Below are 57,671 nucleotides of genomic sequence, written 5' to 3'. Positions count from 1 at the left end.
AGCCCTCCGCGCAGCAGGTCCCCGCTCATCTCAACCACCGGCCTGCGGGTCGAAGGTGCTGCCGGCGTCCTGCCGGTACGGCGTGGCCTGCCACTGCCTGGAGTTGAGCTTCCCGTCCGTGTTGGCCGCGACGAAGCTCCACGGTCCGCGGTAGACGTTGTCGTGCCAGCGGTTGCGCTGCTTGTGGGTGATCGCGTCCGACACCCGCTTGCCCTTGTACGGCGACCACTTGGGGTAGGTGCCGTAGTTGGCGAGGACCGCCATGCGGCCGCACTCCACCGCGCACTTGACGACGGACTTCTTCAGGACGAAGCGGTTGTCGTGGATGTCCACCCGCTGGGTCTTCCACCGGCAGTCGGAGTACAGCGGCGCCTTGGCGATCGCGGGCCGCTCGCAGCGGTCGATGTCCTTCACCAGCAGGGTGCAGTAGCCGGTCGAGGTGTTGGCCGGGCTGTTGCAGAACCGGTCGGAGTTCTCCCACAGGGTGATCCCGGACCAGTTGTTCTCCAGCAGGTTCCGGGAGATCTCGATCTTGTCGGTGCGGGCCCGGATCCGTGGTTCGCCGCCGGACTCGGACACATAGATGGTCGCGTACGGGAAGTTGTCGCCGCGGTCGGCGGTCCTGCGGCCCTCGACCCAGTTGTTGCGCCGGATCGTGTTGTTCCGGATGACCGCGTTGTAGCTGGTCTCGTACATCAGCGCGGCGCCGTCGTTGGCTTCGAGGACGTTGTTCTCGATGCGGAAGTCATTGTTGTTGTTGTCCGCCCACAACCCGGCTCCGCGGTTGTCGTGCACCCAGTTGCCGCGGATGTCGGCACCGTCGACGGCCCAGAACTTGATGCCGCCGGTGCAGCCGCAGCCCGGCTTGCGCTTCTCCCAGTTGTCGGTGTTGTTGCCCACGACCTCGTTGCCCTCGACGACCAGGCCCTTGATGGAGTCGCCGGTCTTGTACGCGTTCATTCCGTACTGCCCGTTGGCGCGCAGGCAGCTGGCGCGGACCTGCTGGCGGGCACCGGCCATCAGCCCGGCGCCGGAGTTGTACTGGATCTTCGAGTGCTCGATCACCCAGCCGTCGGCCATGTCGTGGTTGACCACGCCCTCGTTGTTCGGCGCGACGAAACGCTGCACGGTCAGATGGCGGATGGTGACGTCACGGGCGCTGCCGCTGAACGCGTACTGGTTGAGCTTCCGGCCGTCGAGCACCGCGCCCGGAGCGCCGAGATAGCGGTTCCCCTTCTTGGCGATGACCTGGGAGAAGCGGTCGGGGTCGAGCCGGTGCTTGCCCGGCCGCAGCCAGAACGTGGTGTCCGGGGGGTTGCTCTTGGTCTTCGCGGCCAGGTCACCGACCACCGCGGGGTCGACCGTCACCGCGCCCGCCGGAGCCTTCTCGGGCCCGGCCGGGGGCTTGGCGCACACCCGGGCCACGGACGTCGAGTGCGCCCCGGACGTGGAGGGCCTGCCGGTCGGCTTCTGAGGGGCGTCCGACGAGCTCGTACAGCCGGTCGCCGCGAGCAGGACCAACGCCAGCGGTGCCGCGGGCAACGCCCAGTGCCGCCACTTCATCACCACGTGCCCCCTAGCCGCAGAACCTGAGCACGGTGGTGAACTCCGCCGACTGCGCGGCGCCGTCGGCGACACCGGTGCCGACCAGCGTGGTCGCGGGCTCCTTGCGGCCGAAGCCGGGGGAGTACCAGCCCAGCGGCGGATCGCTCTCGCCGCGATGCGCCCGCCAGCTCAGCTGTCCCGGCAGGTCGAGCACCGCGGAGCGGACCTCGCCGTCCCGGGACCAGGTGAGGACCGCCCAGTTCCCCACCAGGTCCACGGCGACCGCCGGTCCGAGGTGGAACGCGAGGCGCACGTCCCGGCGCGGACCCTGGCGGCCGAGGACCTCGTCGACCACCCGTAACTCCTTGGTCTCGGCGGTCAGTTCCACCCGGCGGCGGTGCACGGAGCGCCCGTAGCCGTCGTGTTCGGCGGACCAGAGAGCCACACCCCCCTCGGACGCGCCGGTCGTGTCCGCGACCAGGACGCGGCTGCGGGCATGCCGGACCCACAGGAACGGGCCCCCCGAGACGGACTGGTCGGTGCCGTCCAGCTCCAGGGTGTTGTGGCCGAGGGTCGACCGGAAGTACCGCCGCCACGCGGGCTGCCCGTGGTAGCAGTACGTCCCCGGGTCGGCGAGCACGTCGACCCCGTCGTGCCGGACCTCCAGGGACAGCGCGTCCGCGTGGCCGTGCGCGGCGATGGAGAGGAACCCGTGCGGACCACCGTCGCAGCGGCACCAGATCTCCTCGGGGCCGCGCAGGATCGTGAGCCCCGCGTCGGCGAAGTGACCCGGTCGGCGCACCGGGCGGGTCACGGCAGGCGTGGTCCCCTTCTTCCCGTACGGCCGGATGAGCGCGGCGAGCAGCGGGGTGCGCACATCGGTGCCGGTCACCGCCGGCCACCAGTCGAGCCGCCCGAACACGGCGTCCCCGGTGGCGAGGAGCGAGCCCCAGCGGTCGGTGCCCGCGCCGTCCACCACCAGACCGTGCCCGTCGTCCGCGTCGCCCTGGCGCGGCGGCCGTAACCGGCCGTCCACGACGGCCGCGAGCGCGTCGGTCATCCGCAGCAGCACGAGCCGGACGGTCGCGGGGACCGGCACCCCGGCCGCGTCCGCCTCGGCCAGCGCGGCCAGGCCGAGTTCTAGGACCAGCCCGTGATACTCGGTGGCCAGCTCGCGGTTGAGACCGGAGGGAAAGGTGTTGCCGCGCAAGTGCCGCTCGAGGGACCGCAGCGCGCCGTCGCGCCAGCGCGCCGAGGAGGGGAACCACCCGAACGCGCAGGCCGCGGCGAACTGCCCGGCGGCCTCGGCGATGACGTGGTTGTTCGCCGACGACCCCCGGCTGGGGAACGCGGCCAGCCAGCGCTGGTGGTGCCAGATCTGGTTGCGCGCCACCGGGTTGCCCTCGAACAGGTCGGCCGCGCCCGGCCAGCCGTCGAGCAGGCGGCGGACCCACACCCAGGACAGCAAGCGGATGCCCAGCTCGATGCCGCTGATCCAGTGCACGCCGCGCAGCGGCGGGTTCGCCGCCCACCACGACCGCAGGTGCTCGGCCACGCGCTCGGCGTACCGCTCGTCCCCGGTGACCGCGTAGGCGGCGGCGAGCACGGTCAGGTACTGATGCCGGGACAGCTCCCAGATCTGCTTGATGTCCCCGACCGCGTCCTCGTTGCGGTACGGCACGTCGAAGGCGTAGCCCCACGGCGCCCGGCGCCCGGTCTTCGGGTCGCACCACCAGTCCGGGTCGACCAGGTCGTCGCGGACCACCCCGAAGTACTCGACGTGCCCGGCGAGCAGCCGGTCCGCCTCGGTGATGAGCCGCTTCGCGGCGTCCGGGGGCACCGCGGCGATCGTCCCGGCGGGCAGCACCGCGGTGAACCGGGCGCCGGTCACGCTCGGGCAGTCGGGCCGCGCCGACCGCCACCGCCGCCTGCGCACGGTGTCGCTCACCCGGCCGCCGATCTCGCGCGGCCCCATCCGGGACAAACGCCGCAGGTACCAGCCCGCGCTCATGCTCATCGCGGCCTCGCCAACGTCACCGGCGCGCCCCCGACCAGGCTCGTCTGCACGGCGAGGGTGGCCGCCGTGGTGGCGACGAGGGACTGCAGCGGCACCGGCATCGGCCCGCCGGTCCGCACGGCCTTGACGAACGCGGCCAGTTCGGCGTTCTGGCCCTTGTCCCGGGCCTTGGGCAGTCGCGAACTGACCCACTTGTCGGGTCCGTGCACGGAGGCACGGACGAAGTCGTCGAGCTTCAGGACCTTGCCGTCCGCGACGAGGTCCAGCGTCTCCTTGGGGAAACCGGGCGCGCCGGTGGTGACGTAGCTGATGGTGGCGGTGGACCCGTCCGGGTAGCGCAGCACGATCTGCAGGTCCTCGTTGCCGGCCGGAGCGACGGCGTACACCGAGACCGGGTCGGCCCCGAGCAGCCAGCTCGCCGTGTCGATGAAGTGCCCGCCCTCACCCGCGAACCGCGAACCCTCGCTGCCCTGCTGGAGGTACCAACTGCCGTGCTGCAGGCGGCCCGCGTTGACCAGGTAGCGCAGGCTCGCCGGACCGGTCCGGGCACCGAACCGGTTGTTCGCCTCCCGCAGCAGCGGCGCGAACCGGCGGTTGAAGCCCACCTGCAGCCGGTCGTTGCCGGACTCCTCCACCGTCGCGAGCACACCGGCCAGCTCGTCCTCGGTGAGCGCCAGGGGCTTCTCCACGAACACGGCCTTGCCCGCCAGGAGCGCCTTGCGGGTCAGTTCGGCGTGCGAGCTGTGGCGGGTGACCACGAACACCGCGTCGATGGACTTGTCGCCGAGCACGGCGTCGAGATCGGTGGTCGCCTCGGCGAAGCCGAACTTCCGCTTGGCGTTGGCGGCGGACAGCGCCGTCGTGGTGACGACGGTCGACAGCGTGACACCGTCGCGCTCCGCGAGGTGCGGCAGCAGCATGGACGTCGCGTAGTTCCCCGCCCCGACGAACGCGAGGCGCACCGGCCCCGCGGCGGACCGGGCCGGGACGGAAACCCGGCCGTCGCTCCGCACGTTCACCGACGGCACGGCCACCTCCGGGGCCGGTGCCTCCGCCGCCTGACGGCTCTGGCCCGGGTACCGGAACAGCACCGCCACGGCCTTCAGCTCACCGTCCTTCAGGCGCTGGTACGTTTCCACGGCGTCGTCGAAGTCGGCGATGTGCGAGACCAGGGGCTCCACGTCGACGCGGCCGCGGGCCACGAGATCGAGGAAGCACGCCAGGTTGCGGCGCTCGGTCCAGCGCACGTAGCCGATCGGGTAGTCGCGCCCCTCCAGTTCGTACTCCGGGTCGTAGCGCCCGGGGCCGTAGCTGCGGGAGAACCGGACGTCGAGCTCCTTCTCGTAGTAAGCGTTCCAGGGCAGGTCCAGACGGCACTTGCCGATGTCGACGACCCGGCCGCGGTCCCGGCACAGCTTGGCGGCCAGCTCGACGGGCTCGTTGCTGCCGCCGCCCGCGGCCAGGTACACCTGGTCCACGCCGTGACCGCCGGTGAGTTCGGCGACGGCGGCCTCCACGGCCGCGGACGCCGGATCGCCGCAGGCCGCCGCGCCCAGGCGCTCGGCGAGTTCGCAGCGCGCCGGGTCGGGGTCGACCCCGACGACACGGGCGCCCGAGGCGGCGAGGAGCTGCACCACCAGCTGCCCGATGAGGCCGAGGCCGATGACAAGGGCCACGTCGCCCAGTTGGGGCTCGCCGCGGCGGACGCCCTGCATCGCGATCGACCCGACGGTGCCGAAGGCCGCGTGCCGCGGGGCGAGGCCGTCCGGCACCGGGGCGTACAGGTTCTTCGGCACCCAGTTCAGCTCGGCGTGCAGCGCGTGCTCATTGCCCGCGCAGGCCACCAGGTCACCGACCGCCACATCGTCGATCCCGGCGCCGACCTGCTCGACCACCCCGCACAGCGAGTAGCCGAGCGGTGTGTAGGAGTCCAGCTTGCCCATCACCTTGCGGTACGTGGCGGGCAGCCCGTTGGTGGCCACGCTCTGCATGACCTTGGCCACCTGGTCAGGACGGGAGCGGGCCTTGCCGAGCATCGACATGCCGGCCTCGGACACCTTCATGAGCTCGGTCCCGGTGGATATCAGCGAGTAGGCGCTGCGGACCAGCACACCGCCCGGCTTGCACCCCGGTACCGGCACGTCGAGCACCGCGAGCTCGCCGCTCTTGTAGTTCTGTACAACCTGTTTCACCGGAGCTCCTATTTTTCTTCCACGCCGTCAGGCCGCTTGGCTCTGGCCGGAGCCAGAGGTCGCGCCGCGGTACCAGTACTCGAGGGTCAGCACATGCCACAGATGCTTGGAGAAGTCCCGCTGCCCGGCGGCGTCCTCGGCGACCATGCGCGCGAGGGCGTCACGGCGCAGCAGCCCGGAGTTGACGAGCACGCCGTCGTTGACCACCTCGCGCACCAGCGGCGCCAGGTCCCGGCTCATCCAGGCCCGCAGCGGGGCGCTGAACAGGCCCTTGGGCCGGTACACGATCTCCCGGGGCAGGATCGAGGTGGCCGCCTCCTTGAGGACGGCCTTGCCCTGCCGTCCGACGATCTTCCGGTCGCCGGGCACCGCGAACGCCGCCTTGACCACCTCGACGTCCACGTACGGCACCCGCACCTCGGTCGACGCGGCCATGCTGGAGCGGTCCGTGTAGGTGAGGTTCAGGCCCGGCAGGAACATCCGGGCGTCGCCCAGGCACATGCGGTTGACGAAGTCGGCAGGGTCGTCGAGGTCGTTGTCCGCGTAGACGTCCGCGTGCTCGGCCAGTACGTCCTCGACCGTCCCGGCCAGGTCCGGATCGACCAGGGCGAGCAGTTCCTCCTGGTCGTACATGGTGTAGCTGCGCCGGAACGCGGTCTCCTCCGGCAACTCGGCGAAGGACAGGAACCGCTTCGCGAACCGCACCGACCGGTACCCCCGGCGGGCCGAGGCCACCGGCAGCCGGTCCACGACCCCGGACACCCCGCGCCGCAGGGGCCGCGGGACCCGCTGATAGCGCAGCGCGAGCACGTTGGCCAGGTGCTTGCGGTACCCGGCGAACAACTCGTCGGCGCCCATCCCCGAGAGCATCACCTTGACCCCGGCCTCCCGGGCGGCCGAGCAGATCAGGAACGTGTTGATCGCGGCCGGGTCGCCGATCGGCTCGTCCAGGTGGTACGTCATCTGCGGCAGCAGGTCGAGCACGTTCGGAGCGATCTCGATCTCGTGCAGATCGACGCCGAACTGCTCGGCCACCTTCCGGGCGTAGCGCAGATCGTCCGGCATCGCCTCGAACTTGGCGTCCTCGGCGCGGAACCCGATGGTGTACGCGGAGATCCCGGGCTGGTGGCGGGCCGCGAGGGCGGTCAGATAGCTGGAGTCGAGACCGCCGGAGAGGAACGTCGCCACGGGCACGTCGGACAGCAGATGCTGCCGGGTCGACTCCTCGACGATGGCCGCCAGGTCCGGCTGCTCACCGCTCAGGTACCGCTCCCGGCCCTCGGCGGCGACGTCCTTCAGATGCCAGTACCGGCCGCGCTCCACCCGGCCGTCGGCCCGGCACCTCAGCCAGCTCCCCGGCGGCAGCTTCTCCGCCTCGCGGAACGCGCACCGCGAGTCCGGCACCCAGTAGTAGAGGAGCGAGGCCACCAACGCCCCGTGGTCCACCTCCAACGACCCGCCGGTCACGGCGGCGAGCGCCTTCAGCTCGGAGGCGAACACCAGGCCCGGGCCCCGCCGGAGCAGGAACAGCGGCTTGATGCCGAGCTGGTCGCGGGCGAGCACCAGGTCCCCCGTGCGCTCGTCGAAGATCCCGAACGCGAACATCCCGCGCAGCCGGGCCAGGCAGTCCGTGCCCCAGCGCCGCCACGCCTCGAGCACCACTTCGGTGTCGGAGGTCCCGCGGAAGCGCACCCCGGAGGCCGCCAACTCGGCGCGCAGCTCGGGGGCGTTGTACAGCTCGCCGTTGTACGTCAGGGCGAGGCCGCCCGAGACCATCGGCTGGGCGCCGGTCTCGGACAGGTCGATGATGGCGAGACGACGGTGCCCGAGCTCCACCGCTCCGTCACCGACGGGGTGGCTGTACCGGCCAGCCCCGTCCGGACCGCGGTGCGCGAGGGTCTCGGTGAGGCGGTCGGTCACGGCCTTGCCGTCCGGCCATCGGTAAGTGCCTGCGATACCACACATGTTCTACCGCGCCTCCTGGTCGCTGTTCGGGACCCGCGCGGCAGGCACCGGCGGCCGCTCGGTGCGCAGGTGACCCTCCCCCACTGCCTGAACGGCGTGGGAGGTACCCCCACCGTTCGGCCGGGTCATCCGCCTAAAAGGGCCGCGCAGCGCGGTGTGCGACCCGTCCCACAGGGTGCCGTCGGTCCGGTCCCGCGGATCGGGGTCGATCAGCACCACACCGGTCACCGGAATGTCCAGGTCCGCGAGCTGGCGTGCCACGGTGTGCAGCCATGCGGCGCTGCCGTGGCCGGCCCGCACGACGAGCACGGTCCGGCCGCCGAGGAACCGGAGGTCGGTCCACGCCGTGCCGGGCGCGACCGAGCCGACGCCGAGCCGCCGCGTCTGCTGCGGCACGGCCGCGGCGTCCTCGCCGCTCACCACGTCCGGGTCTCCCGGCTCCTGGCGGCGGCCCGAGAGCTCCGCGCCGGGCAGGCCGTCGACGACGACCACAGGACCCTCGGTCGCCAGCGCCCTCGCGACGTCCAGAGCGATGACGCTCGCGGTGCGCGCACAGCCCAGTTCCAGGAGCGACACCGGTTCCGCGGAGCCGCGCACGGTGCGGGCCAGGCTCGTGGTGAGCCGTGACCGCGCCGCCCGGGTCCGGCGGAGCTGCCACAACCGGGCCGACCGGCGCGGCAGCCGGGGCAGCTCCGCGATGACGGAGGCGCCCAGGTTCGCCGCGATCTGACGGCGCAGCACGGGACGGTCCGCCACCACCGTGCCGACCGCGGCCACCGCGAGCCCGAGGACGAGCCCGAGGACGAGCCCGATCCCGGCGCTGGTGGCGGCGGCCATGGGCAGGGAGTGCGGCACCGCGCGCGGCGCGTCCACGATCTGCGTACCGGCGATGAGCCGGGGCGTGCCGACGCGGGCCTCCTCGGCGCGCTGCGCGAAATCGGCGATCCGCGAGTTCAGCTCGGCCCGGCGGGCGAAGAGCGACTCGATGCTCGCCGACTCCTTCGAGTCGCTCTCCGGAGACCGCCCTCCGATCGCCTCGTTGACCTTGGCGAGCTCGTCCTGCATGCGCTCACGCTGGTCGAGCAGGGCCTTGGCCTCGGCCTTCGCGGTCTCCCGCATCCGCCGCACATGGTCGGCGACGAACGCCTCGGCCAGCGCCTCGGCCCGGGCCACCGCCTTCTGCTCGGTGTCGGCCGTCACATCGATCCGCATCAGGTTGTTGGTCACGCCCGTGCCCCGGTAGTCCTGCATGAAGTCCTCAGGCTTTTCGGGGGACTTGAGAGACCGCAGGGCCCTGCTCGCGATCCGTGTGGTCTTGAGCAGCTCGACGTCGGTACGGATCAGCGTGCCGGTGTCGTTCGGCTGGTCCTCCTGATGGGCGACAAGGACCTTGGTCGCCGCGGTCGGCGGCGGCGGCCGCAGGACGGCGAACGCCGCGCCGAGGAACAGCCCGAGGGCCGCGAGGGAGCACCAGAGGCGACGGCGCCTGCGCACCGCCACGACCAGCGCCTGCAGGTCGAGCAGCGGAGTGGAAGCCGACGACTCCGAAGTCGTACTCGTTGTCATCCGGAACCTCCCGTCGCGTGACCGCGCGCCGCGAGCGCCGGGGCGGCGTTCTCCGCGGGACGGCCGGCAGAGCGCGCCGGACGGTCCTGGACCGTACCGGCGACGACGATGCCGACGACCTCGTGCCTGCCGTCCGCACACGCCTCGGCGATGCCGCCGAGCTCTCCCGCGGTCCAACTGCCCGCGCTGAGCACGACCAGGGCACCGGACTCGGTGTCGCGGTCCGGCACCGTCGGCCGGTCCACGGAAACGTCCACCACCCGCAGCATCGGATCACCGTTGGCCTCGGCGACGAGCTGATCGGCGGCCCGGCGGGCGATCCGGTCGCCGTCCGGTACGACGACGAGCAGCCGCCGGGGCGCAAGGAGCTTCTCCCGGAGGCGGGCGCACACCCGCCGGTATCTGATCTGTCTGCTGGCCTCGTCGCCGGAGCGGCGGGGGGCGGGCAGGTCCCACCGGGTGTCGAGGTCGAGCAGCCGACGGAGCCGGGCCCGGGCGCCACCGCCCTCGGGCCGGTGCGCGGACCGTTCCCCCGGCACGTCGACGGCACCGAGGACCGCGCAGCTCAGCGCCGCGGCGATCTCCGGTTCGGTGCGCAGCCGGCGGTTTCCCCGTGCGGCGGCGAGATGGCCGATGACCGCGACCAGGAAGAACAGCAGCGCCCCGGCGACGACGAACTGCGTTCTCGTCGGCGGTGCCTCACTGGTCGGCCGGGCCGCCGGGCCCATGACGACCATGCCGGCCTTGTTGGTCGCGCGGTCGGACTCGTCCAGTTTCTTCATGGCTTCCTGCAGCGCGGTGCGCAGCTTCTCCAGTTCGGTGCGGGCCTGCACGCTCTCCACGGTCTGCCCCGGATCGGCCGCGTTGGCCAGCTCGGTGATGCGGCGGTTGGTCTCGGTCACCTTCTGCCGCAGGGACTCGGGTCCCGTGGGCCTGTCGGAGTCGGGGTCGTCGCTGGCGATCCGCGCGGCGAAGCCGACGAACTGCTCCGCCATCCGGTCGGAGAGCTGTTGCGCGCGCTGCGGGCTGTCGGCCGTACCCGAGATCTTGATGATGTTCCCGTCGGAGGCCTTGGCGCTCACTTGATCCCGCAGCTCGCCGCCGCTGACGCCTTTCCAGCGCAACGCGGCGGCCGCGCGGTCGACCACTGCCGAACTCGACGCGATCTCCGCTTGAGTCAGCAGCTCGCGCTCCTCCCACTGCCCCGGCAGCAGTACCGATGCCGAAGCCGTGTACCGCGGCGGGAACAGCACCGAGATGCCGTAGCCGAAGAGCGCGCCCAGCACCGCGACGATGACGAGCAGCCGCCACCGCCGACGGAAGATCCGCCCGATCGTGACCAGGCGTATTGCTTCTTCACTCAACTGCGCTGCCTCTTCCCTGTGCTGATCGGGGCGGCCGCCGGCACCGGAGTGCGGTCACGGCAGGCAGCGGCGTAAGCAGCGAGCAGCGACGTTTGCGAGTTCCGCCAGGACAGCTGTCCGCCGATCCGCTCCTGGCCGATCTTGCCCATGCGGGCCCGCTGCTCCGGATCGTCGAGGAGCAGCGCGACGAGCCCGGCGAACTCGGCCTCGTCGTTGGCGGGCGCGTAGACGGCGGCGTCCCCGGCGGAGACGCGTGCCTCCCGGAGGTCGAACGAGACGATCGGCCGGCCCATCGCCATGTACTCCAGGACCTTGTTCATGGTCGAGACGTCGTTGAGCGGATTGCGCGGGTCGGGGGAGAGGCACACGTCCGCGGTGGACAGGTAGCGCACCAGGTCGGCGTCAGGGACGCGCCCGGTGAACTGCACCTGGTCGGAGAGCCCGAGCCGCCGGGACAGCTCCACCATCGAGTCGAAGGCGTCGCCCGCGCCGACGAACACCGCGTGCCAGTCGGTCCGCCCGAGTTCGTCGCGCAGCTTCGCGAGGGCCCGCAAGGCGTAGTCGACGCCGTCCTGCGGTCCCATCACGCCGAGATAGCACAGCAGATGGGGCTTGCCGCGCTTCAACTCCGGCTCGGGCGGCACCGGTTGGAACCGTTCGACCGCGGGCGCGCTGCGCACCACGAAGACGTCCTCCGGTCTCTTGCCGCCACGGCTCACGGCGACGTCCCGGTAGCTCTCGTTCGTGGCGATCACGATGTCCGCGGCCCGGTAGGTCAGCCGTTCCAGGGCGCACACGGCGCGGTAGAGCAGGTCCTTGCCGCGGTCGAACCGGGACAGGTACAGCTCGGGCACCAGGTCGTGCTGGTCGAAGACGAACCGCGCGCCGCGCCGCGTCAGCCACCGCGCCGGCAGGAACAACAGGTCCGGCGGGTTGCAGGCGTGGACCACGTGGACCGGGCCGACCTTGCGAGCGAGCCGGTACGTGTGCCACAGCGCGGAGCCGTACTCCCGCAGGTACCCGGCCGGACCTCCGGTGGCCGCGCGCAACGGGTAGCGGTGGATCCGCACCCCGTCGATCACCGCCTCCGCCTCCGTGTCCCGCTTCTCGCCGCGCGGGCAGATGACGTCGACCGTCCAGCCCGCGTCGCGCAGTGTCGTGCACTCCTGCCACACCCGCCGGTCGAAAGGCACCGACAGGTTCTCCACCAAGATCAGCGCGCGCCGGTTCGGCCGGTCGCCGCGTGTCGTGTCACCAAGCAAGGCCCACGTACCCAGGTTCGGCCCGGCGCGCGTCGGCGTCGGGAAGGTGGATGAGGTCGACGATCACCGGCTCATCGCCATGGGGCAACGCCGCGAGGACGGCCGGATCCTTGGTCCCGACCAGGCACACCTCGGCGTGCTCGAGCACCTCGTCGACGGAGTCCGCGAGCAACTGCCCGAGGTGCGGAAGCCGGGTCTCGATGTACTCGCGGTTCGCGCCGAGGAGCCGCGAGAGACTCACGTTGGCGTCGTAGATCCGCAGGTCGTATCCCTTGCCGAAGAGCCGCTCGGCCAGCTCGACGAGCGGGCTTTCGCGGAGGTCGTCGGTGCCGGGCTTGAAGGAAAGACCGAACAGGCCGACCCGGCGCTTGCCGGTGCGCTCGACCAGGTCCACCGCACGCTGCAGATGGTCGGCGTTGGAGGGCAGCACATGGGCGAGGATCGGCACCGAGACGTCGGCCCGCTGCGCCGCGTGCACCAGGCTGCGCAGGTCCTTGGGCAGGCAGGAGCCACCGAAGGCGAAGCCGGGCCGCAGATAGGCGGGGCTGATGTTCAGTTTGCGGTCGGCCAGGAAGACGTCCATCACCTGGTGCGAGTCCACGCCGAGCGCCTGGCACACCGCGCCCAGCTCGTTCGCGAAGCCGATCTTGAGCCCGTGGAACGCGTTGTCCGCGTACTTGATCGCCTCCGCCGCCTGGACCGGCACCCGGAACACCTCGCCGGGCAGCCCGCCGTACAGCGCCGCCACCACGTCGCCGCTCGCCGCGTCGAGCTCACCGATGACGGTCTTCGGCGGGTCGAAGAAGTCCCGCACGCTCGTGCCCTCGCGCAGGAACTCCGGGTTGACCGCCACCCCGATGTCCACCCCGGCCGTGCCGCCGAGGAACTTCTCCAGAATCGGCACCAGCAGGTTCAGGCAGGTGCCCGGGAGCATGGTGCTGCGGAACACGACGGTGTGCCGCCCGCCCCGCTCCGCCACCGCGGCACCGATCTGCTCGGTGACCCGCTCCAAGTACGTGGTGCACAGGCTGCCGTTGGGTTCCGACGGCGTGCCCACACAGACGAGGGACACCTCGGTGCCCATGATCGCCTCGCGGACGTCGGCGGTGGCGCGCAGCTTGCCCGCCCCCACGACCTCGGCGACGAGCTCGCCGATCCGCTCCTCGACCACCGGCGCCTTGCCGTCGTTCACCATGTCGACCTTGACCTGGTTCACATCGACGCCGATGACGTCATGACCCAGGCTGGCCAGGCACGCGGCCGACACGCAGCCCACGTAGCCGAGCCCTAAAACGCTGACTCTCATAACCCGTTCCTCCCCCCAGGCACGCCCTTCCGGCCTGCCTTCCGTTCGCCGGTCGGACGATGCCCCCCGGGTATCAATAGGCCCCCTGCCCCTGGAGCACGGCACGCAGCGTCTTCCACAAGATCACCGTGTCCAGGGCGAGTGACCAGTCCTCCACGTACCGCAGGTCGAGCCGGACGGCCTCCTCCCACGGCAGGTCGCTGCGTCCGCTGATCTGCCACAGGCCGGTGAGGCCGGGCTTGACCAGGAGCCGCCGCCGGATGTCCGGGCCGTACGCGGCGGACTCCTCCGGCAGCGGAGGCCGCGGACCGACGAGTGACATCGATCCGGTGAGTACGTTGAAAAGCTGCGGGAGTTCGTCGATCGAGTACCGCCGGAGGACCGCCCCCACCCGGGTCACCCGCGGGTCCCTGCGGAGCTTGAACAGCAGCCCCGCGCCCTCGTTGAGGTCGGCGAGGGCGGCACGGGCCCCGTCGGCCCCGGCGACCATGGTGCGGAACTTGTAGATGGTGAACTCGCGTCCGTCCTTGCCGACCCTGCGCTGGCGGTAGAACGCCCCGCCCCGGCTGTCCGCGAGGACGAGCAGCCCGACGAGCGCCATCAGCGGCGAGAACAGGATCAGCAGGATCACCGCGCTCATCCGGTCGACGACCGCCTTGACCGCCCGGCGACCCCCGGTGAAGGTCGGCATGCTCACCCGGAGCAGCGGGATCCCGAGCACCGCGTCGACGTGCAGCCGGGGTCCGGCCACCTCCATCAGCACGGGTGCCACGACCATGTCGGCATCGCTGCCTTCGAGGTTCCAGGCGAGGCGCTGCAGCCGGTCCGGTGACCAGTGCGGGTCCGGTGTGACCGCGACGACGCGGTAGCCGTCGCGGCGGACGTGGCCCGCGACGTCCGACAGCTCGCCGACGACCGGCACTCCGTCCAACTGATCACCGTCGAGCCCGTGACCGTCCGTCGTGCACACCGCCTCCACCCGCCAGCCGAGGTGCGGGAACTTGCGGGCCCGGTTGATCAGATCGCGCACGGTGGCCGGGCTTCCGGCAGCGAGTACCGGTCTCAAGCACCGGCCCTCCTTGCGCTGTTTGTGCAGCCAGAGGCGCAGCAGATAGCGCGCGGTCATGGTGACGAGCGCGATCGCGGGGATCGCGACGAAGATCCAGAGTTTGATGTTGCGCGAGGTGAGCGCGATTCCACCGAGCGCCAGCACGACGGCCGCCGTGAACAGCGAGCGTCCGAGCCGGCGGAATTCCTCGGCTCCCTGGCCGAGTACGGCCGGAGCCCACGCTCGGCTCACCCCGAGTGATCCCAGGATCAGCAGCTCGGTGCCGAAGGCCAGAAAGGCCCAGTTCTCATGCCAGTTGGCGGCGTCCCTGACTCCGAAGAAGCCTCCGATCGCCGCCACCACGAAGGCGGTGGCCACGGTGTCGCTGGTGATCACGGCACGCCGGTATCGCTGTTCCCAATCGCTCGCGGGCTGGCTGTTCGTCCCGTTCGTCAGACGCCCGCGCGTCGACGGAAACGGGTTGACTAATTCCCCCTGCTGCACAGAACCCCCCAGGTTGCGCCAGTGGTTCGACGTCTTGCCTGCTCCCCTGTTCATCCCCCCGGGAGGTCTCACCCCCGGCGTCGCGCTGTTCCTCTCAAGCGGAGGCCCCCGCCTCCCGCGCATGGCATAGCGACTGCTTCAGCGCTGCTTGATCAACTCACCCCGGCGGCAGCGGACTTGGAGCCCTGCCGCACTTCTGACGCGTGTCGGAACCCGTCGAAACCCCTGGGTGCTCCCCGCACCCAGGCCCCCCTGCCGGGCCCCACGATGTGATCATCCCCAAGCCTGGCGCCGGGGACGCTACTGCTGGCTGTGCGTGGTGCTGGAATCCATAGATCATTAAGGGTTGCTTCGTCTCCGAACAGCCGAAGCACGGTCAATTTAGACCATGGGGGTCAGGTTGTAGAGGGGGTGTGTGCAATTCGTGCCCAAGCTTTGAGAATGGATTCACCAACCGGTGCCCGCCCAGGGGGGCTTGTGTGGCGAAGACGTGTTGTTTGACCTGCGTCGATGCGGTTCTGTGGGCTGCTGGCACCGGCGACTTCAAGCCGTACCGGCGCGGATAACTTGACCGATCTCAGGGCCTATTGGGGGCCTTGACGGGGGAATCGGGGTGAGTGTGCGGAGGCTTGCGTCGAACAGGAGCGCGACTTCACGCGCTGGTCGAACTCAATTGCTATATGGGCGTGTTGTGCGGCGCCGGTCGTCCGCAAAGCCCGCTCAGCGGCTGTTGAGCGGCTTGCCGTACTTCTGTGCCGTGGAGAGGTACGGGAGGCCGAGCGTGCGAGGGGAGAAGGCCGCCGAGCCGTCGGCCGAGCCTCGGGGGAGGAGCCAGGCGGCGCCCAGGGAGGCGTTCTCGCCCGGGGATCCGGCCGTGACGTCCGGTGCCCCGTCGCCGTTGTAGTCGCCCGTGGCGACCGCCGCACCGAAGGCGTCGCCCGCCTCGGCGACGCCCGGGACACCCGGCGTGTCCTGGTTCCAGGCGACGGACGCGGCGGCGCCGCCCGCGTCGAGCAGCCCCCGCGCTCCGCCGCGGAGCAGCCAGGCGGCGCCCGCCCGCGCTGCGCTTCCGATGCCCTCACCGGGCGCGCCCGCGATCAGGTCGTCGCGGCCGTCGCGGTTGACGTCGGCGACGGCGAGGGCGGCACCGAAGCGGTCGCCGTTCTCGGCCACGCCCGGGACGCCCGCGGTGTCCTGGTTGAAGGTCTGGGCGCGGGTACCGAACGAGCCGCTCGCGGGGCTTCCGTAGTGGACGTGTACGCCGCCCCCCTTGGCGAGCTTCTCGGGGCCGCACGGGTCGTCGATGTTCTCGTCGGCGATCTCACGGCACTCGCCGAGCGCCAGGTCGTCGTGGCCGTCGCCGTCGAAGTCACCGGTGGCCAGGTCGGTCACGCCGGCGTTGTCCGTGTTCCAGAAGTTGGCCATCTCGGACCGGTCGGCGTCCCACTTCCACAGGCGCACGTGGGACTGCGTGCTGGGGACACCCGCGGTCCAGTACGCCACGGCCAGGTCCGCCGTGCCGTCGCTGTCGAAGTCGCCGGTGGCCAGGACGGGCGCGCGACCGCCCATGGGGGCGGCGACGACGGTGGTGACCATGCTGTCCTCGCCCTGGATGACACGAGCGACGACCTTGTCCGTGCCACCGACCACGATCGCTTTGTTGCCACCGGCGGTCAGGTCGGCCGCCACGACCGATCTGCCGTACGCGGCCGACGGAGACCGCCCGGTCAGGACCGTCGACCCCGGCCCCGGCCCGCTCGTCGAGCCGCCGACGGCGATGACCATGCCCGCGTCCGCGCCACGGTCGGTGACGTCCTCGCCGGGGGCACCCGCGAGCAGTTCCGCGATGCCGTCGCCGTTGAGGTCCGTCAGGACCACGGACGCGCCGAAGCGGTCGCCTGCCTCCGGGGTGCCGGGGACCTCGGGCGTGGCCTGAGTGACACGGATGCTTCCGTGGGCACCGACGCCCTTCGGGCCGCCCCAGACGACGTTCACGTACCCGGCCTTGGCCTGTCCGCCGACGGTCCCGTCCGGAACGCCGACGGCGAGGTCCGCGAAGCCGTCACCGTTGAAGTCGCTCGTGGTGGCACGGGGTGCGGCGACGGCGGCACCGGACGGGAGTGCGACCCCGGCGGCGGTCGCGGCGACTGCGATGGCGTACGTCAGGACGCGGCGGCTGTGTGGCACGAAGGCCCCCACTCGGTCGACGGGATGAGGCTTTGTCAGATGTGACCGTTGAGCGGCGGAGCTGGTTGTACGGAGTTCACCGGCGGTTGGGGCCGGGTTGACGGTGGGGGTGAGGTCCTGGGCGGCTGAGACTCGTCGCCCCCGGGCCGGCGGCGGGGCATGGTCGTGCACGAAGAAGATCGACTCACGGCGGCTCGCCGACGTGGCAGCGCTGAAGCATGACTTCGCTGCGCAACCCGCGGCTTTCACGAGTGACGAGGGGGCGCTTTCCAGCCAGCCTCAGTGGGTCACGACGAAGAGGGCACGCTCGTGCTGAGCGGTCGTGTCGTCCGTCATCCGGTGGTACGGCTGGTCCAGCTCGTGTTCGGTCGTCCGCCCGCGGCGTGAGCCGACCGGCGCCGTGTCCTGGCGCGCGGGCAGTATTACCCCGCGCTGAACACGGTGTAGTGCCAGGTCACTTGGGGTCCGCCCGCGTCCGGTCCGGACAGCTTCCCTGTTCCGTGTGCCGGTGGGCACGCGGCCGCCCGTGTCCGAGTCACGGCGGCGCAGCGTCGGAGTGCCGCGGTCGGCGGGTCCGGTCACGGATGGCGACGGTCGCTCACTGCATGGCCGGAATTTGCAGCCAAATAACCAAACAATCTTGGGATTCTCTGGTCACGCGCCTCTGCAGACACATAAGTTCCTTCAGGCATTCGCTACCAGCCAAGGGCGACAGCCACCGGCCGGGTTGTGCCCCACCGGCCGTCTCCGCCCTGCCCGTCGGCGCACGCCGCTGTCCTCCGCACGACCGCGCCACACCGACCCAACTGCCCGAAGGATCCTCCGCTTATGGCCGCCTGTGAACACCGTGCGGTGTCGTGCTCACACCACACGGTGAGCCGCAGCGCCGACGGCAGCGGCCAGAAGTGCCGGTCGAAGGTGCACGGCGTGTGCCCGATCGGCCGAGGGCGGCGCTGATGGCGAGTGCGAACCCGGCCGGCCGTGACACGGACCTCTACGCGGCGGTGCAGGACATTCAGGCGGGTTACTGGATGGAGATGCGGCAGGTGCTTGCCCGGACGGGCAACTGGCCGCAGTGGACGTCCCGTACGCAGGTCCTTGGGATCGTCGCAGCCCAGGCCAACGTCGTGGAGTTGTGGCTGAAAGAGGAGCCGGAGAGCCTCGCCGCCCGGGTGATGTACGCCCGAGTCGCCACCGAACGGGTGCTGCAGGCCCATCGAAGGCAGTGGGCGCGTGACGCCCAGAAGGCGGGGGACCTGGAGAGACTGGTGGCCCGTGCCCGGGACGCGTGCCACAAGGCGGGCGAGGGCAATCCCGACGACGCGGTGCCTTGGATCTGCCGCCTGGCCCTGGCCGAAACGGACACGACAGGACGCTACCCGGAGCATGACGTGGCTCCGCCGCCCCACGAGTACCTGCTCCCTCGCGGACCCTGGGGGCTGCTCGGGGAGGTGCACCGACGGGATCAGTTCAACCGCGAGGCATGGCACCGCATGTCCCAGGCGCTCCAGGCCCACCCGGGGCCGGCGGGCCGCCAGGCGGTCGCGACGGATTTCGCCCGCTGGACGGTCTCCTTCGCGCCGCCCGACTCGCCCCTGCTTCTGCTGCCCCTGTACGCCCGTGTGCAGGAGCACCGGGAGCGACGGGACAGAGGCGCCGAGGTCATGCTGAACCTGCTGTGGACCCGGGAGGACATCACCCGAGCCGTCACGCAGGCATTCGAGGGCTGGTTCCAGAAGTGCGATCCCGCCACCAGTTCCCAGCTGGATCTGAACTACCTCGCCTACGCCCTGGCGAGGGGCGGCTTCGCCCAGTGGGCGACCGAAGTGTTCGATGCCATCGGCGACTTCGCCACTCCCGCTCCGTGGCAGTACGACGCCCGGCACCCGGCGGACCAGTGGCGGAAGGCATTCGAGGAGGACCGCGTCGCCTGCCTGAGATCCCACCCGCGGCATACCGGGAAACACCCATGACCGCCGGCCCGCCCCCACGGGCGGGCGCCGCCACGTCCCGCCGGCGGCCCAGCGTTCACCCCGCCCCCATCCCCTGCTTTCAGCTTCCCTGTGCGGAGAACCAATGACTTCGGTAAGAGCACGGCGCCAGCAGCCGAACCCGGTCGACGACGACGGGGAGGACGCACGCATCCTCCAATCGCTGGGATACACCCAGCAACTGCACCGCCGGATGGGGGCGTTCGGTAATTTCTCCGCCTCCCTGTCGGTCATATCGATCATGTCGGGGACCCTGCTCCTGTTCGGCTTCGGCCTGAACTCGGGAGGCCCCTCGGTGATCGTGTGGGGATGGCTCGCCGTCGGACCGCTGGTGCTGTGCCTGGCCGCGGCCCTGGCCGAGATCACCTCCCGCTACCCCACCAGCGGCGGCCTGTACTACATGGCCCGCCAGCTCGGCGGCGAGCGGTGGAGCTGGTACACCGGCTGGCTCAACCTCCTGGGCCTGCTCGGCGGAATCGCCGCCCAGGACTACGGCATCGCGACGTTCACCGCCGCGTGGATGAACCTGCAGTTCGGCTACACGCCGACCCCGGAGTCCCTGCTGCTCGTGTATGCGATCGTCCTCGCGCTGCACGCCGTCCTGAACCTCTTCGGCACCCGGCTGATGAACATCCTGACGTCCGTGAGCGCGTGGTGGCACCTGGCGGGAGCCGTCATCATCATCGGCGCCCTGGCGTTCGTGCCCTCCGACCACCAGTCGGCCGGTTTCGTCTTCACCGAGTTCACCAACAACACGGGCTGGGGCGTCCCGGTCTACGTGATCCTGATCGGCATGCTGCTGCCGGTCTTCGCCCTGGCCGGCTACGACACCTCGGCCCACCTGAGCGAGGAGACGAACCACGCCTCCGTCGCCGCGGCCCGCGGGATCTTCCGCTCGGTGGCGGTGTCCTGGATCGCCGGCGGCATCCTGCTGCTGACGCTGCTGTTCGCCATCCAGGACTACGCCACGACCCTGTCGGGCCCGACCGGCGTACCCGTGGCACAGATCCTCCTCGACGCCCTGGGCGAGGCGGCGGCCAAGGCGCTGCTCCTCGTGATCATCGTGGCCCAGTTCCTGTGCGGCTACACCGTGACCGCCAGCGCCAGCCGGATGATCTACGCCTTCGCCCGGGACGGCGCCCTGCCCGGATCGGAGCGCTGGAAGAAGGTCAGCCCTCGCACCGCCATCCCCGCCAACGCGGTCTGGCTCGCGGTCGTCGTGGCCTTCGTGCTCGCGCTGCCGTCCTTGTACTCCAACACGGCGTTCTCGGCGGTGACCGCCATCTCGGCCGTGGGATTCACCTCGGCCTACGCCATCCCGGTGCTGCTGCGGCTGCTCCACCGCGACCGCTTCACCCCTGGGCCCTGGAACCTGGGCCGCTGGAGCCGGCCGATCGGCTGGGTCGCGGTGCTGTGGGCCGCTGGGGTCACGGTGCTTTTCCTGCTGCCGCAGAGCAGCCCGGTGACCGTCGACACCTTCAACTACACCCCCGTCGCCGTCGTGGTGGCCTTCCTCATCGCCGCCGTGTGGCGGCGCTTCGGACGCAGTTCCTACCACGTGCCCCGCTCCAGTTCCCCCAGCGAGGACAAGCAGTTCGAGGGCATCATCTGATGACGGCCACACCGCGTGCCGCACGTGGAGTACCCACGGGCCCGGAGGCGCCGGAGCCGCCCGCTCCCGCCTCCGGGGCCGCCACGACCTCAACGATCCAGGGGAGTACGGTGACCGGCCTCACGGAGTCCATCGAATCGGCACAGCAGCTCACGGTGGCCTGGCGTGCCATGGTGCTCGACCGCGCCGAGGACGCGGACGTGCGCGACCTCCCCGGCATCGCCGTCCGCTGGGCCGACAGCCCCTTCTCGTTCTGGAACTGCGTCACCCTGACCGACCAGGGAGCAGGAGCCGGCCTCGTCGCACAGCGTCTGAGTCAGGCGGCGGACATCATGCGCGCGAAGAAGCACCCGGGCTTCCTGTGGCTCTTCGAGGACCTCCTCGACGACGAGGCCCGCGCCGCGCTGGCCCCGGCGGCCGAGCAGGCCGGCCTGCAGTACGCCTTCCCCGGCAGGGGCATGGCCGGAGACCTGCTGCCCATCCCCGACCCCGCCCACCCCGACCTGACGTTCGTGCGGGTGCGCACCGACGAGCACCTGCGGGCCTACGCGGACCTCCAGTCACGCGCCTACGGGTTCCCTTTGGAGGAAGGCCGCGAGGGCCTGGTCGGGTCCGCGCGCTGGAAGAGCGAGATGTACGCCTACCTGGCCATGCGGGGCGACGTTCCAGTGGCGTGCGCCGCGACGGTCGAAGCGGAGGGCCGCCTCTTCGTCGCCTTCGTCGCCACCGACCCGGAGTGGCAGCGCAGGGGCTACGGCGAGGCGGTCACGCGCAAGGCGCTGTACGAGGGCGCCCAGGCAACCGGGCTGACCCGCGCCACGTTGCACGCGACCGAGGCGGGGGCCCCCGTGTACCCGCGTATCGGCTTCACGCCGAACACACCCATCCACTTCTACCACCTGAAGGTCGCGTCGTAAGAAGGAACAGCGGGCCCTGCCGGCGCTGTTGCATGAGCGAGGGACCGGCGCCGCACGGGCGGGGAACACGGCAGACCGCAAGGTCGTCCGCCCCGCCAGGATCCGGTCCCTGGCGCGGCGGTATGCCCGCCGCGCCCTCGGACCGAGACGCTTTTCCGCTGGAGGACTGTTCCATGACTGACCGGCCCTTGACGCTCATGGCTGTGCACGCCCACCCCGACGACGAGGCCACCGGAACGGGAGGGGTCCTCGCGCGGTACGCGGCGGAGGGCATGCGCACGGTTCTCGTGACCTGTACCGACGGCGGTTGCGGCGACGGACCGGAGGGTGTCAAGCCGGGCGGCCCCGGGCACGATCCGGCGGCCGTCGCCTCGATGCGCCGCCGAGAACTTCAGGAGAGCTGTGACGTCCTGAAGATCAGCGATCTGGAGACGCTCGACTACGCCGACTCCGGGATGATGGGCTGGCCGAGCAACGACGCCCCCGGATCCTTCTGGCAGACCCCCGTGGAGGAAGGCGCCGCCCGGCTCGCGGAACTCATGCGTCACTACCGACCCGATGTGGTCGTCACCTACGACGAGAACGGCTTCTACGGCCACCCCGACCACATCCAGGCCCACCGCATCACGATGGCGGCCCTGGAGATGACCGACCTGACACCGAAGGTGTATTGGACGACGATGCCCCACTCGGCGATGCGGCGGTTCGGAGAGGTCATGCGTGAGCTGGAAGGGGACGTGTCGGAGCCCGATCCGGCCGAGGCCGCCGCGATGGCCGAGATAGGACTCCCCGACGACGAGATCAGCACCTGGGTCGACACCACCGCGTTCAGCGGTCAGAAGTTCGACGCGCTGGCCGCGCACGCCAGTCAGGGCGAGAACATCTTCTTCCTCAAGATGGGAAAGGAGAGGTTCGGCGATCTGATGGGCATGGAGACCTTCGTACGGGTCCAGGACCCCACCGGCGCGGCCCTGCCCGAGAACGATCTCTTCGCCGGACTCCGCTGATCCGCCCGTCCGGTGGTCTCGCGCGTACGCGCGCATGATCCCCACGGGCTTGGACCCGGTCTTGCTGTAGCTGCGGATGGCTGCGGTGTTGCGGCGGCGCGATGTGCGGAGGAGTCGTGAAGAGATTCCGTACGATTCTTGGGATTCGGTCACAGGAGCGGAAAACTCGGAGGGCTCACTCGGCGCTTCCGAACACGTCGGACGCCGACCCATGCGATGGGAGACCGATCAACGATGTTCACTCTGGTACGGAGCAGAGTGCGGGCGGCCGCGCTCGCGCTCTCGGCAGTCGCGGCCCTCGCCTTCGGCACGACCACCACGACCGGCGCGGCGGCGGCCCCCGCTCCCGCTCCGGCGAAACAGGGGCCGACCTCGGTGGCGTACGTCGAGGTGAACGACAACAGCATGCTGAACGTCGGCAAGTACACCCTCGCCAAGGGCGGCGGCAACGTCTTCGACGTCGCCGTGATCTTCGCGGCGAACATCAACTACGACACGGGCAAGAAGGCGGCGTATCTGCACTTCAACGAGAACGTGCAGCGCGTACTCGACAACGCCGCCACACAGATACGGCCGTTGCAGCAGAAGGGCATCAAGGTCGTCCTGTCGGTGCTCGGCAACCACCAGGGCGCGGGCTTCGCCAACTTCCCGTCCCAGCGAGCGGCTTCGGCGTTCGCGAAGCAGCTGTCGGACACCGTGACCAAGTACGGCCTCGACGGCATCGACTTCGACGACGAGTACGCCGAGTACGGCAACAACGGCACCGGCCAGCCCAACGCCAGCTCGTTCGTGCACCTGGTGACGGCGCTGCGCGCGAACATGCCGAACAAGATCATCAGCCTCTACAACATCGGCCCGGCCGCGTCGCGCCTCTCCTACGGCGGCGTCAACATCTCGTCCAAGTTCGACTACGCCTGGAACCCGTACTACGGCACCTGGCAGGTCCCCGGCATCGCACTGCCCAAGTCGAAGCTCTCGCCGGCGGCCGTCGAGATCGGCCGGACCTCGCAGAGCACGGCCGCCAACCTCGCCCGCCGCACCGTCAGCGAGGGGTACGGCGTCTATCTGACGTACAACCTCAACGGCGCCGACCGCAGCGCCGATGTCTCGGCGTTCACCAGGGAGCTGTACGGCAGTGACGCCGTCTACACGCCGTAAGGCGACCGCGGGCCCCGGTGTGCGGTGCTCCCTCGGAGCAGGCCGCATCCCGTAAGGCCGAGACCCGCGCAGGCCGCGCCTTCGACAACGATGTCGGGGGCGCGGTGCGCAGGGCCTGGACGGGCGCCCTGCGCTGCCCCGGGCTCGCCCTGGACGCCATCAACTGGGCTGTTCGGTGTCCCCTTCTCACTCGTTCGCGCCCCATGATCATCTCAAAACGGCAAAAGTCGTATAAACAGAGCATGCGTTTCGAATCGGTCGAAACCGGTGCCGCTGTGCCGTGCCCGATGTGAAGGGGTCTCTCTCGATGCGACACAACCTCAGACGGCGTGCGGCCGGACGCCGTTGGCCGCGCGGCGCGGTGGCCCTCGCGGCCGGTGCGGCGGCCCTGGTCGCGCCGCCCGCGGCAGCGGTCACGGCGGCCGCCCTCGTGGCCCCGCCCGCCCCGTCGCCGTCGAGCCCGCCACCTGGCCCGGCATCAGGTCCGGTGTCCGGCGCGGCGGCAGCGGAGGTGTCGGCGTCGCCGTCGGGGTCCGCGTCCGGCGCGCCGTCACCGGAGGCGTCGGCCTCGCCTTCGGGCTCACCCTCCGGTACGTCGGCGCCTTTGGCCTCGGCGCCCCGCGCAGGAGCGTCGGCGTCTTCGACCTCGGCCTCTCCTTCGGGCACGCCTTCCGGTACGTCGGTGCCCTCGGCCTCGGCGCCCCGCACGGGCACGCCGCAGCGGGGCCCACAGCCGCTGCCCCGTGAAGCCGCGTCGGCCCGGCCGCCCGCGGCCTCCACGGTCGCCTCACCCAAGGCCCCGACGACCACCCCGCCCACGGCCCCGACAGCCACCCCGTCGACCCTCCCGCCCGCCACCCCCGCGCGGACCGGCCCACCCCCGCGCGCCCCGCGCGCCCCGCGCGACGAGCCGGAGCACAGGCGCACCACCCCACGGGCGTCCGCCTCGTCGTCGCCGTCCCCGGAGGCCCGCAGGCACCGCGGCCACCGCCCGGCGTCGGCTGCCGGGGCCGACCTGGAGGTCCGGTCGCGCCCCGGGGCGGGGCCGGCGCGGCGCGCCGCGGGCTCGGCCCCGGCGCCGGACGGCGTGTACGACTACCGCATCACCGCCGTCAACCACGGCCCCTCGCAGGCCGTCGGCGTCAGGGTCCAGGACCGGCTTCCCGACTCCCTCGTCTTCGTCTCGTCCGCGGACGGCTGCACCGCGAGCGGACGGACCGTCACCTGCGGCCCGTTGCCGGAGCTCGCCGTCGGCGCGTCCCACACCTGGGTCGTGACCGTACGCCTCGCCGACGACTACGAGGGCGACGGCCGGGACATCGTGAACCTGGCCTCGGTGTCCGCGCGGACCAGCGACCCCGACACGAGCAACAACACGTCGTCCGTGACCGGCCTGCCCGTCCCGCCGGACTGGGGCCGCGCCGACCTCTCCCTGACCAAGACGGCCGTGCTGCCCGACGGCCGCTCCTGGGTCAGGCCCGGCGAGACCTTCACGTACCGGATCACCGTGCACAACAACGGTCCCGGCACGGCGCGCGGACTGCGGGTGACCGACCCGCTGCCCGCGGGCCTGCGCTTCGTGGGCTCCCCGGACGGCTGCGCCCCGGACGACGGCGGGCGTCTCGTCGTCTGCCCGGGCCCCGACCGCCTCGCGTCGGGCGCTTCGGTCACGTACGCGCTCACCGTCGAGGTGGCGACGGCGCGGACCCGCCACCTCGGCAGGATCGAGAACGTCGCCACGGTGACCTCCACGACGAAGGACCCGGACCTGAGCGACAACCAGAACCCGCCGTACACGGTGTACGTCAGGACCGGCCACGGGGAGCTGCCGGACACCGGCGGGGACGTGCCCGCCTGGCTCGGCTGGGTCGCGGGCGCCGCGGTGGCCTGTGGCGGCCTCCTGATGGCGGTGGTCCGGCGCCGCGAGGCGGGGGAGGGGCCGCGGCGATGACGACCTCCCGGCACCCGGCGGGCCCACGGCGGATCGCCGTCCTGCTGCTCGCGCTCGGCGCCCTGTTCTGCGGACTGCTCGCCCCCGCGGCCTCGGCCGCGGAGGTGGCCTTCCCGGTCCACGAAGGCTTCGACAACGGCAACGACCTGGGCACCGCCACGGGCAGCGCCTCCTACCAGGACGGCTGGCTGCGCCTGACGCCCGCCCAGGCGAGCAGGGCCGGGTCGTGGCAGATGAAGGACTCGTTCTCCACGAGCCTCGGCATCGTCGCGGAGTTCACCTATGCCACCTACGGCGGCAGCACCTTCGACGGCAAGCGGGGTGACGGTCTGGCGTTCTTCCTCGCCGACGGCTCCGCGCCGACCGGGACCGGCGCCACCGGCGGCGCCCTCGGCTACGCCTGTGCCGGCAACGCGCTCCGCTGCACCAGCAACGGCCTGCCCGGCGGGTTCCTGGGCATCGGCATCGACGAGTTCGGGAACTTCTCGGCCAACTCGACCGGGGCGAGCGGACCCGGAACCCAGGCCAACAAGATCGTGCTGCGCGGCGGCGGCAACGGCACCTCCGGCTACCGCTTCGGCACCTCCGCCAACGGCCCCGGCGGCACCGTCGAGACGGGCAGCCGCACCAACTTCCGCACCGTGCGCGTCACCGTGCAGCCCCAGGGCGGCAAGCTCCTGGTGTCGGTCTGGTCCGACTCGGGACCCGGCACCACGTTCACCAAGGTCATCAGTGACTTCGACGTGTCGACCGTGAGCGGTCAGCCGTCGCTGCCGTCCACTCTGCGCGTCGGCTTCTCCGCGGGCACCGGCGGCGCCACGAACAACCACGAGATCGGCGACCTCAAGATCAACGTCCCGGCGGACCTGTCGGTCACCAAGTCCGGCAAGCCCGCCACCGCGGCCGCCGGGAGCAGACCGGTCACGTACACGGTCACCGTGGCCAACAGCAACGCCAACGCGGTCACCGGCGCGACCGTGAAGGACGCGGCCCCCGGGCTCACCGACGTCACCTGGTCCTGCACGGCGAGCACGGACAGCGCCTGCGGCAAGGCGTCCGGGACCGGGCCCCTCGACACCACCGCCGACCTGGCGCGCGACGGCACCGTGACCTACACCGTCACCGGCACCGCCCCGGCCCAGCCGACGACCCTGACCAACACGGCGACGGTCATCGCCCCCGGCAACCGCACCGACACCGACCCCACCGACAACACGGCGACCGCGTCCACGACCGTGACCGCGCGGGCCGACGCCGCCGTGACCAAGGCGGGAGTCGGGCAGGGGCCGGTGCGGCCCGGCGAGGAGTTCGCGTACCGGATCACGGTCCGCGACAACGGGCCGTCCGACACCGCCAACGTCCGGGTCACCGACACCCTGCCGACCGGGCTGACGTTCGTGTCCTCCGCCGACGGCTGTACGGCCTCCGGGCAGGCCGTCACCTGCCCCACCGTGAGCAGGCTGGCCGCGAGCGCCTCGGTGTCCTGGACGTTCCGGGTCAAGCTCGACGCGGCGTACCAGGGCGACGGCTCCGACCTCGGCAACGTCGCGAGGATCAGCCACGACGTCACCGACCCGAACACCGCCAACAACACCAGCACGGAGGCCCTGCCGCCCGGCGGGGTGCGGGCGCCCGCCGCCGACCTGTCGACCGTCAAGGCGACGACGACCGGGACGACGGTGGCGCCCGGAGAGGAGTACGCGTACCGGGTGACGGTCACCAACAACGGCCCGTCGGTCGCGCGGGCCGTGCGGATCTCGGACCCGCTGCCGACCTCGCTCACCTACGTCTCGTCCGCCGACGCCTGCACGCTGTCGGGTCGCACCGTCACCTGCGGGCCGGTCACGACCCTGGCGCCGGGCGCCTCCGTGTCGTGGACGTTCCGGGTGCGCCTGAACGCCGACTACACCGGTGACGGCACGGACGTCCTCAACGTCGCCACGGCCGAATCCGACACCGCCGACCCCGACACCGGCAACAACAGCGGCAGCGCCACCGTGCCCAGCGGCAAGGTCAGGCCGCCGACCGCCGATCTCGAATTCGGCAAGAAGGCCGAGAACACCCCCGCTTGACGGGTCCCGCCGCGATGGCGGGGCACCTCCCCTCGCACGTCCGTACAGCGGTGTACGCGACCGGAGCACGAACGGAACCGATGTGAGATGAGTACGACACGACATCGCCGACGCGCCCTTGTGGGTGTGGCGGTCGCCGCGTTGGTCTGCGCGCTGCCGCAGTGGTCCGGCCAGGACCCGGCCCTGGCGGCGGCGCCGTCCGGCTCCGGGCCGCGGGTGACCACGCAGCTGAGCCGCGCCCTGCCCGCGGCGGGCCGGGCGGACACACCGCCCGGCGGACTGATCACGTACACGCTGACGGCGAAGAACAACGGGCCTTCCGTGGCCCGCAACGTCACGGCGTCGGACACGCTGCCCGAGGGCATGTCGTTCGTGTCGTCCGCCGACGGCTGCTCGGCCAGCGGCCGCACGGTGACCTGCGGCCCGGAGCCGCAGCTCGGCGTGGGCCAGACCAAGAAGTGGACGTTCCTCGCCCGCCTGAGCTCCTCCTACCAGGGCGACGGCTCGGACCTCGGCAACAGCGCGTCGGGCACGTCGGACGCCACCGACCCCGACCCGGACAACAACAAGCCGGACCCGGTCACGCCGCCGGGGCCCTTCACCCCCGAGTCGGACATCTCGACCGTGAAGACGGCCCTCGGCACCGGGCCGATCGTGCCCGGCGAGGAGTACGAGTACGAGATCGAGGCGTTCAACGCCGGGCTCTCGGACGCCCGCAACGTGAGCGCCACCGACACGCTGCCCGACGGCGTCTCGTTCGTGTCGTCGGCCGACCCCTGCACGGCGTCCGGGCAGCGGGTCGCGTGCGGACCGCACGCGAAACTCACCCCCGGTGCCTCCGTGAAGTGGACGTTCAAGGTCAAGCTGAGCGCCGCCTATCAGGGGGACGGCTCCGACCTGCGCAACACCGCGACGTCGACGTCCGACTCCAAGGACCCCGACCTCAGCAACAACACCAGCAAGGCCGTGCTCCCGCCGGGCGGAGTCACCGAGCCCCAGGCCGACCTCTGGGCGGGCAAGGAGCCCACGACCACCACGCCCATCGCGCCGGGCGAGACCTTCGAGTACGCCGTGACCGTCACCAACGACGGACCCTCCCGGGCGCTGAACGCGAAGGCGACCGACACCCTGCCCGCGCGCCTCGCCTTCGTGGGCTCGGCCGACGGCTGCACCGCCTCCGGCCAGGACGTCGCGTGCGGACCGCAGGCCGTCCTCGAACCGGGCGCGTCGAAGACGTGGAAGTTCACCGTCCGGCTCGACTCGGAGTACACCGGCGACGGCAGCGACATCCGCAACACCGCCACCGTCTCCTCGGACACGGCGGACCCCGTCCCTGCCAACAACACCAGCGCGGCGGCGGGCCTCCCGGGCAGCAAGGTCAACAAGCCCACGGCCGACCTGGCCGTGACCAAGACCGCTGTCGGAGACACCGCGCCGCGCCCCGGCGAGACCTTCGACTACAAGATCACCGTCACCAACAAGGGCCCGTCGGCCGACGCCTACAACGTCAAGCTCACCGACGACCTGCCCGTGGGCCTGTCGTACGTCGCCTCGTCGCCCGCGGGCTGCACGGTCTCCGGGCAGGTGGTGAACTGCCGGCGAACCGCCCCGCTCAAGGTCGGCGAGACGGTGGAGTACACCCTGACGGTGAAGGTCGACCCCGCCTACCAGGGCGACGGCAGCGACATCAAGAACACCGCCCACGTCACCGCCGACAACATCGACCCGAGCAGCGAGAACGACACCGACACCGCGGGACCGCCCGACGGCGGCATCGCGGCGCCCTCCGCCGACCTCGCGATCGTGAAGAAGCCCACCACGGACAAGCCCGTCTCCCCTGGCGAGACCTTCGACTACACGGTGACGGTCACCAACAAGGGCCCGTCCCAGGCCGAGCAGGTCCAGGTCTCCGACGTCCTGCCCACGGCGCTGAGCTTCGTCTCGTCCGACGACCCGTGCACCGCGGGCCGCACGGTCACCTGCGGGCCGCTGGCGACCCTGGCGCCCGGGGCCTCGGTCAGCTGGGTGTTCAAGGTGAAGCTCGCCGCCACCTACACCGGTGACGGCGCCGACCTCGACAACACGGCCACGGTGTCGTCGGCGACCAAGGACCCGGTCACCGGCAACAACTCCAGCACCACGGGCCCGCCCGGAGGCGAGGTCACCAAGCCGAAGGCCGACCTGGAGGTGAGCAAGCAGATTCCCTGACGCGCTCCGACCCGTGCGAGACGTCGGCCTCCCTGGCCCGGTTGAGGTCAGGGAGGCCGACGCGGCCGTCCGGCACATCGAGCGGGTCCGCCGCCGCGCGGCCGATCACGGGCTCCCGGAGCCGCTCGGTCAGCCGGCCTGCGGGCTGAAGGGCGGGTAGCTGTCGGTGAGCAGACCGACGTAGGCCTGTACCCGCAGGTTGTAGCGGTAGACGCCCACGACGAAGTCGCGTATCCCCAGCGGGTATTCGCCCGTGATGAGTACGGCGAAGAAGCCCACGATCACGGCGGCCATCGCGGCGATGCTCAGCAGGACAAGCATCAGGTAATGCGGGACGGCTAGCAGCCACTTGATCAGAGGCTGCCACCGTGACATCCGCTCGGGGTAGGCGAACGTGACGACGGTGTGCGGATCGAGACCGTCGTCGCCGGAGGCGGACTGGAAGTCGAAGGGCGGGTAGTCCGCTCGCAGGAACAGCGCGTAACTCGCGACGCGCCACTCGTAGCGGAAGGTCATGGCGATCGCGTCGAAGAGCGGGCGCGGGATGCGCCGGGTGAACAGCACGGTGAAGAAGGCGATGAAGGTCAACACCTGACGCAACAGGCCGAGCACGTAGGCGATCAGCAGGTGTGGAATCGCGAGGAGCCACTGCACGAGCGGCCGCCAGCGGGCTATGTGACGTGTGCTCTTGAGGCCGAGTTGAGTGGGATAGGGAGTGGCCAGTGTCATGGTGCCCTCCTTGGACGGCACTGCATGGATGAGCGCGGCGACTGCGCGCCGCCGCACGCGTGACCCGCAGGCGACCTGCTGCCCGGGACGGGCCCTTCGGCCCGCGCTGCTCGGACACCATGATCGGCCCGTTACAACGTACGCTTACTCTGCAAGTCGTACGCTTACGCCGTAAGCATGTCAAGGCACAGGACCGGAGGGCGCGGATGAGCCATTCGGAGCCTGCCGCCCGACCCCCGCTGACCAGGGAGCGGGTGCTGCGGACCGCCATCGCCCTCGCCGACACGAGCGGGATCGACGCGCTCACCATGCGCAAGCTCGGCGTGGAACTCGGCGTCGAGGCCATGTCGTTGTACCGCCACGTGGCGAACAAGGTCGACCTGCTCGACGGCATGATCGACACCGTTTTCGCCGAGATCGACCTTCCTGACGACGAGGCGGACTGGCGGACGGCCATGCGCCGCCGGGCCGTCTCGGCCCGCACGGCCATGTCGCGCCACCCCTGGGCGACGGGCCTCATGGATTCACGGGCCGTCCCCGGGCCCGCGACCTCGCGTCACCACGACGGAGTGATCGCAACACTCCGAGGGGCGGGCTTCTCGACCGAGCTGACCACCCACGTGGTGTCCGTCCTGGACAGCTACGTCTACGGATTCTCGCTCCAGGAGACGACCGCCGAACACCTCCAGCCGGACTACGACCGTGGCAACGAGTTCCTGTTCGGACTCGATCTGATCCTCGACGGCCTCGAGCGGGCCCGCCACGGGACCTGATCCCACCGGGGCTCCCCGCGCGGTCGGCATCTCCCGCCGACAGGAGACGCTTGGCGCAGGATCACCTGCCACGGGTGAGGGCATCCGGCCGGATTCTGTTCCACGGTGTCCTGGTCTGAGGCGGTGAGTTCGCGGATGAGTGCACGCGGAGCGGAAGAGACGGACGGCCCGTCGGAGCAGGCGTTACGGACGGTGCTGGGTCTCCTGGGCCTGACCGGGGCCGGTCTGCGGCGCCTGCTCGACCCCACGGACGCCGAGGACGCGGCGCCCGCACGGGAACCCGAACTGCTCCGCGTGCTGCCCTGTGCGGCCGTGGCTCTGGGCATCGCCGCCCGACGGCGCTCTGCCCGGGCGGTCCGGGGCGCCGGCTCCCGGGTGGGCGCGGTCGTCGCGTTCGCCGCGCGCCCGGTGGTGGCGCGCGAGCCGTTCGTCTCGTCGTGGCGACTCCTGGTGCGCTGGGGAGAGCGAGGGGCCGCAGAGCAGGCGCGCAATCGGGAACTGGCCCTGGGGTTCGTCAGGGCGGTCGTCCAGGAGGCGGTGTCGGGTGTCCTGGACCAGGTCGATGTGGACACAGTGGCGGACCGCGTCGACCTCGATCGCGCGGCGCGCAGGCTCGACCTGGACATGGCCGCGGACCGTCTCGACGTCGACCGTGTCGCGGGGCGCGTGGACGTCGACCGTGTCGCGGGCCGGATCGACGTCGACCGCGTAGCCTCGCGGATCGATGTCGACGCCGTCGTGGCGCGGGCGGATCTCGACGCGGTGATCGCGCGTCTCGATCTCGCCGATCTGGTCCGGCGCGTGCTCGACGAGATCGACTTCGCCCGGATCGTCCGGGAGTCCAGCGGCACCATGGCGGTCGAGACGGTGGATGCCTTCCGGGACCGGGGCGTGAGCGCGGACCGGTTCGTGAGCAGGATCGCCGACCGGGTCCTGTACCGGTCCGGCACGCGGAACACGACAGGGCCGCGACCCGGGCCGGAGGGGCGGTGAGTCAGGCGTCGGCGGTCCAGGGGCAGCGAGCGGGGATCGTCTCCCGAACGGTGGCGGACGTGATCGACCTCGGGCTCGTCGGCGTGCTCTGCGGAGCCGCCCTGCTCCTGTACGGCGTCGGCGACTACCTGCTGACCGGCGCACCGTTCGCGCTCCCGCGTCTTCCGAGGCCGGGTGGCGCCGCGGGCAGCTCCCTGATCGCCGTCGGATACCTCGCCGCAGGCTGGGCCGTGGCGGGCCGGACGCCGGGGAAACAGTTCGCGGGCCTGCGCGTGGTGCACGTCTGTGGCCGTTCCCTGACCGGCGGGCGGGCAGTGCTGCGTGCCGCACTGTGCGTGCTCTTCCCGCTGGGACTCCTCTGGGTGCTGGTCAGCCGCCGCAACGCTTCACTCCAGGATCTGCTGGTGCGCACCGCGGTGCTCTACGACTGGGGTACGAGGTGACGGGGCCCCGGCCGGACGAGGGCCGGCAGCCCGACGCGAGGGGGCCGCGCGCGCGACTGCGGTCCGTGGTGGGGGAGTTGAGGGGCGCGGTGACCAACCCGTCCGGCGGGATACGTCGCGTGGTGGCGCAGTTGGCGCACGTCGGCGTCCTCGACACGGCGACCCGTCTCGCGGCGCAGGTGTTTCTGGCGGCCCTGCCCGTGCTCTTCGTCGTGGTGTCCTTCGGACCGCCGGTCGTGCGCGAGGAACTGCTCTCCTCGCTGCGTTCGTTGCTCGGCCTCACGGGTGTCTCGGCGGACCAGGCACGGCAGTTCACGGCCGGTGAGCCGCCGCCCCGTGAGACGTGGGGGGCGTTCAGCATTCTCATGACGCTGCTGTCGGCGACCGCCGTCAGTCGCACACTGCAGCGGCTGTGCGAGCGCTCCTGGCACCTGCCGCCCGCTGGTGGCAGGCCGGCCGTATGGCGGTGGCTCGTCTGGCTGTTCGGGTGGGTCGCCTCGCTGGTGTTCCACGGCGCCTGCAGGGACGGCTTCGGGGCGGGCGCCCTCGTCGGATTCCCGCTCGCGCTGGGCGCCACCGTCCTGATGTGGTGGTGGACCCAGCACCTCCTGCTGGGCGGACGAGTGCCGTGGGGGCCGTTGCTGCCCGGAGCCCTGCTCACCGGATGCGGCATCACCGTCTGCGACGCCGTGGCCCGGCTCTACCTGCCGCGCGCCCTGAACGAGAGCATTCACCGGTACGGCCCCGTCGGTTCGGTGTTCACTCTGCTCTCCTGGCTCATCGTCCTCTTCGTCGTCGTCACCGTGGGCATCGCCCTGGGGTACCTGCTGGCCCGACAGGCTCCCTTCGACCGGTGGCTGAGGCCACGTCAGGGCGCGTCCGCGCGGACGCGCCCGGCACGGACCGCCTTGCCGAGGGCTCGGAAGTCGTCCTCGTTCTGGTCCGCGTACGCCTCCGCGAACTCCGCGACGGCACGGTCGAAGGTGTCGCCGCGACCGAGATAGGCGGCGAGCGCGATGCGGTCCCCCGAGCGGGCATGGGCCCGGGCCAGGGTGGCACCGCAGACCTGGCCGAAGAGTCCCATGCCCCGCGGGCGCATGGTGTCGGCGAGGGCGATGCCCTTCCAGTCGTGCAACTGGCGCACGTAGAAGTCCCGCTGAACGCCGTCGAGGCCTTCGACCCGCTCCCAGCCGAGCATCATGTCGCTCGTGGCCTGCATCAGGCGCTGACCCGCGACGACCCGTTCGCCCTGGTTCTCGTACCTGCTCGTACCCACGTGGTCGGCGAGGGCCGAGGTCTGGGCCTCCTTGGCCTGCAGGAGCAGGGGGTCCTGTTCGTCGCGGCCGAGCATGAGGATGATCCAGCAGCGGGTGCCCACGCTGCCGACGCCGACGACCTTGCGGGCCATGTCCACGAGGCGGAACTGGTCGAGCAGGGCCCGCCGGTCGGACGGCAGGCTCTGGCCGTACCGCTGGATCAGCCCCTTGAGCTGTTCCTCCATCTGGTCGCGCTCCATGCCGGGGAGGAGGTCGTCCACCGGGACGATGAGCGGGGGGTCGGGTGTGATCCTGCGTTCGCCCTTGACCAGGTGCGTGAGCTTCTCGAACGCGTGCAGGTGATCGCGGGTGCGCGCCTTGGCCAGGGCCAGTGCCGTCCTCTTGCGGATCACGGGCCTGCCCTTGCCGCCGAGGGCCCGGTAGAGGTCGTCCGCCTCGACCTTCGCGTACCAGACGTCGAGATTGCGCATCCCCGCGAAGGCGCCCATCGACTCGCGGTACGTCCGCACCGCCCCGCGCACCACCGCTGACCGATGCGCGTCGTTGAAGCCGTTGTTGCGGCCCGCGATGACCAGGCTCGCCGCGAGCCGCTTGACGTCCCACTCCCAGGGCCCGGGGAGCGTCTCGTCGAAGTCGTTGATGTCGAACATCAGATGGCGCTCGGGGGACGCGAGCAGCCGGAAGTTGAGCAGATGGGCGTCCCCGCACAATTGCACCTCGATGCCGGTGTTCGGGGTGCCCGCCAGATCGCCGGCCATGAGCGCGGCGGCACCCCGGTAGAACCGGAACGGGGACTCCAGCATCCGCCCGTACCGCACGGGCACCAGGTCCGGCAGTCGTGTCGCCGACTGCGCCTCCAGTACGTCCACGGGGTCCGCGCGGTCCGGACGCGGCGTGAATTCCGCGTGGGCGGAGCGCGGCACGGCGCCACGGGCCGCCTTGCCACGGGCGGCCCGTTCCTGAGGAGTGAGATGCGTGGTCCCGCTGCCGGTCATGGCGAGCCCCCTTCTCTCGGCACCCGCTCTTCGGGCTCGTGCCGCCGACTCTCGTTCCGGAGCCCCGCCCGGACATCACCCGGCAGGGGTGAGGCGGCGCGGAGCCCGGCGCACCACCGTGCGTCTCACCGACTGCCGAGGAGGCTCACGATGGACTATCCACTCATGAACCTGTTCCTCACCATGCTGTGGTTCTTCCTGTGGATGGCATGGCTGATCCTGGTGTTCAGGACGATCGCCGACATTTTCCGCAGCCGCGACATCGGAGGCTGGGCGAAGACCGGCTGGCTGCTCTGCGTCCTCGTACTGCCGTTCATCGGCGTTTTCGTGTACCTCATCGTCCGGGGCCGGACCATGGGCGAGCGGGACATGCGCCAGCTGGAGGCCCGCGACGCCGCGTTCCGCGCGTACGTACGGGAAGCGTCCGGCGAATCGGCGAACGGTGGACCGGGCCAGCTGGCGCAGCTTGCCGAGCTCCGGCGGTCGGGGGACCTGACGGATCAGGAGTTCCAGCAGGCGAAGGCCATGTACCTGGATCGCTGAGGTCGGTGCCCCGCAGCCGTCGGGCCGGACCGGGCCGTCAGGTCCGTCCCGACGGCTTCCTGCCGTACACCGCGAGGGCCCAGATCACGATGACGTCCAAGGTGATGATGATGATGGACCAGACCGGGTAGTACGGGATGAAGAAGAAGCTCTCGATGGCGCTGGCCCCGGCGAGGATCATGCCGATGGCGCGCCCCCAGGCGCGGGCCGCGAAGACGCCGAAGGCGGCGGCCGCGACGAAGATGCCCGAGAGCAGTTGGATCCATCCCCACACCGATGTGTCGAACTCGTATGTGTAGTTGCGTGTGACCACGTAGAAGTCGTCGTCGATGATCGCGACGAGCCCCGCGATCGCGTGGTACGAGCCGACCAGCAGCATCATGCAGCCGGCGAGCATCGAGAATCCGACGGCCGCCGGGTTCCGTTCCGACACGGTTCGCTGAGTCATCAGTTGGCTCCTCCTCTGAGGTGAAGGGGAGCATCCCGCGCGACACCCGGAGCCGTACTCACCCACGCGGGGTGATGTCCGGTCCTTCGACCCGGACGAGGATGCCGTGCGTACCGCCCGATCCGGACGGAGGTGACGCCATGGCCGGGGCGGCCGACGGCTTCGAGATCCGGATCAGGGGGCGGGTGGGGGAGTCGTTGCGGGAGGCGTTCAGCGAGCTGACGGTCTCGGTGCACCCGGCGGAGACCGTGTTGCGCGGCTCGCCGCTCGACCAGGCCGCGTTGTACGGGATCCTGGACCGGATCCAGTCGCTCGGACTCGAACTCGTCGAGGTGCGCAGGCTTCCCGGAGGCGGTGGACCGGGCCTCGAGGGTGGAGCGACGGCCACTTAGCGACTGGCGGGCCGGGCATGGGGGTCCGAGGATGTGGGCAGTAGCCGGAGTTCCCCTCGAGGGGTGAGGACATGCCCACGACATGCCAACGACCTTTGCCGCCGACGCAGTTGAGCCGCGGTGAGATCGGCTCTGTGCGCGTCGCCGCGCTGCGCGGGGAGCTCCGGGCGCTCGGCTGCGACCGCCGCTCCGTGGAGGCGGCGGTCTCCCTGTCCGTGTCCTGGGTCACCGATGTGCTCGCGGACGTCGCGTACGCGCTGCACGACCCGCCGCTCGCCGACGCGTTGACGGTGGAGGCCGCCGCCCTCCAGGACTCGGTACGCCCGGTCAGTGCGGCTGCGAGGAAGCGGGCGGCGCCACCGCAGGGGCCGCCCGCCGGGGGGCGCCGTCCGCCGGGGCCCGCGGCCCGGCTCACCGAGCGCGAGGCGGTCGTGCTGAGACGGCTTCAGGGCGAACAGTCGCTCCGGGAGATCGCCGCAGATCTGTACGTCTCGGTGAACACCGTCAAAAGCCATGTACAGTCCATATACCGGAAGTTCGACGTCACCTCCCGCGGCGAAGCGGTCAGCAGGGCCCGCGGACTCCGGCTCCTGTGACGCGGGCCCCGTACGGTCCCGAGCCGACTCCTGCCGCCGCGTCTCACAGCAGACGCAGCTCGCGTGCCCGCCGTACGGCAGCCGTCCGCCGCGTCACGGCCAACTTGCGGTAGACGCTTTTGAGATGGGTCTTGACCGTGTTGACCGACAGATACAGCTCGGCGGCGATTTCCTCGGTGGTCATCATCTGCGCGAGGTGGACGAGTACGTCGAGTTCACGTGTCGTGAGGGTGCCGAGGACCCGCGGAAGCGCCGCATCCGGTGCCCGTGTCCCGTCATCCGCCGTATGGAGGCCGCCCGCGGGGCGCGGTCGTACGACGCGCGCTGCACGCTCCGCGACATCGAGGCGCTGGGCGAGCCAAGGGGCGGGATGCGCTTCGCGCGCGCTCGCCAAGGCGCGCAGGGCGCGGTCGCCGCGGCCTGCCGCGATGTGCGTCAGGCCCAGGACCAGTGCGCGAACGGTCCGGACGAACGGGTCGGGCGACGCCTGCAGCGCGATCTCGGCCCTGCTCAGCTCGCACTCCGCGGCATCGAGGCGGTCACCGGCCAGATCCACCCAGCCCTTGGCCACGAGAATCGCCGCTCCCGCACGGCCCGGGCGGGACCGGGTGGACAGGGCGGCGTGTTCGGCCCTCGCCGTGAACTCGGCGGCCGCACGGAACCGGCCCCGGAGCGCCTGAAGCAGCGCGAGGTCTTCCAGACAACTGCTGCGCAGGGCGGTGTTGCCCACCGAGGTCGCCGCGGACAGGCCCGTCAGGAGCGTGGTCTCGGCCGCCTTCAGCCTGCCGCCGCGCAACTCGTCGCCGCCGCGTGCCGACAGGACGAGCGCCCTGAGTTCGGGACGGTCGGCGAGCTTTTCGGGGGAGACCTCGCCGAAGAGGGCCTGCGCCGCGGCCGCCGCGCTCACGGCGGCGGGCACGTCGCCGGTACGTGTGCGCACGATGGTGATCGCGGCGTGCGTCAGGCGGACCGCCGCGCTGTGCTCGCCGCCCGCCTCGGGCAGGTGTGCGAGCGCCTGTTCGGCGTGCCCGAGCGCCTCCTCGCAGACAGGGGTGTCGCCGCGGGACAGGGCGGCCGCCGCGCACAGGAGCGCGGGTTCCGGTTCATGGCGGGCCGCGGACCGGGTCACCACCCGGTGCGGCATGTGCCGGAACAACTCGGCGGTGAAGCGGTCGTGGGTCAGTCCCAGGGCCTGACCGATCGCCAGCTGATGGACGATCAGACGGCTCGCGTGCGGCCAGTCCCCGGCATCGGCCGCACTGCGCACGGCCTCCGCGAGCAGTCCCTGACCGCTGAACCACGCGGCGGCCTTTCGTTGCAGGTCCTCCGCGAGGCCGGGCGTCTCGTGGCGCAGGCGCAGCCGCAGGAAGGTGGCGAGCATCTGGTGGCCGCGGTACCACCCGTGCCCCAACGGCCGGAAGAAGGCGTTCTGTTCGACCATGGAGGAGAAGAGCCGGCCCGTGGCGCGGCCGACGAGTGCCGTGGCCAGGTCGGCGTTGACGCGTTCCGGGACGCTCGTCGCCAGCATGAGGCGACGCATGTCGGCGGACTGGGTGTCGAGGACCTCTTCGAGCAGATAGCTCGCGACGGCCTGGTCGTCGCCGGTGAACTGGCGCACGAAGCCCTCCGGGTCGCTGTGCCCGGCCATCGACATGGCCGCGAGGCGCAGACCGGCCGCCCACCCCTCGGTGCGCTCCCGTAGGGCACGCACCGACGGCCTCGACAGCGCGACGCCGTGCTGGCCGAGGAGCTCGGCGGCCTCCAGGTCGCTGAAGGCCAGGTCGTCCATGCGCAACTCGGACAGGTCACCGACCAGGCGGTAGCGGTGCAGCGGCAGCGGCGGGTCGCGGCGGCCCACGACGACCAGGCGGAGCGCGGGGCCGGCCCCCTTGAGAAGATAGGACACGCCTTCGGCGAGGACGGATCCCGCCGCGGGCACGAAGTCTTCGAGCACCAGGGCGACCGGTGTGCTCCTCGTGGCGAGACTGGCCGCGAGACGCGCGATGAACACGTAGTCGAGGGCGTCGCCGCGTACCGGGGCCTCACCGGCCGCGGTGACGTCGACACCGGCACGGCGCAGTGCCGCGAGCACGCAGGGCCAGAAGACGCCCGGCAGTTCGTCGCCGCTGTCGCAGGAGACCCAGGCCAGCGGCCCTGGCAGCCTCCCCGTGTGCGCCCAGAGCAGCACGAGGGCGGACTTGCCGGAGCCCGCGGGCCCGGCCACGACCGTCAGCGGGCCGAGCGCCCCTCGGGAGAGGCGCTCGGTCTGCCGTGGCCTGGCGATCACCCAGGCCGGCAGCGGAGGTACGTCGATCTTGGAGTGGAGCGTCGGGAATCGTCCCGGCGGGGTGGACGAGGACGCCTCTTCCGATGGGTCGGCCATCGCGGTACCGCCTCTACTGCTCAGGCTGTCGTGCGAAGGGCCAGTGTGGGACGGGAGGGGGTGAGACGGCATCGTCCGCGGCCGCCATCTCACCCGGGTGAAAAGCTCCTCAGACGCCGTGCAGCGCCGCGACGAGCTCCTCCTCGCGCTCCTTCGTCAGTGATGTGCGGATCACGGTCGGTGCGAACGGACGCAGTGCTTCGCGAACCCGGTCGGGCGTGGACTTGCGTACGAGCGCGAACACCGCGGCCCGGTCGGGCTCCAGCGTCGCGGCCACCTCCTTGATGAAGGCGTCATCGATGCCCACATCGCGCAGCCGCCCGGCCGCCGCGCCGGCCGCTGTGCCGACCGCGGCCCCGAACACCGGCATCAGGAACAGCATGCCGAACAGCGCCCCCCACACGGCCCCGGTCACGGCTCCGGCCCCCGTGGTGCTGTGCGCCTGCTGGACGTGGACCTTCCCGTCCGGGGTCCGCCAGGCGAGCGCGGCGTCCTCGAGGTCGAGCAGTTCCTGACGCGACAGGTCCGCTCCGAGGCGGAGTACGGCTTCGGCCTTCTCCTTGTCGGAGAAGCCGAGAACGACGAGTTCGGTCATCACAGCCTCCCCAGGCGCCTGCGGGCATGGCGCTGGGACGTCTCCTCGGCGGCGGCCGCGTCCAGCGCCCGCACCGCCTCCGCGACCTGGGCGGCCACCGGACCGAAGGTCTCCGGGGTGAGGAACCCTTCCGCGATGGGCACGCCTCCGGCCTCGCGGATCACGCGCCGCAGCGTCCTCGCCCACACGTGCTCGAGAAGGACGAACCCGGCGGAGGCCCCGGGGTCGAGTGCGGACGCCATCTCCCTGATGTCGTCCTGCGAGAGCCCGAACGGGTAGCCCTCGTCCGCCATGTCCTCCAGCGCTTCGACTTCCCGCAGGGTCCTGGTCTCCAGGCCGAGCAGGGACGCGACCGTGGTGCCCATGCCCTCGGCCTGGTAGTCGCGGCTCGCGAGCGTGCCGTCCCGCTCCTTCTGTACGAACAGCAGGTCGATGACCCGGATGAAACCGAAGCGTTCCAGGCTCTCCAGCTCTTCGATGATCTTCCCCGCGAACTTGGCGTCCGGTCCGAACTCGACGGCCAGCATCTGAACCGGTCCGATCGTGACCATGGTGTCTCCCCTCGGTCGGTACGCCTCCATCCAGCCGCACCACGGACGTGCGCGCGTCACCCGCGAGGGGTGATGGACGGGCGCCCCGAAGGGCCCGAGGGTGACCGCACCGCCGACGGCGCGCACCCGCCCGATGGCGCGGCAGAGGGGGAGTCATGCCCAGTGAACTGGAGCAACTGCGCGAGGAAGTCGAGGCACTGCGCGCCGACGCGGCGGCACGCACCCGGCGAAGGGGCTTCGGTCTCGCCGTCCGCAGGACCGTCGCCGCCGTGCTGATCGCCCTGGTCGGCTTCTGCACGGTCGCCTCGGTGGTCGGCGTCTGGGGTGCGCGGACCACGCTGAACACGGACCGCTGGGTCGCCACGGTGGGCTCCTTGCCGCAGGACCAAGAGGTCAACGCGGCGGTGACGACGTTCCTCACCGACGAGATCTACGGCGAGCTGAACGTCGAGGCACGCCTGTCCGAGGCGTTGCCGCCCAAGGCGTCGTTCCTGGCCGCACCGGTCAACGGCGCCGTACGGGACTTCGTGCACGACAAGATCTCCAGGCTCCTCGGGACGGACAGGTTCCGGTCGCTGTGGGAGCGGACGAACCGCACCGCGCACGACCGCATCGTCACCGTCCTTGAGGACCGGGCGGAGAACGTGTCGGTGGAGGGCACCACGGTGACGCTGAACCTGCTGCCCCTCATGAACGACGTCCTGAAGGCCGTCGAGGAGCAGATGCCCACGCTCTTCGGCAAGAAGCTGGACCTCCCGGCCATCGGCACCGGAGAGATCCCGCCGAACCTGCACGACAGGATCGAGAACGCCCTCGGAGTCTCGCTGCCCGCCGACTTCGGGCAGATCACCCTGTACGACCGGGACAAGCTCGGCCCGCTCCAGGACGCGGTGCTGCTCTTCAAGCGGGGCGTGGTGGGCCTGGTCATCGGCACGTTCGTCCTGCTCGGCGCCGCGCTGTGGATCTCACCGAACCGCCGCCGCACGGCACTCCAGCTCGGCCTGTGGCTCGTCATCTCCGTGACGGTGCTGACCAGTGTGATCCGTGCCGTACGGGACGAGATCCTGGCGGCGCTGCCGGAGGGCGTCTACCGCGACGGCGTGCAGGCCGCCCTGTACACGGTGTTCACCACCCTGCGCGTACGGGGCGACCAACTGCTCTGGCTCGGCGTCCTCCTCGCTGCTCTCGCCTACCTTGTCGGTCCGGGACGCCTGCCGAAGGTGCTGCGCCGGTACACGGCCCAAGGGGCCAGGGCCGTCGGCGGGTTCACGGCGACTGCCGCGCAAAAGGTCCCCGCCAAGGGTGGGTTGAGGGCCTGGGTCCACCGGCACGTCGACGCGCTCCGCGTCGCGGGTGTCGTGGTCGCCGCCGCCCTGGCCCTGCTGTTCTCCTCGTGGACCGCTCTGCTGGTCGTCGCGGCCCTGCTCGCCGGATACGTCCTGCTCGTCACCGTCGTCGCCCGCTCGGCCGAGCCCGGGGAAGGGGAACAGGAGCGGACTCCCGATGAGCCCGCCGCCCCGACCGGGGCCCCGGGGTGATGCTCGGGCGACGGCCCAGCGGGCTCGCCGTGGCGACGCTCGGACTGCTCGCCGCGCGCGGCGTGTACGGCTGCATCGTCGTCCTGTCGCTGCTGTTGGCGCTGGAGGACCATCCGCCGCCCGCATTCGAGGCCGCCCTGCTCCTCGCGGCCACACTCATCGGCATCGTGGCCGCCGAGGCCTTCGCCTCGCTGATCGGGCAGGAGGTGGAGCGAGGCCGCCCGCCCACCCGCGCCGAGTGGCGACGGACGGTCGCCGAGCGTTCCATGGCGTTCTCGGCCGCCGCCGGGCCCCTTCTCTTCTTCGTCCTCGCCGGCCTCGGACTCTTCGCCGAACGCCTCGCCTTCACGCTGTCCCGCTGGGTGACGCTGATCCTGCTGTTCGCGTTCTGCAGCGCGGCGCGCGGCCTGGCCGGACGTACGCGGACGAACGCCCTGCTGACCGGCGTCGCCGCGGCCGCGCTCGGCGTCGTACTCGCCAACTTCAAGTCCTTGACCCACGGATAGCCGCCCCGGGCATCTCACCCTCGGGAGGTGAGGCCGGACGGCAGGGCGAGGCGGAAGGCTGCGTCCCAGCAGGCCGTGCGCTGGACGAGGCAGCGCAGACTACCGGCAAGGAGGCCGCCGAATGAACGCGCAGCGGAAGGCACGGACCGAGCAACAGCGCACCGCACTGACCGGCGAGGAAGGCGCGGCGTGGCGGCGCTGGGGCCCGTACCTCAGCGAACGCCAGTGGGGCACCGTCCGCGAGGACTACAGCGACAACGGCGACGCCTGGTCCTACTTCCCGCACGACCACGCGCGCTCCCGCGCCTACCGCTGGGGCGAGGACGGCCTCGGCGGCATCAGCGACGACAAACAGCGGCTCTGCCTGGCCCTCGCCCTGTGGAACGGACGTGACCCGATCCTCAAGGAGCGGGCGTTCGGGCTCACCAACAGCGAGGGCAACCACGGTGAGGACGTCAAGGAGTACTACTTCTACGTCGACAGCACGCCCACGCACTCGTACATGCGCTACCAGTACAAGTATCCGCAGGGCGAGTTCCCGTACAACGACCTCCTCGTCACCAACGGCTCCCGCGGCCGCCAGGACTTCGAGTACGAACTGCTCGACACGGGGATCTTCGACGACGACCGCTACTTCGACGTGACCGTCGAATACGCCAAGGCGGACCCCGACGACGTACTGATCCAGATCACCGCCGACAACCGCGGCCCCGAAGACGCCTCGCTCCACCTGCTGCCGACGCTCTGGTTCCGCAACACCTGGTCCTGGGCCGACGGCGCGCCCAAACCCGAACTGGCCGCCGTCGCGGGAGCCAAGGGCACGTCTGTCATCCGCGCGACGCACCCCGAACTCGGCGTCCACGAACTGCACGTGGAGGGTGACGTCCCCCTCCTGTTCACCGAGAACGAGACCAACCACGAGCGGGTCCACGGCTCGGCCAACGCATCGCCGTACGTCAAGGACGGCATCGGCCGCTGCGTCGTCGACGGCGAGAGCGGAGCCGTGAACCCGGAGCGGACGGGCACGAAGGCCGCCGCCCACTACACACTCACCGTGCCCGCGGGCGGCTCGGCGTCCGTCCGCCTGAGGCTCGCGCCCGAGGGAGCGGACGTCTCCCTGGGGCGTGGGTTCGACTCCGTGCTGCGCGACCGCGTCAAGGAAGCCGACGCCTTCTACGCCGCGCTGACCCCGCCCTCGCTCGGCGAGGACGAGGCACGGGTCCTGCGCCAGGCCCTCGCCGGGATGCTGTGGAGCAAGCAGTACTACTACTTCGACCTGGAGCAGTGGCTGGCCGAGCACGGCCTCGATCCATGGAGCCCCGAGGCGCACGGCGTCCGCAACCGCGAGTGGTTCCACATGATCAGCGACTCCATCCTGTCCATGCCGGACAAGTGGGAGTACCCCTGGTTCGCCGCCTGGGACCTGGCGTTCCACACCGTGGCGCTGGCCGTGGTCGACACGGGCTTCGCCAAGCAGCAGCTCGAACTGCTGCTCAACGACGCCTACTTGCACCCCAACGGACAGATCCCGGCGTACGAGTGGAACTTCGGGGACGTCAACCCGCCCGTGCACGCCTGGGCCGCGCACTTCGTGAACATGATCGAGGAGCGCCTGACGGGCCACTCCGACCACGCCTTCCTCGCGCGCACCTTCCAGAAGCTGCTCACCAACTTCACCTGGTGGGTCAACCGCAAGGACCCGAACGGCCGCAACGTCTTCCAGGGCGGCTTCCTCGGCCTCGACAACATCGGCGTCTTCGACCGCAGCGCCGCCCTGCCCACCGGTGGCCAACTCGAACAGGCCGACGGCACGGCCTGGATGGCGCTCTACTGCCAGAACATGCTGCAGATCGCCGTCGAACTCGCCCAGGAGGATCCCGCGTACGAGGAACTCATCGTCAAGTTCGCCGAACACTTCCTGTGGATCTCCGCGTCCATGGACCGCATCGGCGAGCAGGGCGACGAACTCTGGGACGAGGAAGACGGGTTCTTCTACGACGTGCTGCGCCTGCCCGACGGTCAGGCGACACGCCTCAAGGTCCGCTCCATGGTGGGCCTGCTGCCGTTGTGCGCGGCGACGGTGTTCCGGGCCGACCAGCTCAGCGGAATCCCCCACATCACCGAACGCCTGCGGGAGTTCGGGCGGCGGCACCCGTCCCTGAACGCGACCCTCGCGGCGGCGCAGGCGGGCAAGGCGGGTGGCGCGCGGCTCCTGTCGGTCGTCGACGAGAAGAAGCTGATCCGGGTCCTCGGGCACCTCCTCGACGAGGGGGAGTTCCTCAGCCCGTACGGCATCAGGGCCCTCTCCCGCCACCACGCGGAGCACCCGTACAGCTTCTACGTGCACGGCGAGGAGCTGCGCGTCGGCTACCTCCCCGCCGAGTCCGACTCCGGCATGTTCGGCGGCAACTCCAACTGGCGGGGCCCGGTGTGGTTCCCGATGAACGCCCTCGTCATCCGCGCCCTGCTCAACCTCTACGCCTTCTACGGCGACGACTTCACCGTCGAGTGCCCGACCGGATCCGGCACCCAGCTGAACCTCTTCGAGGTCGCCAAGGAGATCTCCGACCGGCTCGGCCGCATCTTCCTGCGCGACGAGGACGGGCGCCGCCCGGTCTACGGGGGCCAGGAGAAGTTCCAGAGCGACCCGCACTGGCGGGACCTGATCGCCTTCCACGAGTACTTCCACGGCGACAACGGCGCGGGCATCGGCGCCGCACACCAGACCGGCTGGACCGGCCTGGTCGCCACCCTGATGGTCGTCTTCGGGCGCCTGTCGGCCGAGGACATTCTCTCCCGACCCGGAGGGCGGGCATCATGAGCGCGCTGCCGCCGCAACCCGTGATCCACGAGGTCAACACCTGGGTCTGGCTCAGGGAGTTGGCGCGTCGTACCGGCCGTCCCGTCGGTCTGGGCGACGTGTCGAAGGACGCCTGGGACGAGATCACCCCGCACGGCGTCGACGCCGTCTGGCTGATGGGCGTGTGGGAACGCAGCGCCGAGGGCCTGGGCATCGCCCTTGCCGATCCCTCACTCCGGACCGCCTTCACCGGCGCGCTGCCGGACGTCGGCGAGGACGACATCGTCGGATCCCCGTACTGCATCCGCCGCTACGCCGTCGACGAGCGCATCGGCGGCCCCGACGGGCTCGCCGTGGCGAGGGCGGAACTCGACCGGCGCGGCATCGGACTCCTCCTCGACTACGTGCCCAACCACGTGGCACCGGACAGTCCTTGGCTCACCGAGCACCCCGACTACTTCGTGCGGGGCACCCGGGACGACCTGGAGCGCGATCCGGCCGCGTACTACGAAACCGGCGGCGCCGTGTACGCGCGCGGCCGTGACCCCTTCTTCCCGCCCTGGCCCGACGTCGTCCAACTCAACGCGTACAGCGGCGCGTTGCGAGAGGGAACCGCCGACGTGCTGCGGCGCATCGGCGGGATCTGCGACGGGGTCCGCTGCGACATGGCGATGCTGATGATGAACGACGTCTTCGGCAGGACCTGGGGCGAGCGGGCCGGACCGGTGCCGACGCGGGACTTCTGGCCGACGGTCCTCACCGCCGTACGCGAGCGGCGGCCCGGCATGACCTTCGTCGCCGAGGCCTACTGGGACCTCGAATGGGAGCTCAAGGAGCAGGGCTTCGACTTCTGCTACGACAAGCGCCTCTACGACAGGATCGTCCACGAGAGCCCGGAGTCGGTGCGCGGCCACCTCCAGGCGGACATCGACTACCAGCGCCACCTCGTCCGCTTCCTGGAGAACCACGACGAACCACGCGCCGCCCAGACCCTCGGCCCCGCCAAGGAACGGGCCGCGGCCACACTGATCGCCACCCTGCCCGGCGCCACGCTGTGGCACGAGGGCCAGTTCACCGGGCGCCGCACCCACCTGCCCGTCTTCCTGACGCGACGTCCCGACGAGGCCTCGGACGACTCGCAGCGGGTCTTCCACGAGCAGCTCCTCGCGCGCGTGCACAAGAGCCGTATGCGTACGGGCGACTGGCGACTCCTGAGTTGCGACGGCTGGCCCGACAACCCCACGCACCGGTCGTTGCTCGCGTGGTGCTGGTCGGGCGAGGCGGGCCGACACGTGGTCGTGGTCAACCTTTCCGACCGGCGGGCCCAGGCCAGGATCCGACTGCCATGGTCTGAACTGTCCGGTGCCGTCTGGCAGTTGAATGACCTGATGGATGGGGCGCGGTACGAGCGCGAAGGCGACGAACTGCTCGCCCCCGGCCTCTACGCCGATCTGGACGCATGGGGGAGCCATGTCTTCTCGGTCGAGGCGGGCCGTGGTTGAGCCGGGTGGTGCCCCTCGCTCGACGAGGTGGCTGGCGCGCGCGTCACTGGCGGGCGCCGCGGCGGCCGTGGTGGTGCCTGCCGCGTTCGCGGGACTGCGGACCTTCGGGCTGTTGCTCGTCGGACTCATCGGTACGGCGGCAACGGTCGCGGCGGTCTGGTGGATCCTCACACGCAGAGGTGTGCTGCGCGTCCTGTCCGTGGCCCTCGCGCTCGCTGCCCCGGCCTGGGTCCTCCTGGCGTACACGCGGGCCCATCTGACGTGGGTCGTGGCGGTGTCGGGCGCGCTGTGGCTGGTCGCCGTCGGCGCCGGCCGCGCCGCCCTCACCCGGCGGGAGGCTTCCGCTTCGACGGCCTCGACGCGCCAGGCGGCCCCGATGGCGGAGCATCCGGCGTCCGAGGTCCGGCACCCTTTCCTGATCATGAATCCGCGCTCGGGCGGCGGCAAGGTCAACCGGTTCGCCCTGCGCGAGAAGGCCGAGTCCCTGGGCGCCGAGGTGCTGCTCCTTGACGGGCCCGTCGAGATCGACGTGGCCGACGCGGCCCGCAAAGCCGCGGCGGAGGGCGCCGACCTGCTCGGGGTCGCCGGCGGCGACGGCACCCAGGCGCTGGTCGCCGACGTCGCCGCCTCGCTCGGGCTCCCCTTCCTGGTGATCCCGGCGGGTACCCGCAACCACTTCGCGCTCGACCTGGGCCTCGACCGCGACGACCCGGCCAAGGCGCTTGACGCGCTGCGCGACGGCGTGGAGCTCCACGTCGACCTCGGCCGCGCGGCCGGCAGGCCGTTCGTCAACAACGTGTCGTTCGGGGCCTACGCCGAGGTCGTGCAGAGCCCCGACTACCGCGACGGCAAGACGCGCACCACCCTGGAACTGCTTCCCGATCTGCTGCTGGGGCACGAAGGCGCAAGTCTCACCGCCCATGCCGGGGCGCACACGTTCTCCGCGCCGCAGGCCCTGCTGGTGAGCAACAACCCCTACGGCACCGGTGACTTCGCGGGGATGGGGCGTCGCGCGCGACTGGACAGCGGTGAGCTGGGCTGCGTCGGAGTGAACGTCTCCAGCGCCGCGCAGGCCGCGGGACTGCTGCGGGGCCGACGGTCCACCGCTACGACGCGGGCGACCGCGACGGACGTCGTCGTCGAGGCCGACCGGGAGTGGATCCCCGTCGGCCTCGACGGTGAGGCTCTGCGGCTGCGCGTGCCCGTGCGCTGCGAGGTGCGGCCGCTGGCTCTACGGGTGCTCGTGCCCCGGAGCCGTCCGGGCGTGCGCCTGGCCCGTCCACCGCTGGACTGGCGGCTGCTCGGCCGACTCGCCTACAGAGGCGCCCCGTAGGCCTTGTGGGCCTCTCGGTGCCCGTACACAGCCAGGGACCAGATCACCAGGACGTCGAGGGCGATGAGGATCGCGGACCACGCCGGGTGGTACGGGGTGAAGATGAAGTTCTCCAGCGCACTGACACCCGCGACGGTGATGCCGACGACGCGCGCCCACGTGCGGCCGCTGAAGATGAGGAACGCCGCCGCCAGGACGACGATGCCGGAGACCATCTGGATCCAGCCCCGCCAGGCGACGTCCAAGTCGTACGTGTAGTCGTTCTGCTGGCGGGCGAAGTTGTGGTCGAGGACCGTGGCGAGGCCCGCGATCATGTGGAACAAGCCGATGATGGCCAGGATGCACACGGCGAACACGACACCGCCGATGGTGATCAGGTGGACGCGGGGCTCGGGCTCCGGCGCGCCGGAGCCGGTCTGACGTGAGCTTGGGGGGGACTGCCCTGAGGGAGTCCGTCCTGTGGGAATCTGCTCAGCCATGTGTGGACCTCCTGTTCTCTGGGCTCAGAGCATCCCGTCCGGTCTGTCCGCGCGACTCACCCCCAGAGGATGAGCTTGCTTCGGTCACCGCTGACCGGGCGTCCACTCCGCGTCCGTGCCGGTCTCCTCGCGGAACGCTTCGACGGCCGCTTCGACGGTGGGGAAGAAGTGGCCCGGATCGATGGTGCGGGTCAGCTCGTAGCGTTCGACCTTGCGCCGCACCGGATCCTTGAGCTCGGCGAACACCAGGTTGATGCCGAGCTCGTTGAGCGTCCGGTCCAGGTCCTCCAGTACGTCGGCGGCGGTGGTGTCCACGTCGGTCACGGGCTCGGCCGCGATCAGGATCCAGCGCGGCTGCGGTTCGCCGCGGGCAAGGCGCAGCACCTCGCCCCGGAAGGACTTGGCGTTGGCGAAGAACAGCGGGGCGTCGAAGCGGTGGATCACCAGGCCGGGCAGCTGCTCGGCGTCCGGGTAGGAGCGGATGTCGTGATAGCCCTCCACGCCCGGCACCCGTCCAAGGACCGCGTTGTACGGCCACCACGCCCGCCGGAAGACGTTGAGGATGGAGAGGCCGACCGCGACCGCGATCCCGGCCAGCACACCGAGCAGGGCCACGCCGAGAAAGGCCGCGATGCACAGCAGGAACTCCGCCTTGCGCTGCTGCCACAGGCGCCTGGTCCCCGCGAGCTCGGCGAGCGACAGCGACGCCGTGATGACCACGGCGGCGAGCGCGGGCTGCGGCAGGCTGCGGAAGAGACCAGGGACCAGCACCAGCATGAGAACGATCAGCAAGGCCCCGACGACCCCCGTCAGTTGAGTCCGGGCGCCCGCACGCTCGGCCACCGCCGTCCGCGACCCGCTCGTGCTGACGGGAAAGCCCTGGAACAGGCCGGCCGCCAGGTTCGCCGAGCCGATCGCGACCATCTCCTCGCTGCCGCGCACCTCCTGGTTCGAACGGGCCGCGAACGCCGAGGCGTTGGAGATCGTGTCGGCGAGCGACACCAGAGCGATGCCGAGCGCCCCGACGAGGAGCGGGGCGAGGTCGTCGAAACGGATGTCGGGGATCGTCAGCGGCGGCAAACCCTGGGGCAGTTCGCCCACGAGGCGTACGCCGTGGTCGTCCAGGTCGAAGAGGGCCGACGCGCCCATCGCCAGGAGCACCATCACGAGCACGGCCGGGATCTTCGGCAGCCAGCGCTGCAACACCAGGACCAGCACGATTCCGAGGGCGCCGACCGTCACGGCCGCGGGCACTGTCTTCCCGTCGGCCAAACCGCTCGCGAAGTCGGCCACTTCACCGATCAGTCCATCGGCGTCCGTACTGAAGCCGAACAGTTTCGGCAACTGGCCGATCAGAATGGTCAGGGCCAGTCCGTTCATGTAACCGATCATGGTGGGCTTGGAGATCAGGTCGGCGATGAAGCCGAGCTTCGCCACTCCGGCCAGGAGCGTGATCGCCCCGACCATCAGCGCGAGCACCGAGGCGAGTGCGACCGCCCGTTCGGGGTCCCCGTCGGCGGCGATCAGGGGCAGGATCGTCGCCGCGATCATCGGGCCGAGCGAGGAGTCAGGACCGAGCACCAGGATCCGTGACGGGCCGAAGACGGCGTAGGCAAGGAGACACAGCACGGAGGTGTACAGGCCGGTGATCGGAGGCAGTCCCGCCAGTTCCGCGTACGCCATGCCCTGCGGCACCAGCAGAGTGGTGAGGACGATGCCCGCGACGACGTCCTTGACGAGCCACTCGCGGCGGTAGCCCGCGAGTGTCCGCACGCCGGGCGGTGTGCCGCGCACGGTCACCACGCGCCGGTGGCCGACATCAGACGGCCGCCACGCGCGCGGTTGCCGAGCGCCGGTGCTGCGCGGTCATGGTGGCCATGGCGGGGCCTCCGTCTCCGAGTCGGATGCTGTGATGCGCACCTGCGTCCGGAGATCCTGTGCCCGTCCGGCGGCTTCCGTCGTCACCCTCAGAGGGTGACGACGGACGTCCGGCGGCTCACGACGATGAGCGGCATCCGGCCCCCCCGCGTGCCGCATGCGCAGTCGGCCGGTGTCGGACGTCCTGACGACCACGATGGAGACGAGGTGATGGCCGTGCCGCCCACGTCCATCGGAGAAGGCGGCCCAGGGCGCGCACCGATCACGGCTCGGCAGGTGCTCGCGCCGCTCGCCCTTGCTCAGTTCATCTGCAGCTTCGCCGGTTCCAACATGAACGTGATGATCAACGACATCAGCGAGGACCTCGACACCACCGTGCAAGGGGTGCAGATCGCGATCACCGTCTTCCTGCTCGTGATGGCGGCGCTGATGATTCCCGGAGGCAAACTGACCGACCGGTACGGCCGCAAGCGGTGTCTCATGGCCGGTCTCGTCGTGTACGGCATCGGTGCCCTGCTCAGCGCTGCCGCACCCGGTCTCGGTGTCCTCATCCTCGGCAACTCGATTCTGGAGGGCATCGGCACGGCCCTGCTGATCCCGCCCGTCTACATCCTCGCCACGATGCTGTTCACCGAAGTCGTCTCCCGCGCCCGCGCGTTCGGGACCATCATGGCCCTTGGCGGCATCGGCGCCGCCGCGGGCCCGCTGATCGGGGGACTCATCAGTTCGGCGCTCAGCTGGCGTGCGGCTTTCGTCTTCCAGGCACTCGTGATCGTAGTGATCATCCTGCTCGCCCGCCGGATCGAGGACCCGCTGCCCCCGGATCCGACGCGTCACTTCGACACCGGCGGAGCGGTCCTCTCGGCCGCCGGCCTCGTCTGCGTCGTCATGGGAATCCTCGCCGCCGACAACAACGTCTGGCTCATGGCCGCCCTGCTGCTGATCGGCGCGCTGATTCTGCTGTGGTTCTTCCGGTGGACGCATGCCAAGGAGCGGTCGGGTGTGGAACCCCTCCTTTCGAACAGCTTGTTCCGCGACCGGACGTCCAACCTCGGCCTCGTCACACAGCACACCCAATGGCTTGTGCTCATGGGGGTGTCCTTCGTGGTGTCCGCCTATCTGCAGGTGGTGCGCGGGTACGACGCGATCAGCACCGGGGCCATCTTCACGGCGGCCACGGCCGGTCTCCTCGTGGCGTCGCTAGGCGCCGAACGCCTCGCGAAGCGTTACGCGCAGCGGACCCTCATCATGGTGGGCTTCGCGGTCACCCTCGGCGGAATCGGTGTCCTCCTCGGCCTGGCGAGCGGTTCGCCGAGCCCCTGGGCCATGGTCCCCGGTCTGCTGCTGATCGGTCTGGGACTCGGTGTCATGCTGACTCCCTCGGTCAACGTGGTGCAGTCGAGCTTCCCCGAGGACAGGCAGAGCGAGATCTCGGGTCTTTCCCGCAGCGTGTCCAACTTGGGTTCCGCGCTCGGCACGGCGGTCGCAGGCACCGTCATCGTCGCCGACCCGGCCGTCGGCGCGTACGCCGCGGCCCTGATCGTGCTTGCCGTCATCGGACTCGGCGGGTTCGTCGCGGCGGCGATGCTTCCCCGGGGCGGGGTTCCCCGCTGAGGGCGGCGCCGACCTGGTCGGCGACCGCTTCGGCTTCGGCCGGATCCCGCAAGGTGGCCGGTATCTCTGGCGGGGCAGGGCCTCACCGTATGGCGATAGCCACTGCTCTGTGGTCCTTCACGCTCATCTCTGTGGTTCTTCACGCTCGTCGTGGGACTGCTCACGCTCACTCCTGACATTGACACCGCGCTCACCGTGCGGACGGCGGCACTTGGCCGCCGCTGTCGCGCCCGGGGGTGGTTCTCGGGATCCAGACCGGAGCTCTGTGGTGGGGAGCCCTGACCTCACTCGGGCTGACCGCACTGCTGACCGCTTCCCAACTGGCGTACGAGGCTGTGCGCCGGGCAGGGGTGCTGTACCTGTTGTGGCTTGGTGAGCGCATGCTGTGGGACGCACTGCGCCGGACGGGCGGTCACGGAACCGTCGGCGGCGCAGATCAGGCGCTCCGGGACAGCCTGGCCGAGGGCTGGCGCCAGGGCACGCTCACCAATCTGCTCAACCCGAAGGCGGGCGTCTTCTGCGTCGCTGTCCTGCCGCAGTTCATCCCGGCGGGCGCACCGCATTTCACCACCGGAGTTCTCCTGGCAGGCGTCCACGTTCTGCTGGTGGTGTGGTCGACCGCGTTGATCGGCTTCGCGCGGACGCTGCGGGGCTGGCTTCAGCGCCCCGCCGCCCAACGTGTACTTGGCCGCATCACAGGAACCGTCGTCGTCGGACTCGGCCTGCGCTTGGCCGGGTCCGACTGAGAACGGCCCGCAGGCCATGGCCGCGGCCAGAGGCTGGTCTCCGGCATCAAGGCCGCCACGCGGCCACGGACTGTCGCGCAGCCCACTTGCACCTCCTCTTCGCGTGCCGCTTCACCCGGGCGGCGTCGGCGAGGGCGGCGTCCAAGGTGGGGTAGGGGCTGAAGACGTCGCAGAGCCGCACGATGCGCAGGAGCGCGAGCGTGCGCGGGTGCGGGCAGACCAGCAGGAGTTGCCCGCGGTGACCCGCGACACGGCTTCTGGCACGGCACAGCAGCCGCAGACCGGAGCAGTCGAGGAAGGTGGTCGGGGTCAGGTCGATCACGACCAGGGCCTCGCGCGGCTCGGTCGCGCGGTCCAGATGGGGAACGATCTCCAAGGCGGCGGCGATGTCGATCTCGCCGTGGAACTCCAGGACCGTGTGTCCTTGGGTGCGGTACGCGCGCACGTGTCGCGTGGAGGGCGGAGGGCCGAAGGCCACGATGCTTCACCTCGGTACGCGTCGGCCTGTCCCTGAGTGGTGCAGGCGAAGCAGATGGGGCAGAGCCACCGGGGACTTGGGCGACACGGGTGTGGCGAGCTGCAGGTACTTGCACGGACACGGGGCATGGGGCTGGGGAACGGATGCCTGAGAGGTCTCCCCGGGGTCCGGTTTCCCTCACCACTGTGGTTCCCATGATGTGCCCATTTCAGCCATGCGTCATCAAGGACGCGGACCCGACTTGGGCGCTCCGCCCGGTGGCGGCACGTCGAAAGCCGGGCCCGCGCCCTTGGGGAGGCGCGGTTCAAGCCGAGCCCTCACCCGACCCGGCAGACCGCCTCTCCGGTGAGCCCGGTGCGGCTACTGGGTGTTGAGGTCCTCTGCGAGCCGATGAGGTGAGGTCGGCCTTGAGTACGGCTGGAGAGTCGTGCAGCGCCTTCCCGCAGGCAGGAGGCCAGCGCCGATGACCCGCATCACCACCACCAGCCGCCCGGACACCCGCCGGGCCAGCCGGGCGCTGTCCCTGCCCGGCCTGTTCCGTCTGGCCAGCGAGCTGGACGAGCCGCCGCCGCGGCAGCCTGCAGGCCGCCTTCGACGACCTGATCGCCGACCAACTGCGCCACGCCATCGACCGGGCCCGCGACTTCGCCTTCGTCCCCGGCGACGAGGACGAACGGGTGCGCTACCGGCTCACTCCGCGCGGCGAAGACCTCGCGGACGCGTACGACCGAGCCGCGCGCTGGGCCCGTGCCCACCCATGCCCCACGTACCTACCAATGCCCCACGGCAGCAAGCGACTTCGGCACCCGCGTCCAGCAGGCCCTCACCCTGCTCGGCCAGGTCCTCGCGGCCGTACGCGGTGCCTCTCGGAGTGGCGGCTCCAGCGGGCTGCTCGTACCCGGGGGTTCGATCCTCAGCCGCCAGGCCATCTCCGAACTCGACGGCCCGCGGACCGCCTTGGACACCTGGCTCCAGGCAGATCCGCTCGCCCCGCAGCACACGGTCGTCCGCTCCCTCCGCGCGACGGACGGAGATGGAGCCCGCCGCGTGAGATCCCGCGTCGGACCCCGGTACGCCGACCGACCGGCCCCCACGCTGCTGCGCGGCGTCTACCTGCCGCGCGGAATGCACGCCGGGGCCTTTGCGATGCCGACGTACGGCATCCCCTTGTTGGTGCTCGCCACCACCAACTCAGCGGCCTTGACCGGCTTGGCGTTCGCGCTGGAATGGGTGCCGTGCCTGAGCGCCTTCGCCGTCGCCGGGACCAGGGCCGACCGCCACGGCACCCACCCGCGTCCTGCGCATCGCCTCGGCGACGCGAGCCCTGGTGGTCGTAGCCGCCGTTCTGGCCCTGCTGCACTTGGCGGACGGGCTTTCCACCACGGTCGCCGTCATGCTGCTTGCCGCCTCGAACGGCGTGCTCACCGAGTTCTCGTACATCGCCGCCGAGACGGCGGGCGGCATCGCCGGCCGTCAGGCAGGCGAGCGTGCCCACCGGGTGCGGTCGGTAACTCCTGGGCATCGACCAGGTCGGCACCTTGGCCGGACCTGGCGTCGTCGGCCTGGCGCAAGGGTCAACGCGACTTGAAGGCCAAGCCCGGCGACCCGGTCACCGTGACCGTCACCAACACCGAGACCCACAGCACGCCGCCGAGCCCGACGGCTCCCTCACCCCCAACGGGGCGGCCCTGGGGGTTCACCCCCAGGGCCGCCCGTGGCAACACCTCAGATCGTGTAGGCAGTCCAGCCGACGGTCTCTGTGGCGTGCTTGCCGTCAGCCGACACGCCGCCACCGAGGATCTCGTTGAAGCGGATGCGGAACCCGGTGTTACTCACGTTGTGCAGCCGGACGCCCGGCGTTTCGGGGCCGTTGAAGGTCTGCACGGTGACCTGCACGATCACGTCCGAGCCGGCCGGGAACGGGGTGGGGAAGTTGACCTGCTTGAAGGTGTCCGTCTTTCCGCCCACCGTCTCAGTGGAATGCGGTGAGTCCAGAGACAGCTTGCCGTTTTGGATCATGCTCATGACGTTGCCCCTTCGTTTCTGCTCTCCGAAGGCACCGATTGGTACCCCGGGTGCCGCCGTGGGGAGGCTGCCGATTCAAGCGCCGTGCGCACAGTCGGGGAAAGCCTCTTTCCCGACAGCTTCGTGAGCTACGACCAGGAACACGCGGACGACATCGCGCCTACAAGCTGAGTGACGGCACTGCGGTCGCACCTGCCCCCCGAAATCCCCGCGATTCCGGGGGCTATCGACGCGTTGGCCGGCTCGCTCACAGAGCTGGCCGCCACCGCGCGGGAGACCGTGGAGACCGGCCGGAAGCGGGCCTGCTGATGACCTCCACCGAACCCGCCACGACCGGAACAGCGGACGCCCGCCAGGAGGCGGGCGTCGTCGCGAAGCTCTCCACCCTGGACCGCTTCCTCGCCGTCTGGATTCTCGCGGCCATGGGCCCTCGGCCTTGGGCGCCTGATCCCCGGCCTGAACGACGCGCTTGCCGAGGTCGAGATCGGCGGGATCTCCCTAAGGCGAGACGATGACGTCGCAGCCGCTGGATGTCGCGCGGATCGCTGCCGCTGCTGGTCTACTTCGCTGTGATGCGGTGCGGGACCTTCGCGCTCGGCAAGGCGATCGGCCTGCGCTACGACCGCACGGCGACGCTCGCGTTCACCGCGGCGGGCAACAACTTCGAGCTGGCCATCGCGGTCGCCATCGCCACCTTCGGCGTGACCTCCGGCCAGGCCCTGTCCGGGGTCGTCGGCCCGCTCATCGAGGTGCCGGTCCTGGTGGCGCTGGTCTACGTCTCACTCGCCTGGCGCCGGAAGTTCACCACCCGCGCCGCGGCACAGGCTGCCTGAACCGTCGGCCAGTCCGGCCCCGGGGTGACCATGGAGGAGCCCCGGGGGAGCCGTGCCACCGGCCGTCAGTCGATGGCGGGGCTGCGGCGCTCGACCAGGATGACGTCACGCCAGAGGCCGTGATGCCTACCGATCCGCTCCCGAGTGCCGATGACCCGGAAACCTGCCCGCTCGTGCAGAGCAAGGCTCGCGGTGTTCTCCGGGAAGATCCCGGACTGGATCGTCCAGATCCCGGCCGCCTCCGTGGACGCGATCAGGGCCTTCAGTAGTGCCCCTGCGACTCCCCGGCCGCGAGCCGCTGCAGACACGTAGACGGAGTGCTCGACCACACCGGCGTACGCGCACCGGTCGGAGGCCCGCCCGGCGGCGACCCACCCCAGCACCGTCCCGCTCTCATCGAGCGCGGCGAAGCGATGCTCGGGCAACCGGGCGGCGTCGAACGCCTCCCACGACGGTGCCGCGGTCTCGAATGTGGCATTCCCCTCGTCGATCCCGGCCTGATAGATCGCCAGGACCTGCGCGGCGTGCTCCGCCCGCATCGCCACTACGACGGCGCCGCAACGCACCCTGCCCCTCCCATGTTCCGTTCAGACTGCGGTCGGCAGGGTCAGTAGCCGGCCCATCGCCGCCAGGACGCTCGGCTCGACCCGGTAGTACACCCAGGTCCCGCGCCGCTCGGAGGTGAGCAGGCCGGCGTCCTTGAGCTTCTTGAGGTGGTGGGAGACGGTCGGCTGCGAGACCCCGACATCGGAGATGTCGCACACGCACGCCTCACCGCCCTCGTGCGAGGCGACCAGCGAGAACAGGCGCAGCCGTACCGGATCGCCGAGAGCCTTGAACATCCTCGCGGTCCGCTCCGCCTCCTCCGCGCTCAAGGGCCGTTCGGTCAGCGGCGGGCAGCACGGCGCCACGCCCTCGCTCGGCTGGCTCAGCACCGGCAGCTCCACCACATTCGGATTCGACATACGTCAATATTGACATCTGTCGATGCCGCATGGCAACGTTCCCCATATCGACAGACGTCGAATCAAGAGATCGACGTCACCCGCCTGCCCTGGAGAACGTGATGAGTCAGAGCACGCCCGCCGCCCTACCGACCGTGGTCATCGGCGCCGGCCCGATCGGTCTGGCCGCTGCCGCCCACCTCGTCGACCGTGGCGTCGAACCGCTCGTCCTGGAGGCCGGACCGTCCGCGGGCAACGCGGTGCGCGACTGGTCGCACGTGCGCCTCTTCTCCACCTGGGCCGAGGTCGCCGACCCCGCCGCCGAGAAGCTCCTGGCCCCCACCGGCTGGGTCAAGCCCGACGGCGCCACCTACCCCACCGGCGGCGACTGGGCCGAGCAGTACC

The 57,671-nt window shown here is 71.0% G+C and carries 47 protein-coding genes and 3 pseudogenes (1 of these 50 running past the window's edge); 25 read left to right on the top strand and 25 right to left on the bottom strand.

From position 1 onward, the window contains the following. From ACZ6BG_RS30130 to ACZ6BG_RS30080, 11 genes are all read right to left on the bottom strand, one after another. Window positions 1-29: the beginning of an O-antigen ligase domain-containing protein gene (locus ACZ6BG_RS30130; RefSeq protein ID WP_469007351.1), read on the bottom strand. It extends 1,267 nt beyond the left edge of the window; the window shows 29 of its 1,296 coding nt (coding positions 1-29); its start codon is at window positions 27-29; its stop codon lies off the left edge, out of view. A gap of 1 nt (window position 30) precedes the next feature. Then, window positions 31-1,569 (bottom strand): right-handed parallel beta-helix repeat-containing protein, encoded by a 1,539-nt coding sequence (locus tag ACZ6BG_RS30125; RefSeq protein ID WP_469007349.1) that lies wholly within the window; start codon window positions 1,567-1,569, stop codon window positions 31-33. A 7-nt stretch (window positions 1,570-1,576) separates the two neighbouring features. Then, window positions 1,577-3,562 carry a heparinase II/III family protein gene (locus ACZ6BG_RS30120; RefSeq protein ID WP_469007347.1) on the bottom strand — a complete coding sequence of 662 codons (1,986 nt, stop codon included), beginning with the start codon at window positions 3,560-3,562 and terminating at the stop codon, window positions 1,577-1,579. Continuing rightward, a complete protein-coding gene (locus ACZ6BG_RS30115; protein ID WP_469007345.1) occupies window positions 3,559-5,754 on the bottom strand; it encodes a bi-domain-containing oxidoreductase in 2,196 nt (731 codons plus the stop codon). Before ACZ6BG_RS30115 ends, ACZ6BG_RS30120 begins: the two co-directional genes overlap by 4 nt. A gap of 27 nt (window positions 5,755-5,781) precedes the next feature. Further along, window positions 5,782-7,719, bottom strand: coding sequence for an asparagine synthase (glutamine-hydrolyzing) (gene asnB, locus ACZ6BG_RS30110; protein WP_469007343.1), 1,938 nt, complete (start codon window positions 7,717-7,719; stop codon window positions 5,782-5,784). 3 nt (window positions 7,720-7,722) lie between these two features. After that, on the bottom strand, window positions 7,723-9,285 hold the full coding sequence (locus ACZ6BG_RS30105; protein ID WP_469007341.1) for a Wzz/FepE/Etk N-terminal domain-containing protein: 1,563 nt from the start codon (window positions 9,283-9,285) through the stop codon (window positions 7,723-7,725). After that, window positions 9,282-10,649 (bottom strand): Wzz/FepE/Etk N-terminal domain-containing protein, encoded by a 1,368-nt coding sequence (locus ACZ6BG_RS30100; protein ID WP_469007338.1) that lies wholly within the window; start codon window positions 10,647-10,649, stop codon window positions 9,282-9,284. Before ACZ6BG_RS30100 ends, ACZ6BG_RS30105 begins: the two co-directional genes overlap by 4 nt. Further along, the gene (locus ACZ6BG_RS30095) at window positions 10,646-11,911 is read right to left on the bottom strand and encodes a glycosyltransferase family 4 protein (protein ID WP_469007336.1); all 1,266 of its coding nucleotides are present in this window, start codon (window positions 11,909-11,911) and stop codon (window positions 10,646-10,648) included. Before ACZ6BG_RS30095 ends, ACZ6BG_RS30100 begins: the two co-directional genes overlap by 4 nt. Beyond that, on the bottom strand, window positions 11,901-13,217 hold the full coding sequence (locus ACZ6BG_RS30090; protein ID WP_469007332.1) for a nucleotide sugar dehydrogenase: 1,317 nt from the start codon (window positions 13,215-13,217) through the stop codon (window positions 11,901-11,903). The genes ACZ6BG_RS30095 and ACZ6BG_RS30090 overlap by 11 nt, the downstream gene beginning before the upstream one ends. 73 nt (window positions 13,218-13,290) lie before the next feature. Continuing rightward, window positions 13,291-14,769, bottom strand: coding sequence for a sugar transferase (locus tag ACZ6BG_RS30085; protein ID WP_469007329.1), 1,479 nt, complete (start codon window positions 14,767-14,769; stop codon window positions 13,291-13,293). Window positions 14,770-15,489: 720 nt separating this feature from the next. Beyond that, window positions 15,490-16,956 (bottom strand): FG-GAP-like repeat-containing protein, encoded by a 1,467-nt coding sequence (locus ACZ6BG_RS30080; protein WP_469007325.1) that lies wholly within the window; start codon window positions 16,954-16,956, stop codon window positions 15,490-15,492. Window positions 16,957-17,885: 929 nt separating this feature from the next. Between ACZ6BG_RS30080 and ACZ6BG_RS30075 the strand changes: the two genes are divergently transcribed. The 4 genes from ACZ6BG_RS30075 to ACZ6BG_RS30060 all read left to right on the top strand — a co-directional run bounded on the left by ACZ6BG_RS30075 (window position 17,886) and on the right by ACZ6BG_RS30060 (window position 22,483). After that, on the top strand, window positions 17,886-18,929 hold the full coding sequence (locus ACZ6BG_RS30075; RefSeq protein ID WP_469007321.1) for a hypothetical protein: 1,044 nt from the start codon (window positions 17,886-17,888) through the stop codon (window positions 18,927-18,929). A gap of 103 nt (window positions 18,930-19,032) precedes the next feature. Beyond that, a complete protein-coding gene (locus tag ACZ6BG_RS30070; RefSeq protein ID WP_469007319.1) occupies window positions 19,033-20,559 on the top strand; it encodes an amino acid permease in 1,527 nt (508 codons plus the stop codon). Window positions 20,560-20,669: 110 nt separating this feature from the next. After that, the gene (locus ACZ6BG_RS30065; protein ID WP_469007316.1) at window positions 20,670-21,476 is read left to right on the top strand and encodes a GNAT family N-acetyltransferase; all 807 of its coding nucleotides are present in this window, start codon (window positions 20,670-20,672) and stop codon (window positions 21,474-21,476) included. 173 nt (window positions 21,477-21,649) lie between these two features. Next, a complete protein-coding gene (locus tag ACZ6BG_RS30060) occupies window positions 21,650-22,483 on the top strand; it encodes a PIG-L family deacetylase (protein ID WP_469007312.1) in 834 nt (277 codons plus the stop codon). Window positions 22,484-22,486: 3 nt separating this feature from the next. On the opposite strand, the pseudogene ACZ6BG_RS30055 reads toward ACZ6BG_RS30060, so the two are convergent. Next, window positions 22,487-22,573, bottom strand: a pseudogene (locus tag ACZ6BG_RS30055) (aminoglycoside 6'-N-acetyltransferase); the annotation flags it as partial. A gap of 144 nt (window positions 22,574-22,717) precedes the next feature. Between ACZ6BG_RS30055 and ACZ6BG_RS30050 the strand changes: the two are divergent. The 5 genes from ACZ6BG_RS30050 (at window position 22,718) to ACZ6BG_RS30030 (ending at window position 29,872) form a co-directional block, all read left to right on the top strand. Beyond that, window positions 22,718-23,641, top strand: a complete 924-nt coding sequence (locus ACZ6BG_RS30050) for an endo-beta-N-acetylglucosaminidase H (protein WP_469007309.1) — start codon at window positions 22,718-22,720, stop codon at window positions 23,639-23,641. A 345-nt stretch (window positions 23,642-23,986) separates the two neighbouring features. Continuing rightward, complete coding sequence (locus tag ACZ6BG_RS30045; RefSeq protein ID WP_469007307.1) at window positions 23,987-24,388, top strand: hypothetical protein; 402 nt, start codon at window positions 23,987-23,989, stop codon at window positions 24,386-24,388. Beyond that, window positions 24,324-25,592: a DUF11 domain-containing protein gene (locus ACZ6BG_RS30040; protein ID WP_469007304.1), complete on the top strand. Its 1,269-nt coding sequence runs from the start codon at window positions 24,324-24,326 to the stop codon at window positions 25,590-25,592. Before ACZ6BG_RS30045 ends, ACZ6BG_RS30040 begins: the two co-directional genes overlap by 65 nt. Then, the gene (locus ACZ6BG_RS30035) at window positions 25,589-27,664 is read left to right on the top strand and encodes a hypothetical protein (protein ID WP_469007302.1); all 2,076 of its coding nucleotides are present in this window, start codon (window positions 25,589-25,591) and stop codon (window positions 27,662-27,664) included. Before ACZ6BG_RS30040 ends, ACZ6BG_RS30035 begins: the two co-directional genes overlap by 4 nt. An 87-nt stretch (window positions 27,665-27,751) precedes the next feature. Next, window positions 27,752-29,872, top strand: coding sequence for a COG1361 S-layer family protein (locus ACZ6BG_RS30030; protein ID WP_469007300.1), 2,121 nt, complete (start codon window positions 27,752-27,754; stop codon window positions 29,870-29,872). 129 nt (window positions 29,873-30,001) lie between these two features. Here the strand turns inward: ACZ6BG_RS30030 and ACZ6BG_RS30025 are convergent, their stop codons facing one another. Then, window positions 30,002-30,601 (bottom strand): DUF4389 domain-containing protein, encoded by a 600-nt coding sequence (locus tag ACZ6BG_RS30025; RefSeq protein ID WP_469007298.1) that lies wholly within the window; start codon window positions 30,599-30,601, stop codon window positions 30,002-30,004. Window positions 30,602-30,807: 206 nt separating this feature from the next. Between ACZ6BG_RS30025 and ACZ6BG_RS30020 the strand changes: the two genes are divergently transcribed. The 4 genes and pseudogenes from ACZ6BG_RS30020 to ACZ6BG_RS30005 all read left to right on the top strand — a co-directional run. Further along, entirely contained in the window at window positions 30,808-31,374 is a 567-nt protein-coding gene (locus ACZ6BG_RS30020; RefSeq protein ID WP_469007296.1) for a TetR/AcrR family transcriptional regulator, read from the top strand. 135 nt (window positions 31,375-31,509) lie between these two features. After that, window positions 31,510-32,367, top strand: coding sequence for a hypothetical protein (locus ACZ6BG_RS30015; RefSeq protein WP_469007295.1), 858 nt, complete (start codon window positions 31,510-31,512; stop codon window positions 32,365-32,367). Then, window positions 32,364-32,810, top strand: coding sequence for an RDD family protein (locus ACZ6BG_RS30010; RefSeq protein ID WP_469007292.1), 447 nt, complete (start codon window positions 32,364-32,366; stop codon window positions 32,808-32,810). The genes ACZ6BG_RS30015 and ACZ6BG_RS30010 overlap by 4 nt, the downstream gene beginning before the upstream one ends. Beyond that, window positions 32,699-33,634, top strand: a pseudogene (locus ACZ6BG_RS30005) (YhjD/YihY/BrkB family envelope integrity protein); the annotation flags it as partial. The gene ACZ6BG_RS30010 and the pseudogene ACZ6BG_RS30005, both read left to right, overlap by 112 nt. A gap of 44 nt (window positions 33,635-33,678) precedes the next feature. Here ACZ6BG_RS30005 and ACZ6BG_RS30000 read toward each other — a convergent pair. Further along, window positions 33,679-35,082 (bottom strand): DUF2252 domain-containing protein, encoded by a 1,404-nt coding sequence (locus ACZ6BG_RS30000; RefSeq protein ID WP_469007290.1) that lies wholly within the window; start codon window positions 35,080-35,082, stop codon window positions 33,679-33,681. Between the two features lie 150 nt (window positions 35,083-35,232). Here ACZ6BG_RS30000 and ACZ6BG_RS29995 point away from each other — a divergent pair, with 150 nt between their 5' ends. Further along, window positions 35,233-35,625 (top strand): SHOCT domain-containing protein, encoded by a 393-nt coding sequence (locus tag ACZ6BG_RS29995; RefSeq protein ID WP_469007287.1) that lies wholly within the window; start codon window positions 35,233-35,235, stop codon window positions 35,623-35,625. Window positions 35,626-35,662: 37 nt separating this feature from the next. On the opposite strand, the gene ACZ6BG_RS29990 is transcribed toward ACZ6BG_RS29995, so the two are convergent. Continuing rightward, window positions 35,663-36,073, bottom strand: coding sequence for a DUF7144 family membrane protein (locus ACZ6BG_RS29990; RefSeq protein WP_469007285.1), 411 nt, complete (start codon window positions 36,071-36,073; stop codon window positions 35,663-35,665). Window positions 36,074-36,213: 140 nt separating this feature from the next. Here ACZ6BG_RS29990 and ACZ6BG_RS29985 point away from each other — a divergent pair, with 140 nt between their 5' ends. Continuing rightward, the gene (locus ACZ6BG_RS29985) at window positions 36,214-36,465 is read left to right on the top strand and encodes a hypothetical protein (protein WP_469007281.1); all 252 of its coding nucleotides are present in this window, start codon (window positions 36,214-36,216) and stop codon (window positions 36,463-36,465) included. A gap of 71 nt (window positions 36,466-36,536) precedes the next feature. Then, on the top strand, window positions 36,537-37,061 hold the full coding sequence (locus tag ACZ6BG_RS29980; RefSeq protein ID WP_469007279.1) for a helix-turn-helix transcriptional regulator: 525 nt from the start codon (window positions 36,537-36,539) through the stop codon (window positions 37,059-37,061). A 43-nt stretch (window positions 37,062-37,104) separates the two neighbouring features. Here ACZ6BG_RS29980 and ACZ6BG_RS29975 read toward each other — a convergent pair whose 3' ends face one another. The 3 genes from ACZ6BG_RS29975 to ACZ6BG_RS29965 all read right to left on the bottom strand — a co-directional run bounded on the left by ACZ6BG_RS29975 (window position 37,105) and on the right by ACZ6BG_RS29965 (window position 40,590). Continuing rightward, window positions 37,105-39,444, bottom strand: coding sequence for a winged helix-turn-helix domain-containing protein (locus ACZ6BG_RS29975; RefSeq protein ID WP_469007275.1), 2,340 nt, complete (start codon window positions 39,442-39,444; stop codon window positions 37,105-37,107). A 109-nt stretch (window positions 39,445-39,553) separates the two neighbouring features. Continuing rightward, window positions 39,554-40,039: a DUF1269 domain-containing protein gene (locus ACZ6BG_RS29970; protein WP_469007271.1), complete on the bottom strand. Its 486-nt coding sequence runs from the start codon at window positions 40,037-40,039 to the stop codon at window positions 39,554-39,556. Beyond that, on the bottom strand, window positions 40,039-40,590 hold the full coding sequence (locus ACZ6BG_RS29965) for a DUF1269 domain-containing protein (protein ID WP_469007269.1): 552 nt from the start codon (window positions 40,588-40,590) through the stop codon (window positions 40,039-40,041). Before ACZ6BG_RS29965 ends, ACZ6BG_RS29970 begins: the two co-directional genes overlap by 1 nt. Window positions 40,591-40,745: 155 nt before the next feature. Between ACZ6BG_RS29965 and ACZ6BG_RS29960 the strand changes: the two genes are divergently transcribed. The 5 genes from ACZ6BG_RS29960 (at window position 40,746) to ACZ6BG_RS29940 (ending at window position 48,269) form a co-directional block, all read left to right on the top strand. Beyond that, window positions 40,746-42,128, top strand: coding sequence for a hypothetical protein (locus ACZ6BG_RS29960; RefSeq protein ID WP_469007268.1), 1,383 nt, complete (start codon window positions 40,746-40,748; stop codon window positions 42,126-42,128). Window positions 42,129-42,157: 29 nt separating this feature from the next. Then, window positions 42,158-42,634, top strand: coding sequence for a hypothetical protein (locus ACZ6BG_RS29955; protein ID WP_469007264.1), 477 nt, complete (start codon window positions 42,158-42,160; stop codon window positions 42,632-42,634). A 121-nt stretch (window positions 42,635-42,755) separates the two neighbouring features. Continuing rightward, a complete protein-coding gene (locus tag ACZ6BG_RS29950; protein WP_469007261.1) occupies window positions 42,756-45,455 on the top strand; it encodes an MGH1-like glycoside hydrolase domain-containing protein in 2,700 nt (899 codons plus the stop codon). Continuing rightward, a complete protein-coding gene (locus ACZ6BG_RS29945) occupies window positions 45,452-46,936 on the top strand; it encodes an alpha-amylase (RefSeq protein ID WP_469007258.1) in 1,485 nt (494 codons plus the stop codon). Before ACZ6BG_RS29950 ends, ACZ6BG_RS29945 begins: the two co-directional genes overlap by 4 nt. After that, on the top strand, window positions 46,905-48,269 hold the full coding sequence (locus ACZ6BG_RS29940; protein ID WP_469007256.1) for a diacylglycerol/lipid kinase family protein: 1,365 nt from the start codon (window positions 46,905-46,907) through the stop codon (window positions 48,267-48,269). The genes ACZ6BG_RS29945 and ACZ6BG_RS29940 overlap by 32 nt, the downstream gene beginning before the upstream one ends. On the opposite strand, the gene ACZ6BG_RS29935 is transcribed toward ACZ6BG_RS29940, so the two are convergent. After that, window positions 48,251-48,748 (bottom strand): DUF7144 family membrane protein, encoded by a 498-nt coding sequence (locus tag ACZ6BG_RS29935; RefSeq protein ID WP_469007253.1) that lies wholly within the window; start codon window positions 48,746-48,748, stop codon window positions 48,251-48,253. The genes ACZ6BG_RS29940 and ACZ6BG_RS29935 overlap by 19 nt on opposite strands. Window positions 48,749-48,832: 84 nt before the next feature. After that, on the bottom strand, window positions 48,833-50,521 hold the full coding sequence (locus ACZ6BG_RS29930) for a SulP family inorganic anion transporter (protein ID WP_469007251.1): 1,689 nt from the start codon (window positions 50,519-50,521) through the stop codon (window positions 48,833-48,835). A 315-nt stretch (window positions 50,522-50,836) separates the two neighbouring features. On the opposite strand from ACZ6BG_RS29930, the gene ACZ6BG_RS29925 reads away from it, so the two are divergent. Beyond that, a complete protein-coding gene (locus tag ACZ6BG_RS29925; protein WP_469007678.1) occupies window positions 50,837-52,240 on the top strand; it encodes an MFS transporter in 1,404 nt (467 codons plus the stop codon). Window positions 52,241-52,476: 236 nt separating this feature from the next. Next, entirely contained in the window at window positions 52,477-52,986 is a 510-nt protein-coding gene (locus ACZ6BG_RS29920; RefSeq protein ID WP_469007249.1) for a LysE family translocator, read from the top strand. A 46-nt stretch (window positions 52,987-53,032) separates the two neighbouring features. On the opposite strand, the gene ACZ6BG_RS29915 is transcribed toward ACZ6BG_RS29920, so the two are convergent. From ACZ6BG_RS29915 to ACZ6BG_RS29905, 3 genes are all read right to left on the bottom strand, one after another. Beyond that, complete coding sequence (locus ACZ6BG_RS29915; protein ID WP_469007246.1) at window positions 53,033-53,464, bottom strand: STAS domain-containing protein; 432 nt, start codon at window positions 53,462-53,464, stop codon at window positions 53,033-53,035. Window positions 53,465-54,573: 1,109 nt separating this feature from the next. Then, window positions 54,574-54,750, bottom strand: coding sequence for a hypothetical protein (locus tag ACZ6BG_RS29910; protein WP_469007244.1), 177 nt, complete (start codon window positions 54,748-54,750; stop codon window positions 54,574-54,576). A 439-nt stretch (window positions 54,751-55,189) separates the two neighbouring features. Then, window positions 55,190-55,489, bottom strand: coding sequence for a hypothetical protein (locus ACZ6BG_RS29905; RefSeq protein WP_469007242.1), 300 nt, complete (start codon window positions 55,487-55,489; stop codon window positions 55,190-55,192). A 502-nt stretch (window positions 55,490-55,991) separates the two neighbouring features. Between ACZ6BG_RS29905 and ACZ6BG_RS29900 the strand changes: the two are divergent. Continuing rightward, window positions 55,992-56,322: pseudogene (locus ACZ6BG_RS29900) on the top strand (arsenic resistance protein); the annotation flags it as partial. A 65-nt stretch (window positions 56,323-56,387) separates the two neighbouring features. On the opposite strand, the gene ACZ6BG_RS29895 reads toward ACZ6BG_RS29900, so the two are convergent. Both ACZ6BG_RS29895 and ACZ6BG_RS29890 read right to left on the bottom strand, forming a co-directional pair. Further along, window positions 56,388-56,861 carry a GNAT family N-acetyltransferase gene (locus tag ACZ6BG_RS29895; protein WP_469007240.1) on the bottom strand — a complete coding sequence of 158 codons (474 nt, stop codon included), beginning with the start codon at window positions 56,859-56,861 and terminating at the stop codon, window positions 56,388-56,390. Between the two features lie 48 nt (window positions 56,862-56,909). Beyond that, complete coding sequence (locus tag ACZ6BG_RS29890) at window positions 56,910-57,287, bottom strand: ArsR/SmtB family transcription factor (protein ID WP_469007237.1); 378 nt, start codon at window positions 57,285-57,287, stop codon at window positions 56,910-56,912. A 101-nt stretch (window positions 57,288-57,388) separates the two neighbouring features. Between ACZ6BG_RS29890 and ACZ6BG_RS29885 the strand changes: the two genes are divergently transcribed. After that, on the top strand, window positions 57,389-57,671 hold a 283-nt coding region (locus ACZ6BG_RS29885; RefSeq protein ID WP_469007235.1), incomplete at its 3' end, for an FAD-dependent oxidoreductase.

This window comes from Streptomyces sp. NPDC041205, from assembly GCF_055591765.1.
Note: the sequence above shows the minus strand (reverse complement) of the source record. Positions and strands in the feature narration are given on the sequence as shown.

Excerpts from the sequence above, each read along its gene's own strand:
- ACZ6BG_RS29995 (WP_469007287.1), top strand. The coding sequence starts at position 35,233 with ATGGACTATCCACTCATGAACCTGTTCCTCACCATGCTGTGGTTCTTC.
- ACZ6BG_RS30015 (WP_469007295.1), top strand. The coding sequence starts at position 31,510 with ATGAGTGCACGCGGAGCGGAAGAGACGGACGGCCCGTCGGAGCAGGCG.
- ACZ6BG_RS29925 (WP_469007678.1), top strand. The coding sequence starts at position 50,837 with ATGGCCGTGCCGCCCACGTCCATCGGAGAAGGCGGCCCAGGGCGCGCA.
- ACZ6BG_RS29890 (WP_469007237.1), bottom strand. The coding sequence starts at position 57,287 with ATGTCGAATCCGAATGTGGTGGAGCTGCCGGTGCTGAGCCAGCCGAGC.
- ACZ6BG_RS29975 (WP_469007275.1), bottom strand. The coding sequence starts at position 39,444 with ATGGCCGACCCATCGGAAGAGGCGTCCTCGTCCACCCCGCCGGGACGA.
- ACZ6BG_RS30090 (WP_469007332.1), bottom strand. The coding sequence starts at position 13,217 with ATGAGAGTCAGCGTTTTAGGGCTCGGCTACGTGGGCTGCGTGTCGGCC.
- ACZ6BG_RS29990 (WP_469007285.1), bottom strand. The coding sequence starts at position 36,073 with ATGACTCAGCGAACCGTGTCGGAACGGAACCCGGCGGCCGTCGGATTC.
- asnB (WP_469007343.1), bottom strand. The coding sequence starts at position 7,719 with ATGTGTGGTATCGCAGGCACTTACCGATGGCCGGACGGCAAGGCCGTG.
- ACZ6BG_RS30025 (WP_469007298.1), bottom strand. The coding sequence starts at position 30,601 with ATGACACTGGCCACTCCCTATCCCACTCAACTCGGCCTCAAGAGCACA.
- ACZ6BG_RS30120 (WP_469007347.1), bottom strand. The coding sequence starts at position 3,562 with ATGAGCATGAGCGCGGGCTGGTACCTGCGGCGTTTGTCCCGGATGGGG.
- ACZ6BG_RS29905 (WP_469007242.1), bottom strand. The coding sequence starts at position 55,489 with ATGAGCATGATCCAAAACGGCAAGCTGTCTCTGGACTCACCGCATTCC.
- ACZ6BG_RS29960 (WP_469007268.1), top strand. The coding sequence starts at position 40,746 with ATGCCCAGTGAACTGGAGCAACTGCGCGAGGAAGTCGAGGCACTGCGC.
- ACZ6BG_RS29940 (WP_469007256.1), top strand. The coding sequence starts at position 46,905 with ATGTCTTCTCGGTCGAGGCGGGCCGTGGTTGAGCCGGGTGGTGCCCCT.
- ACZ6BG_RS29945 (WP_469007258.1), top strand. The coding sequence starts at position 45,452 with ATGAGCGCGCTGCCGCCGCAACCCGTGATCCACGAGGTCAACACCTGG.
- ACZ6BG_RS29980 (WP_469007279.1), top strand. The coding sequence starts at position 36,537 with ATGCCCACGACATGCCAACGACCTTTGCCGCCGACGCAGTTGAGCCGC.
- ACZ6BG_RS30020 (WP_469007296.1), top strand. The coding sequence starts at position 30,808 with ATGAGCCATTCGGAGCCTGCCGCCCGACCCCCGCTGACCAGGGAGCGG.
- ACZ6BG_RS29970 (WP_469007271.1), bottom strand. The coding sequence starts at position 40,039 with ATGACCGAACTCGTCGTTCTCGGCTTCTCCGACAAGGAGAAGGCCGAA.
- ACZ6BG_RS29935 (WP_469007253.1), bottom strand. The coding sequence starts at position 48,748 with ATGGCTGAGCAGATTCCCACAGGACGGACTCCCTCAGGGCAGTCCCCC.
- ACZ6BG_RS30030 (WP_469007300.1), top strand. The coding sequence starts at position 27,752 with ATGAGTACGACACGACATCGCCGACGCGCCCTTGTGGGTGTGGCGGTC.
- ACZ6BG_RS29985 (WP_469007281.1), top strand. The coding sequence starts at position 36,214 with ATGGCCGGGGCGGCCGACGGCTTCGAGATCCGGATCAGGGGGCGGGTG.
- ACZ6BG_RS29950 (WP_469007261.1), top strand. The coding sequence starts at position 42,756 with ATGAACGCGCAGCGGAAGGCACGGACCGAGCAACAGCGCACCGCACTG.
- ACZ6BG_RS30050 (WP_469007309.1), top strand. The coding sequence starts at position 22,718 with ATGTTCACTCTGGTACGGAGCAGAGTGCGGGCGGCCGCGCTCGCGCTC.
- ACZ6BG_RS30000 (WP_469007290.1), bottom strand. The coding sequence starts at position 35,082 with ATGACCGGCAGCGGGACCACGCATCTCACTCCTCAGGAACGGGCCGCC.
- ACZ6BG_RS29895 (WP_469007240.1), bottom strand. The coding sequence starts at position 56,861 with ATGCGGGCGGAGCACGCCGCGCAGGTCCTGGCGATCTATCAGGCCGGG.
- ACZ6BG_RS30105 (WP_469007341.1), bottom strand. The coding sequence starts at position 9,285 with ATGACAACGAGTACGACTTCGGAGTCGTCGGCTTCCACTCCGCTGCTC.
- ACZ6BG_RS29965 (WP_469007269.1), bottom strand. The coding sequence starts at position 40,590 with ATGGTCACGATCGGACCGGTTCAGATGCTGGCCGTCGAGTTCGGACCG.
- ACZ6BG_RS30035 (WP_469007302.1), top strand. The coding sequence starts at position 25,589 with ATGACGACCTCCCGGCACCCGGCGGGCCCACGGCGGATCGCCGTCCTG.
- ACZ6BG_RS30070 (WP_469007319.1), top strand. The coding sequence starts at position 19,033 with ATGACTTCGGTAAGAGCACGGCGCCAGCAGCCGAACCCGGTCGACGAC.
- ACZ6BG_RS30060 (WP_469007312.1), top strand. The coding sequence starts at position 21,650 with ATGACTGACCGGCCCTTGACGCTCATGGCTGTGCACGCCCACCCCGAC.